We start from the raw sequence: 57671 nt of genomic DNA on the forward strand, positions 1-57671 counted from the left end.
CGACCCCGCACCGGGGGGTGTGGGGGGTCGCCCCCCCCACAATGAGACTGTGGACATCAATGCGGATCTTGGTGAGGGGTTCGGGCGGTGGGTGCTGGGGGACGATGCGGCGTTGCTTGACGTGGTCACCAGCGCCAATGTGGCGTGCGGGTTCCATGCCGGCGATCCGCTGATCATGCGGCGGGTGTGCGCGGGCGCGGTGGAGCGTGGGGTGACGATCGGGGCGCAGGTGTCGTACCGGGATCTGGCGGGTTTCGGTCGCCGGGAGATGGAGGTGGCGGCGGAGGAGCTGACCGCGGAGGTCCTGTACCAGCTCGCGGCGCTGGACGGTATCGCCCGTGCCGAGGGGGGACGGGTGGCGTACGTGAAGCCGCATGGGGCGCTGTACAACCGCGTCGTGCGTGATCCGGAGCAGGCCCGTGCCGTCGTGGACGCGGTGCGGGCGTACGATCCTGGGCTGCCGTTGCTGACGTTGCCGGGGTCCGCGGTGTTCGGGGTGGCGGACGGGTTGAAGGTCGTGGCCGAGTGTTTCGCGGATCGCGCGTACACGCCGGAGGGCAGGCTGGTGTCGCGGCGCGAGCCGGGGGCGGTGATCCACGATCGGGGGGCCGTGGTGGACCGTGCCGTGCGGATGGCGACGCGGGGTTCGGTGGTGGCGGTGGACGGGAGCGAGGTCGCCTTGGACGCCCGGTCGATCTGCGTGCACGGTGACACGCCGGGGGCGGTGGAGTTGGCCCGCGCCGTGCGTGCGGCGCTGGTCGAGGCGGGGGTGAAGGTGGAGCCCTTCGCATGACGGGGTTGACGGTCCGCAGGGCGGGGGACGCGGCGCTGCTGGTGGAGACGGGCGATCTGGCGCTTTCGCACCGGTTGAACGCGGCGATCCGGGACGCGGCGATGCCGGGTGTCGTGGACGTCGTGCCGGGTGAGCGCACGGTCCTGGTCGTGGCCGATCCGGAGGCGTGTGATCTGGAGCGGCTGGCGGCGCGGTTGCCGACGTTGCCGTTGCCGGAGCAGGTGGCGGGGCAAGGGGCGCCGATCGAGGTTCCGACCGTGTACGACGGCGCGGATCTGGACGAGGTCGCCGGGCTCACCGGCCTGCCGGTGGACGAGGTCGTCGCCCGGCACGCCGGGTCTCAGTTCACGGTCGCCTACCTGGGCTTCTCCCCCGGTTTCGGCTACTTGACGGGCTTGGATCCCAGCCTTCACGTCCCGCGCAGGGATTCGCCGCGCACGGCCGTTCCCGCGGGTTCGGTCGCGATCGCGGGGCCGTACGCGGCGGTCTATCCGTCCCGGTCTCCGGGTGGCTGGCGCCTGCTGGGGCGGACGGATCTGGCGCTGTGGGACGTGAAGCGTGATCCGCCGTCGCTGCTCCAGCCGGGGACGCGGGTCCGTTTCGTCCCCGTGTCCGGGACGGGCCGCCGGTGATCGAGGTCGTGCGGCCGGGCCCGCTCGCGACCGTCCAGGACCTGGGACGCCCGGGTCACGCGCACCTGGGCGTACCGCACTCGGGGGCGGCGGACGAGCGGGCGCTCCGCCTGGCGAACCGCCTGGTCGGCAATCCGGAGGGGGCGGCGGCGATCGAGTTCACGCTGGGCGGTGGCGCGGTGCGTTTCCAGGACCGAGCGTGGGTCGCGTTCACCGGGGCGCCGGTTCCCGTACGCATCGGCGGGCGTCCATGCGGCATGAACGCGCCCTGCTACGTGAATCCGGGAGACACCGTCGAGCTGGGTCTGCCCCACGAAGGGCTCCGCAGCTACCTGGCCGTACGCGGTGGGCTGGCCGTGGAGCCGACCTTGGGGAGCCGTTCCACGGACCTGCTGTCCGGTCTCGGCCCCGCACCGTTGTCCCCCGGCGACCGCCTCCCCATCGGCCCCACGGCGGGGCTGGACGAGATCCAGGTGGACGTGGCCCCCTCCCCGGCCCTGCCGCCGATCCCCGAGCTGCGTCTGCTCCCGGGGCCACGCGACGACTGGTTCACTCCGGAGTCGCTTGCCACGCTGACCTCCGAGCCCTACGAGGTCACCTCGGAGAGCAACCGGATCGGCGTCCGGCTGAACGGCCCCACCCTCACCCGCGCCCGCCAGGGGGAGCTGAGCAGCGAGGGCATGGTCACCGGCGCGCTCCAGGTCCCTCCGAACGGCCTGCCGATCCTTTTCCTCACCGACCACCCGACGACGGGCGGCTACCCGGTCATCGCCGTGATCGCCACCCGCGACGTCCCGGCGGCGGCGCAGCTTCGTCCAGGCCAGCGCATCCGCTTCCGCATGTAGCGCCCTGGAAGGCGAGCCCGGTCAGGTGAGGGGTTCGGGGGCGCTGTGGGGAAGGTGCGCTATGTCGTTGTAGCCGCGGATGGACCACAGCCCGTTCAGGACGACCAGGCGGGAGATGGAGCAGTTGTCGGGGGCCAGGAACGCGAACGGGCGGGATCCGGTGGCCGTCGCCACGGCTTGGGCGATGACGCCGCCGTGGGTGACGACGGCGACCCGCTGATCGGGGTGGGCGGCGGCGATGCGGTCGAGGGCGTCCTTCACGCGGGTCTCGAACGAGCGCATGGGCTCGGCGCCGGGGATGACGTCCCAGCGTTCCTCGGTGAAGAGGCGGCGTGCCACCGGGTCGTCCGCCGCGACGCGGACACGGAACAGGCCGCCTTCCCATTCGCCCAGGTGGACTTCGCGCAGATCCGGCTCGACGACGGGGTCCAGGCCGAGCCGGGACGCCAGCGGCGCGGCGGTCTGGACGGTACGGCGGAGGGTGGTGACGTAGATGGCGTCGACGCGCTCCTTGCCGAGCCGGTCGGCGAGGAGATCCGCCTGTTCGCGTCCCTCACGCGCGAGTGCCGGATCGCCCTGGCCGTCGACCAAGGGGAACGGGCGGTTCGGATCGGCGGCCTCGGACGCGCCGTGCCGGATCAGCAGAAGCTCGGCGGCGCCGGGGGGCGGGGTGTAGGGCCGCTGGTGGTAGGCGGTCGATTCCTCATCAGCCACGCCCCGCACCCTAAACGATCAGAAGGCGCGACAGGGGTGCGATCGCCCCGTTGAGGGCCGGTTTCAGCCGAGGCGGTGCGTGAGCTCGGAGTACGCGGCGTGCACGTCGTCCACCGTGAGGACGGTCAGGTCTGCGGCGGTCGCGGCGGATCCCAGTTCGGCGGCGCGCAACGCCCGCGACGCGCACGCCTTCTCGTAGATGGACCGGGCGAAGCGGCCGTTGCCCAGCTCGTCGATGCGTCCCAGGCCGCAGACCCGCTGGAACAGCAACGCGAGGTCGTCCAGCGCGGTCTCCTCCCAGCGGTCCCCGCTCTCCTCGGCGATGAGCTGGGCGATCCGCAGCAGCTCGTCGGGGCCGTAGGACGGGAAGCCGACCCGGACGTCGAACCGGGACGCCAGGCCGGGGTTGGAGGACAGGAAGCGGTCCATGTCGGCCTCGTAGCCCGCCAGCACGATGACCAGCCGGTCGCGGTCGTCCTCGGCCCGTTTCAGCAGCGTCTGCACCGCCTCGGAGCCGAACGCGTCGCCGCCGCCGTAGCCCGGGTTGACCAGCGAGTACGCCTCGTCCACGAACAGCACCCCGCCCAGCGCCGAGTCGATCACCTTGTTGGTCTTGAGCGCGGTGGCGCCGAGATGCTCGCCGACCAGGTCGGCGCGCTGGCACTCCACCACGGAGGGACGGGCGAGCAGGCCGAGCGCGGCGAAGATCCGGCCGAGGACCCGGGCCACGGTGGTCTTGCCGGTGCCGGGCGGCCCGGTGAACACGAAGTGCCGGGTGGGCGGGCGGGTGACCAGGCCCTGGTCCTGCCGCATCCGGGCCACCTGGAGCTGCGCGGCGATCTCCCGGACCTGCCGTTTCACCGGGGCGAGACCGATCATCGCGTCCAGGGAGCCCAGCGCCTCGTCCAGCGTGGGCGTCTCGGCGTAGCCGCGGTAGCGCTCGGTGACCTCGGCGTAGGCGGTGTCGATGTCCTCGGCGCGCACGGTGACCAGGTCCTCGGCGGTGGGGGTGCGGCCTCCGGCGGCGGGCGCGTTCCCGACCACCCGCACGTCGCGGGCGCGGGCGGCGGCCTCGGTCAGCGTCCGGACGAACCGGCCGTTGCCCAGCTCGTCGACGATCCCGCGGCGCTCCACCTCCTCGAACCTGGCGACCAGCCGCCGCCGCGCCTCCTCGTCCAGCCGGTCGTCGCGCAGGCCCGTGTGGTACTCGGCGATGCTCAGCAGCTCGCGGGGACGGTAGGACGGGAAGTGCACCCGGGTGCCGAACCGGGAGGCCAGGCCCGGGTTGGAGTCCAGGAACTCGGTCATCTGCGCCTCGTACCCGGCCAGGATGATCACCAGCCGGTCGCGGTCGTCCTCGGCCCGCTTCAGCAGCGTCTGCACCGCCTCGTTGCCGAACCGGTCCGGCTGGCCCTCGGCCGAGTTGACCAGCGCGTACGCCTCGTCCACGAACAGCACGCCGCCCAGCGCCGAGTCGATCAGCCGGTTGGTCTTGAGCGCGGTGGCGCCGAGGAACTCGCCGACCAGGTCGGCCCGGTGCGCCTCCACCACCTCGGGGGTCGGCAGCAGCCCGAACGCGTAGAAGATCTTGGCGAGCACGCGGGCCACGGTGGTCTTGCCGGTGCCGGACGGGCCCACGAACACGAAGTGCCGCATCGGCTTCTCGGTCGGCACCCCGGCCGCGGCCCGCAGATGCGCCGCCTCGATCGAGGCGGCGATCGATCTGACCTGCCGTTTCACCGGGGCCAGGCCGATCATCGCGTCCAGTTCGGCGAGCGCCTCGGCGACGGAGATCCGCGGGTGCCCGCCGTCGTCGCCTTCTTCTGTGGTGGACGTGGCGGGCTCGGTGTCCCGGGAGGCGACTCGCTGCTCGTACGCGGCCCGCGTCGCCGCGGGGACGCCGTCCGTGCCGGTGGACGCGCCTCTGTTAGGCGCCGGGTTCGGGTCGGCGCCGGGGTTCGGGGGGCGGCGCGGCCGGGCCGGGGTCGGCTTCCGGCCGGTCTCCTCGGAGCCCTCTCCCTTGCCGTCTGCCTTGGAGCTCGACTGCTCCTGGACCCACCCGGTCTCGTACGCCTCGGCCGGTACGGCACGCCTGGCCTGGTCCCACCGGTAGCCGAGCACGGCCAGCGCCGCCACCCACGCCGGTACCACGTGCAGGCCGGGGAAGGGACTCGCCATGGCCGCCGTCACCACGCCCGCCGCGCCCAGGGAGAGTAACGCGGTCCGCCACGGCGCGTACCCGCGCAGCCGCAGCGCCACGAACGCCACCGGCAGGGCCAGCAACGCGAGCAGCGGGGTCGCGTCCAGGTAGGGGCGGCCGGGCTGCTCCGGATACAGGTCCCCCAGCGGAACCGACACCACCAGCCAGCAAGACAGGAGCGACACCACCGCCATGCCCGCCGGCGACCGCATGATCAGATGGACCACCACGATGCCGATCACGGTGAACGCGCCCGCGCCGACCGCGGCCGGAGAGAGCCCCTTCAGCAGCACGGTGCCCGCGACCACCAGCGCGACCAGCAGGGCGCCCGCCAGGAACCGCAGCCCCGGCTGGATCTGGAAGTAGCGCCAGCGGACGCGCTCGAAAAGATCCCGCGCCGCGGTCCCCACCGCGGGGCGAGTCCGGGATCTCCTGAACGCAGCCATACAAGGCGAGTAAAGCGCAGTGACCGTCGGAACGGGACTCCCCGGCAAGGGTTCGTTGATTTGTGGCAAGGCGTTCGGGCCGCACCCGGGACGGCCCTACCATCGAGCGGGACCGTATCCCCGCCCCGTGGAGAACCGAGTTGACCGACGCCGACACCGCCGCCCCCGACCCGTCCCCTCTGGACGGACTCACCGCTCTGGAGGGTTTCGAGGGTTTCGAGGGCCGGGAGGCGGCCGGGAACGCGACCGCGGGGCGGCAGGCCGCCGGGTACACGATCGAAGAGGAACTGTGCTCGGCGCTCCCCCCGAGGAGGCGTGGCCGCGGTCGCGCCGTACCGCTGATCGCGGGAGTGGACGAGGTCGGGCGCGGCGCCTGGGCGGGTCCCGTGGTCGTCGGCGCCGCCGTCACCGACCTGAGCCCTCCGCCCGAGCTGCCCGGACGCGGTGGCCGCACGATCGGCCTCACCGACTCCAAGCTGCTCACCGCCGCGCACAGGGAGCGTTTCGCGGAGGTGCTGCCGGGCTGGCTGGCCGGGCACGGGATCGGCGCCGCGTCCCCCGAGGAGATCGACGAGCTGGGCATGACCGAGGCGCTGCGCCGCGCCGCCGTCCGGGCCCTGGAGGCGTTGCCGGTGCGGCCCGACCTGGTGATCCTGGACGGCGCGCACGACTATCTCGGCGGCCGGTGGCCGGTCCGCTGCGAGGTCAAGGCCGACCAGCGCTCGGTCACGGTGGCCGCCGCCTCCGTCCTGGCCAAGGTCCACCGGGACCGGCTCATGGCGGCGCTGGAGGGCGAGTACCCCGGATACGGGTTCGCCGACGCGGCCGGGTACCCGTCCCCGGTCCACCAGAAGGCGCTGGAGGAGCGGGGGCCGACGCCGCACCACCGGATGTCCTGGTCCTACCTGGACGATCTGCCGCGCTGGCGGCATCTGAAGAAGCACCGCGACCCGTCGGCCGGTGAGGGCCAGCTCAGCCTCCTCTGAGCCGTGCCCGCCGGTCCGGCCGAGGATTGAGTCATCCCGGCCTTCATGGGTAGGTGCCCCGGAGAGGGAGGTGCCTCCATGCAAGCCGTCGTGAAGAAGCTGATGCGTGAGGCGGGTCACACCTTCGCCGAAGAGGCCGGGATCCCGCTGAAGGACCAGCCCGCCGCCCTCTTCAAGCTGCTCGTGCTGGCCAACCTGATGAGCACCCGCATCACGGCCGGGATCGCCCTGGCCGCGGCCAGGGAACTGTTCAAGGCCGGGGGCGGCACCCCGCGCGGCATGAGCAGGCTGACCTGGCAGGAACGGGTGAACGCGCTCGGCCGCGGCCACTACGTCCGGTACGACGAGAGCACCGCGACGCGGCTCGGCGAGATGGCCGAGCTCGTCCAGGACAAGTACGACGGCGACCTGCGCAGGCTCCCGATCGAGGCGGAACGCGACAGGGACCGGGCCGCCGACCTGCTCAAGGAGTTCAAGGGCATCGGCCCGACCGGAGTCGACATCTTCTGCCGCGAGGCGCAGACCGTGTGGCCCTGGCTCCGTCCCTACTTCGACCCCCAGGCGCAGAAGGGGGCCGACAGGCTGGGCCTGCCCACCGCCCCCGAGAAGCTCGCCGACCAGGTCCCCGACAAGGACCTGGGCCGCTTCGCCGCCGCCCTGGTGCGCGCGGCCCGCGACAAGAGGCTGGCCGAGGCCGTCACCTCGTGACCGCGAGCCGCCGGGGCGTCAGTCCTTGCCCCTGGCGGCCACCCATTCCAGGTTCCAGCCGTACGCCTGGTCGACCGACATCTTGCCCCAGCGCGGACGGCCGGGCGGCGGCAGGATGTACCGACCCTCGCGGCGCACCACCAGCTCGCCGTTGATGTTCTCGATCAGGGCGAGGACGACGTCGCGCGAGGCGTCCACGCAGTCGCCGGTGCGCATCTCGATCGGCGGGGCGCCGACCGGGTACAGGGTGGCGACCGACTCCAGGCCGCGGAAGTCGTCGGCGCCGTCGTAGATCTCGGCGAACACCAGGATCCGCTTGAAGTCGTTGGTGTGGTCCAGGTTGATCGTCAGGTTCTCGCCGGTGGCCACCGCGCCGGACCGGTCGTCGCGGTCCAGTTGGATGTACGGGGGGCGGTTCAGGGCGCCGAAGTCGCCGAGGGCGTGGATGATGCCCTTGCGCCCGTCCCGCAGCTCCCACAGGCAGCACAGGTCGAGGTCGAGGTCGACGCCGCGGCGCAGCTTGCCCATCAGCCCCTTGGCGGCGCCCTCCCTGGCGGTCCAGTTGAGGTTGACCCGCATGTTGCCGCCCCGGGCGCCGTGCTTGGTGAGCGACACCGAGGGCGAGTTCTTGGTCAGCGAGACCGTGCCGCCGGGCGCCTGCTGCTGGACGGGAGGAGCGGGCGGCGGGACGGGCGGCGGGACGGGCGCGGTGGGCGGCGGCGGGTACTGGCCGGGAGGCGGGGGGTACTGGCCAGGGGGCGGGGGCGGCGTGTGCTGCCCAGGAGGAGGCGGGTACTGCCCAGGGGGCGGCGGGTACTGGCTGGGAGGAGGCGGGTACTGGCCGGGGGGCGGGGGCGGCACGGGCGCCGGGCCGGGTGGCGCGTACTGCGGCTCGGGAACGGGCGGCGCGGGCGGCGCGGGCGGCGGAGGTGCCGGAGCCGAAGCGGGCGCGGGCGCGGGAGGAGCGGGCGCCGGGGACGGCTCGTCGACGGTGATGCCGAAGTCGGTGGCCAGACCGGCGAGGCCCGAGTCGTAGCCCTGGCCGACCGCGCGGAACTTCCACGCGCCCTGCCTCCGGTACAGCTCGCCCAGGACGAACGCGGTCTCGGTCGTCGCGCCGGGGTTGTCGAACCTCGCCACCTCGGAGCCGGACGCGGCGTCCAGCAGCCGCACGTAGAGGCCCTGGAAGCTACCGAAGGTCCCGCCGTCCGCCGAGGCCGCGATCACGATCCGGTCGATATCGGGCTCGACGCCGTTCAGATCGACCGCCAGCACGTCCCGTACGGTCGGCCCCTGCTGCTTGCCCTCGTGGCGGACGGCGCCCGAGCGGTGCGACGGCTGGTTGTAGAACACGAAGTCGTCGTCCGACCGGACCCTCCCCGCCTCGGTGAGCAGCAGCGCGGAGGCGTCCGCGTCTGGCACGCCGGGTCCGCTCCGCCAGCCCAGCTCGACCTTGACGGACGTCGCCTGGACCGGTGTGTTGGCGCCCTTCTGCATGGACATGAACGCTCCTCCTCATCGTTCGGCACCCCCAACCTATGGCCCCGAAGGGACAGGTCACCACCTGGACGACTCGCGCGATCCGCGCGGCGAGCGTCATACTCGACGGTCAGGCCCCGGTCCCCTCGCCGGGGCGTGGAAGGAGCCGAGCGCATGCGCTCTCGACCGCTGTACGACGTCGTGGCCCTGCTCGCCCGTCTCGGCGTCGGCGCCGTCTTCGTGGCGCACGGATGGCAGAAGATCGAGGTGGGCGTCACCGCGACCGGCCGCTGGTTCGATGGGCTGGGCGTGCCCTTCCCCACCGGCGCGGCCGTGTACGCGACGTTCGTCGAACTGCTGGGCGGCACGCTGCTGATCGCCGGGATCGGGCTGCCGGTCGTCGGCGCGCTGCTGTTCGTGGACATGCTGGGCGCGCTGGTGTTCGTGCACGCCGGCAACGGCCTGTTCGTGGTGAACGAGACCGGGACGGCCGCGCTCAACGGCTACGAACTGGTCGTGGTGCTCGGCGTGGCGAGCCTGCTCCTCGCCGTCGGCGACGGTGGGCGCCTGTCCGTCCAGCACTTCCTGCTCGACCGGGGCGGGTCCGGCCGTCCGCGCGGGCTGCGGCGCCCGCGCCGTACGCGGGACGAGGAGGAGGACGACGGCCAGAGCTTCGTCGAGGCGCTGCGCGCGGCCGAGGAGGAGGCACCGGCCCCCGCCCTGGAGAAGCCGAAGAGGTCGTCGTCCAAGAGCGGCGGGAAGGGCTCGGCTCCGACGCCGCCCGAGGCGGCCGCGCGCCCCTCGTCCTCGTCGCCCTCGTCGTCCCCGGCGGGACAGGACGCCCGGCTGGCCAGCGACATCGTGTCGGGTACGCGGGGGACGGAGGACGACACCCTGGTCGCCGGGCGGCGCAAGTCGCCGCGCCGGCGCCGTTCCGACACCCAGCCGATGAAGCGGAACACCGGCGAGGCCTCGTCCTGAGCCTCAGGGGACGCGGGCGGTCCACCACTCGGTGGCGAACTTCTCCCCCACCAGCTTCTCGGCCGCGCGCAGCTCGTCGTCGGCGAGCGTCCCCTCCACCAGCCCGTACCGGCGGCGGAAGTGCCCGACCATCCGCTCGATGATCTCCTCGCGGGGCAGGCCGGTCTGGCGGCGCAGCGGGTCCACCCGCTTGGCCGCGCTGGCGACGCCCTTCCCCGACAGCTTCTCCCTGCCGATCCGCAGGATCTCCAGCATCTTCGCGGCGTCGATGTCGTAGGCCATCGTCACGTGGTGCAGCACCGCGCCCGACGCCAGCCGCTTCTGCGCCGCGCCGCCGATCTTCCCCTGGTCGGAGGTGATGTCGTTGAGCGGCTGGTACCACGCCCGGACACCCAGCTCGCCCAGCGCGCCCAGCACCCAGTCGTCCAGGAACGCGTAACTCTCGGCGAACGACATCCCGGCGACCAGCGACTCCGGCACGTACAGCGAGTAGGTGATGGTGTTGCCCGGCTCGACGAACATCGCGCCGCCGCCGCTGATCCTGCGGACCACCTCCACCCCGTGGCGCTTCGCGCCGTCGGGGTCCACCTCGTTGCGCAGCGACTGGAAGCTGCCGATGATCACGGCGGGCGAGGCCCACTCCCAGATCCGCAGGGTCGGGGGACGCCGGCCCACGCCGACCTCCTCGGCGAGCACCTGGTCCAGCGCCATGTGCAGCACCGGTTCCTGCGGGGGTTCGTGAACGAGCCGCCATTCATGGTCATGCCAGTCGGAGGCGCGGGTCACGGCGCGCCGCACCGCGATCGCGATGGCCTCGGCGGACACGCCCAGCATCACCGTGTCGCGGGGCAGTTCCCGTTCGATCCGGGCGGCCAGCTCGCGCGCCTCCAACCCGGCGGGCCGGCCGTCCAGCGCCGCGTTGATCGCCTCTAGAGCCTCGTCCGGCTCCAGGAAGAAGTCGCCGCTGATCCGCGGCGCCCGCAGCAGCCCGTCCTCCACCTCGACGTCGGCGACGACGAGCTTGCCGCCGGGCATCTTGTACTCACCGTGCATCACACTGGTGAAACCGCGCCCAGCACCACCCAATTCCGTATATTTCGGGCGCCTCAGCGGGTGCGGCCGCGGGGCTTGAGCGGGGTCGCTGGCAGCGGCGGGGCGGGAACGGGCTCCCCCTCGAACCCGTGGACCTCGCCGAACCGGTCGCCGTTCACCCAGTCGGCGCGGGCACGGGCGATCTCCTCCCCGCTCCGCCCGACGAAGTTCCACCACATGATCAGCTTCTCCTCGAACGGCTCACCGCCCAGCAGCACCAGCTCGCCGGTCCCGTCCGCGGCCCGCAACGGCAGCACGTCCCGGCCCGCCCCGAGGTAGAGCATCGAGCCGGGGTCGACGCGCTCCCCGTCCACCTCGACGATCCCCGACATGGTCAGCGCCGCGTACTCGAAGTCGGGCTCCACGGGAAGCCGGACCTCCACGTCCTCGCGCAGCGTGATGTCGGCACCGGCGATCGGCGTGTAGGTGGTGCCGGGCGACACCGTCCCGTCCAGCTCGCCGAGCATCACGGTCGCCTCGAACCCGGGCCCGGTGACCACCGGGAGATCGGCGTGGTGCTCGAACGCCGGCTCCACGTGCCGGTGCTCGTCCGGCAGCGCCACCCACAGCTGCGCGCCGTGCAGGAACGGGGCGTGCTCGCGCGGCGACTCCTCCGAGTGCGCGATCGCCCGCCCCGCCGTCATCAGCCCGAGCTCCTTCGGCCGCACCAACTGGAGGCTGCCGACGCTGTCGCGGTGCAGCACCTCGCCCGCGTGCAGCCAGCTCACCGTCTGCAACCCGATGTGCGGGTGCGGCGGCACCTGCATCCCGGGCTGGTCGACGATGTCGTCCGGCCCGTAGTGATCGACGAAGCACCACGCGCCGACCATCCGCCTGCCCAGGCTGGGCAGCAGCCTGCGCACCACGGTGCTCTCACCCAACGGCACCCGCCGGGACGCCAGCAGCTCATGCACCGGACCCGCCGCGACATGCTCCCGCCCACCGGTCACCACCGGCGCCGGCCGCAACTGAAGATCGCTCACCCTGCCCCCTCCGTCCCCCCGACAATACGTCGCGGTCCGCCGGCGGTGGACGTCAGAAGTCCATTCCGGCGCTCGGGTCACCGGCCGGGGCCTTGTCCTGCTCGGGCCTTTCGGTGATGACCGCTTCGGTGGTGAGGAACAGCGCGGCGATGGACGCGGCGTTCCGCAGCGCCGACCGGGTCACCTTGGCCGGGTCGATGATCCCGGCGGCGAACAGGTCGACGTACTCGCCGGTGGCCGCGTCGAGACCCTGTCCAGGGGGCAGGTGGCGGACGCGTTCCACCACGACGCCGCCTTCCAGACCGGCGTTGACCGCGATCTGCTTGAGCGGCTCCTCCAGGGCGCACCGGACGATCGCGGCGCCGGTGGCCTCGTCCCCGTCCAGCTCGACCGTGCCGAACGCCCTCGCGGACGCCTGGAGCAGCGCCACACCACCGCCGGGGACGATGCCCTCCTCGACCGCGGCCTTGGCGTTGCGCACCGCGTCCTCGATGCGGTGCTTGCGCTCCTTGAGCTCGACCTCGGTCGCCGCACCGGCCTTGATGACCGCGACACCGCCGACCAGCTTGGCCAGCCGCTCCCGCAGCTTCTCGCGGTCGTAGTCGGAGTCGGTCGAGTCGATCTCGGTCCGGATCTGGTTCACCCGGCCCGCGATCTCGCCGGCGTCACCGGCGCCGTCAACGATCGTGGTCTCGTCCTTGGTGACCACCACCCGCTTGGCCTGGCCCAGCATGTCGAGGGTGGTGTTCTCCAGTGTCAGACCCACGTCCTCGCTGATGACCTGGCCGCCGGTGAGGACGGCGATGTCGCCCAGCATCGCCTTGCGGCGGTCGCCGAAGCCCGGCGCCTTCACGGCCACCGACTTGAACACGCCGCGGACCTTGTTGAGCAGCAGCGTGGCGAACGCCTCGCCCTCGATGTCCTCGGCGATGACCAGCAGCGGCCTGCCGGACCGCATGACGGCCTCCAGCACCGGCAGCAGGTCCCTGTTCGCGGACACCTTGGAGCCCACCAGCAGGACGTACGGGTCGTCCAGCACCGCCTCGAGCCGGTCGGGATCGGTCATGAACTGCGGCGCCACATAGCCCTTGTCGAAGCGCATGCCCTCGGTGAGCTCCAGCTCCAGCCCGAAGGTGTTGCTCTCCTCGACGGTGATGACGCCTTCCTTGCCGACCTTGTCCATCGCCTCTGCGATCATCTCGCCGATCAGCGGGTCACCGGCCGAGATGGACGCGGTGGAGGCGATCTGCTCCCTGGTCTCCACGTCCCTGGCGATCCGGGAGAGCTCCTCGCCGACGCGCTCCACCGCGTGCTCGATGCCCCGCTTCAAGGCCATCGGGTTGGCGCCCGCGGCCACGTTGCGCAGGCCCTCGCGCACCAGCGCCTGAGCCAGGACGGTGGCGGTGGTGGTGCCGTCACCGGCGACGTCGTCGGTCTTCTTGGCGACCTCCTTGACCAGCTCGCCGCCGATCCTCTCCCAGGGGTCCTCCAGCTCGATCTCCCTGGCGATCGACACCCCGTCATTGGTGATCGTCGGAGCGCCCCACTTCTTCTCCAACACCACGTTGCGGCCCTTGGGACCAAGGGTCACCTTCACGGCATCGGCGAGCTGGTTCATCCCGCGCTCAAGACCCCTGCGGGCCTCCTCGTCGAACGCGATCATCTTCGCGGCCACTGCGTCTCCTCCGGTTCGCTCTTCGGGCGGCGCAACAACTTGCGTGTCACGCACTATATGCGTATCACGCAAAAAAGGGTAGAGTGCGGATCGTGAACGACGACGACCCCGTGGACATGCGGGCCCGGCACAAGCGGGCCACGCGCGAAGCGATCAGCTCGGCGGCGCTGCGCCTGGCGGTGGAACAGGGACCCGAAGGACTCGCCCTCGTACGCGTGCGCGACATCGCCGACGCCGCAGGGGTGTCACCCCGCACCTACAACAACTACTTCTCCAGCCGGGAAGAGGCGATCTGCGCCGTCGAGTCCGACCGCGCCCGGCGCCTGGGCCGCGCGCTCCTGGCACGTCCCGCGGACGAACCACTCCCCCAGGCCATCGCCGCCGCCGTGACCGGCCACTACGGCGATGCCGAACCCGACAGGGCCGGCCTGCGCATGATCATGTCCACCCCGGCGCTGGAGGGCGAGGCCCTGAAGGCGTTCACCACCGCCGAGGAACCCCTGGCCGCCGCCATCGCCGAACGCGCCGGCACCACGAAGGACGACCTGTACCCGCAGGTCATGGCCGCCGCCATCGCCGGCGCCGTCCGCGTGGCGGCCCGTCACTGGATCAACGGCGACGACACCGTCCCCTTCGCGACCGTCCTCAAGACGGCCCTGCGCCCCGTCCTCCAGGCCGTACCGGCACCCGGCGATTGAAAAGGGCCCGCCACCGGACCGCACCGCCCGTCATCACCACGCCGTACCCGCCTCCTCGCGGAGGGGTCGTCGGCGGGGAAGTACGCCTCGACGGCGAGGTCATCGAGAACGGGCAGTGCGATATCGGCGCCGAGGTCCGGACCCTCAAGGGGCGTCGTTCCCGCCCGGGGACGAGCGCGGTCTCGCGGTCGTCGACATCCGGCGCCTGGAGGACGGGCGGATCGTCGAGCACTGGGACGTGGTCCAGCGCGTGCCCGAAGCCGCACTGGTCCCGAACGGAATGTTCTGAGTCGCCCACCCAACGCGCCGAACGGGGCGCCGATGGACCATCGGCGCCCCGCTCTCATCCCGTCAGCGGTGCCGACCGGCACCGCACGCCGTTCAGCTACAGCCGCTGGTGGAGCCGCAGCCCTCGCAGACGTAGCAGCTTCCCGCGGGGCGCATCTTGGTGCCGCAGGTCAGGCAGAGCGGCGCGTCGGCCGTACGACCCTGGCGGCTCTCGATGACCTCCATCGACGAGTGCGCCTCCTGCGCCGCAGCCGGGGCGGGGGTCTCCCGTGGCGGCGCGGCCGGACGGCTGATCTCGGCGGTCTGCGCCAGGTTCTCCCGTAGCTGGTCGTCGTCGTGCAGGCTGGCCGGGTCCTCGCCGTTGACCTGCATCGCCCGCTCCTTGGCCGACAGGATGCCCAGCTCCGCGCGGGTCTCGTACGGCAGGTGGTCCAGGGCCAGGCGGCGGAAGATGTAGTCCATCACCGAGGTCGCCATCCGGATGTCCGGGTCGTCGGTCATCCCGGCCGGCTCGAACCGCATGTTGGTGAACTTCTCCACCCACGTCTCCAGCGGCACCCCGTACTGGAGGCTGATGGAGATCGCCATGGAGAACGCGTCCATCACACCGGCCAGCGTGGAGCCCTGCTTGCCCAGCTTGAGGAACACCTCGCCGACGCCGTCGTCCGGGTACGAGGAGGCGGTCATGTACCCCTCGGCGCCCGCGACCGAGAAGCGGGTCACCGTGGCCGGGCGCTGCTTGGGCAGCCGCTTGCGGACGGGACGCACCTCGGCCGGGGCCTCCGCGGGCTTGGCCTCCTCCTTCTTCCTGGCCACCGACAGCGGCTGGCCCACCTTGCAGTTGTCGCGGTAGATCGCCAGCGCCTTCAGCCCCAGCTTCCAGCCCTCGAAGTACACCCTCTCGATGTCCTCGACGGTGGCCTGCTCCGGCATGTTGACGGTCTTGCTGATCGCCCCGGACAGGAACGGCTGGGTCGCCGCCATCATCCGCACGTGCCCCATCGGGCTGATCGCCCGCTCGCCCATCGCGCAGTCGAACACCTCGTAGTGCTCGGGACGCAGGCCGGGGGCGTCGATGACGTGCCCGTGCTCGGAGATGTACTCGACGATCGCCTCGATCTGCTCGTCCTGGTACCCCAGCTTCCGCAGGGCCCGCGGCACCGTGTGGTTGACGATCTGCATGGAGCCGCCGCCGACCAGCTTCTTGAACTTGATCAGTGCCAGGTCGGGCTCGATCCCCGTGGTGTCGCAGTCCATCATCAGGCCGATGGTGCCGGTCGGCGCGATCAGGCTGGCCTGGGCGTTGCGGTAGCCGTTCTTCTCCCCGGTCTCCAAGCAGACCTTCCACTGCTTGGTCGCGGCGGTGTGGATGGCCTTGTCCATGTCGTCGAGGGTGCGGATCCCGTCGTTGGCGGCGGCGTGCTTGCGCATCACCCGCTTGTGCGCCTCGGCGTTGCGCGCGTACCCCTCGTACGGCCCGACGACGCCGGCGAGCTCGGCGGACCGCCGGTACGCGACGCCGGTCATCAGCGAGGTGATGGCCGCGGCGAGGGACCGCCCGCCCTCGGAGTCGTAGGCGTGCCCGGTCGCCATCAGCAACGCGCCCAGGTTGGCGTATCCGATCCCGAGCTGCCGGTAGTCGCGGGTGGTCTGCGCGATCTTCTCGGTCGGGAAGTCGGCGAAGGTGATCGAGATGTCCATCGCCGTGATGATCAGCTCGGTGAGCTTGACGAACCTCGCGACGTCGAACGTCCCGTCCGTGCCCAGGAACTTCAGCAGGTTGATGCTCGCCAGGTTGCAGGACGAGTTGTCCAGCGACATGTACTCGCTACAAGGGTTGCTCGCCGTGATGCGCCCGGTCTCGGGGTTGGTGTGCCAGTCGTTGATGGTGTCGTCGTACTGGATGCCCGGGTCCGCGCATTCCCAGGCGGCCTGGGCCATCAGCCGGAACAGGTCCCTCGCCTTGACGGTCTCGACGACCTCGCCGGTCAGCCGGGCGCGCAGGGCGAAGTCGCCGCCGGACTCGACGGCGCGCATGAACTCGTCCGACACCCGCACCGAGTTGTTGGCGTTCTGGTACTGGACGCTGGCGATGTCCTTGCCGCCCAGGTCCATGTCGAACCCGGCGTCGCGGAGGGCACGGATCTTGTCCTCCTCGCGCGCCTTGGTCTCGATGAACTCGGCGATGTCGGGGTGGTCCACGTCCAGCACGACCATCTTGGCGGCCCGCCGGGTCGCGCCGCCGGACTTGATCGTCCCGGCGGAGGCGTCCGCGCCGCGCATGAACGACACGGGCCCGCTGGCGGTGCCGCCGGACGACAGCAGCTCCTTGCTGGACCGGATCCGGGAGAGGTTCAGGCCGGCCCCCGAACCGCCCTTGAAGATCACCCCTTCTTCCTTGTACCAGTCCAGGATCGACTCCATCGTGTCGTCCACCGACAGGATGAAGCAGTTGTGGACGCGGATGTTGTCGGCAAGGAACTCGCCGCTCTCGGTCTGGATGTCGTAGACCTCCATCGGGCCGAGGTGCTCGATCCGGGTGATCTCAAGAAGCTCGGTGGCCTGCGCGGGCCGCCCCGGCTTGGCGAAGCCCTCGTCCAGCCGCATGGTCGTGGACGGATCGACGAAGCCGATCTCATCGCTGAAGGCGCGCCGGTCACCGACCGTCTCGATCCGCAGCGTCCAGCCCGGCTCCCGGGCCTCCACCTCGGAGAAGATGCCGAAGCGGAGCAGCAGCCGCTGCATGCCGCGGATCAGCTCCTCCGAGGCCAGGTCCAGCTCGACGACGGTGGACGACACCGAGCCCACGGCCTGGAAGACGCTGCGCAGATACGCCGCGACCACCGGCAGCGGCGCGGCGTAGAGGCGCCGCGGAACCGCCATGTCGGCGCCGCGGGCGCGCAGGCCCCACGCCTCCACGAAGGCTTCCACGGCCTCCCCGTGCAGCCGGGTGTGGCGGCGGTCCGGCGTCTCCACGCGCTCGTGCCGGTCGACGTCCGGGAAGACGACGCCCAACTGGCGCGACACCCAGTCCAGCTCGGCCTCGGTCACCGTCGTCGCCTCGACGGCCCCGTCCTCGCCGACGACCCCGCCGACCTGCAACCATCCGGCCAGCGCCGCCTCCGCGATCCCGCGGGCGGTGATCTCCGCTTCGCCGTAGGAGTCACGGCGGTGCCATTGCAGGCGGTCGCCGGTCCTCAGCTCACCGGCCTCGACGAACGCGCCGTACGTGTCGTCGTCCGCCTTCCAGACCAGGTGGTCGGCGGTGACGTCGAGCGTGTAACCGGCCTTGGTGTGCAGGCGCAGGACGTCCCGGACACCGTTGGCCTTGGTGGCGACGATGCGGGTGATGCCGTTCGCGTCGTACACCTTGGCGCCGACCGCGTCGTCCTCGACGAGCCCGCCGATGGGGACGAGACCGGCGGGGGTGCTGACCAGCGAGTCGTAGGGCAGGCACGCCGAGACCTGCTGCGGGCTCTTGGTGCCCACGTTGAACCAGACGGGGGAGTTGAAGGCGAACATCTGGTGGACGAGGGCGTACTTCAGCTCGTGCTCGAAGATCTCGGCATCGGCGTCGGTGGCGAAGTAGCCGTGGGCGCGGCCGGTGTCGACGTACACCTGGACGACCCGGTCGACCAGCTGCTTCAGGCTCCACTCGCGCTGCGGCGTGCCGACGGCGCCGCGGAAGTACTTGGACGTCACGATGTTGACCGCGTTCACCGACCAGAAGTCGGGGAACTCCACGCCGCGCTGCTCGAAGTTCACCGAGCCGTCGCGCCAGTTGGTCATGACGACGTCGCGGCGCTCCCAGCGCAGCTCGTCGTACGGATGCACGCCGGGCGTGGTGAAGATCCGCTCGATCTTCAGCCCCTTGCGGCCCCCCTTGCCGCGCCGGGCCGTCGAGCCGCTCACCGTCTCCGTCATGCCTTCCCCCTCTCGGGCCCCCGCCTGCGGGCCCTGTTCAGGACAACCCCGCCCGGCGGCGGTGTCATCCCGCCGCGGGCCCTTGTCTTGGTCTGCTGTTTCCGCTGCTCGAACGCCTAACGAGGAGGTGCGGGCTCCCCCGGGGAACCACCCTTGCGCAATGCCTCGATCTCCCGCGCGAAGTCGTCCAGCGACTCGAAACCCCGGTAGACGGAGGCGAACCGCAGATAGGCGACCTCGTCGAGGTCTCCGAGCGGTCCCAGAATGGCCAGGCCGATCTCGTGGGAGGGAATCTCCGCCACGCCCGTCGCCCTGATCGATTCCTCCACCCGCTGCCCCAGCTTGGCGAGCGCATCCTCGTCCACCGGGCGGCCCTGGCAGGCCCTGCGCACCCCGGCGATGATCTTTTCCCGGGAGAACGGCTCGGTGACCCCGCTGCGCTTGGCCACCATCAGCAGCACGTTCTCCTGCGTGGTGAATCGCTTGCCGCATTCCGGGCACGACCGGCGCCGCCTAATGGCGGCACCGTCATCGGTGGAACGGCTGTCGATCACTTTGGTGTCGGGGTTTCGGCAGAACGGGCAGTGCACGTCCCCCTCCTTCCCCGTCGCACTCGGAAACCAAATGACCACAAGAACACAACTTGTGGTTAATGACATCCATGTAACTACTAGATGTTGTGGTCAACCGTACGAGCATCCCGATCGCATCGCAACCCGCATCGCGGGACCCGCCGTTAGACCCTGGTCACACCAGCCTCCCGCGCCCCTCTGGGCGTGTCGCACCCACGCGCCCATCCCGAGCGGGCCTCAGACCCGCACGCGCTGAGCACAGCCGGTCACACCCGCCGGGTCAGCAGCTCGACCACGAGCACGGACGACATCCAACAGCGACAGGCTGAACGAGCAGCCGACGCCTAGTGAGAAGCACCGTGATCGTCCCGAGCCGCATGGCGCCGAGCCTCACCCGGAGATCGCAGCCAACGCCACAGACACCCCGTCCCCCAAGCGGACAGCGTCAGTGCGCCGGGACGAGCAGCCGCTGACCCGGGTGGACGATGGAGCCGGAAAGGCCGTTCAGGTCGGCTATGCGTTGAACGGTGACCCGAGGGTCGCCGTCGGGGTCGTTACGCTCGGCGACGTCCCAGAGAGTCTCGCCAGGACCGACCACGTCCGTCGGAACGGCGCCACCGATCGACGTGTCGTCCTGGCCACCGGCCCGCGCGCCGGGCCCCGCGGTCAACCAGAACGTCACCAGCAGCGTTCCGGCGGCAAAAGTGATCAACACGGCGCGTCCGCGCCGCGTCAGCCGCAGCGGCGGCGGCTCCTCAGCACCCCGCGAAACCGTCCTTGCCGCGTACGTGGATCGTGGACGGGCGCGCGTTCCAGCACCCCGCCCATCAAGCGCTCCCGTCATCTCGGCCCTCCCCGCGGTCAGCCGGTGATCTCCGATCGTCGAATGCACTTTCGATCGAACGCCTGTACGATGTTCTATCGCATGGGTGTGGCAGAACGCGAGACATTCTTCGAACAATTGTTTGATCATTCTGCCCGGACGCGATAGCGTTCATGACCAGGAGTGACCGATCCACCGCCGGGGAGGCGACGAGCGATGAGCAAGGTCCGGGAGCTGCCGGACGGGCCGATGGACGAGAGCGGCCTCACCCAGCGGCAGCGCATGGTGCTGGAGGTGATCCGCGATTCCGTGCAGCGTCGCGGGTATCCCCCCTCGATGCGAGAGATCGGCGAGGCGGTGGGCCTGACCAGCACCTCCAGCGTGTCGCACCAGTTGCGCGCGCTACAGCGCAAGGGCTTCCTGCGCCGCGACCCCAACCGGCCCCGGGCGGTGGAGGTACGGGTGCCGGGCACCACCCCGGTCCGGACCGACGACGACGCTTACGAGTCCGTGACGACATCCGAGTCCTCGTCCCGGCCCGCGCCCGCGTACGTCCCGCTGGTCGGGCGGATCGCCGCCGGTGGCCCGATTCTGGCCGAGGAGGCCGTCGAGGACGTCTTCACCCTGCCCAAGCAGCTCGTCGGAGAGGGCACCCACTTCCTGCTGAAGGTCACCGGTGACTCGATGATCGACGCGGCGATCGCCGACGGCGACTGGGTCGTGGTACGCCAGCAGCCGGTGGCCGAGCAGGGCGACATCGTCGCCGCCATGATCGACGGCGAGGCGACCGTGAAGACCTTCAAGCGCCGCGACGGCCACATCTGGCTGATGCCGCAGAACCCCGCGTACGAACCCATCCCCGGCGACGAAGCGTCGATCCTGGGTCGCGTGGTAGCGGTCCTCCGCAAGATGTAACCCAGCGAACTTCGCATCGCAGGCGCAAGCTGCGCTGTATTGATTGCAAGCACGAGCTGCGCTCCTCGCCTGGCGGCTCGTCGCTTGTCGTGCTTGCGGCGATCGCTGCATCGCTCCGACTCGCCCAGGGGCTCGCTCCGCGATCAGGGTCTCGCTAGCGCTCGCCCCTGCCTTCGGACGCGATCGCAACGCTTGAGCGACCGTCCGGGGCTGGGGCGACGAGCTGAGGCAGTTACAAGGGTTGGCAGTGCCAACGAGATCGGGCGGCCAGCGCCCTCCTTCTCCGGTACCGCGCGTGATCGCTACATCGCTATGACGCGCCTCGGTGGCTCGCTGCGCGATCAGATCCTTGCTTCGCTGGAATCCGCTTTCGGTCGCGATCGCAACACCTGGGGTTGTCGGGCCGTCGAGCAGGCGGGCTGAAGCCCGCGTTAGGTGGCTTCCCTGGTCGCGGCATGTTGGTCAGTGACGCGCAGCAGCTTGAAACACCGCCAGCCCCGCCGCTCGACCGCCAGGGCCAGCAGATCCAGGTACCGCACTGCCGTGGCGCGCCCCAAGCGGGTACACCACCCCAAGATCGACCAAGCCGCCTAAAGAGCGCACTTCGCCCACACGATCTTCCCGCCTTCCATCGTCGCTCGTGTACCCCACTGGTGAACGAGCCGGGACATCATCAACAGCCCCCGTCCCGAAGTGGAGTCATGATCTTCAGACCCCACGACCGGCAGTCCCGGCCCGTGATCCCAGACCTCGATCACCGCCAGACCATCGCGCTCGTCCCGGAACACCCGCACCACGATGAACCCCGCCCCATGCCGGTAGGCATTGGTCACCAGCTCAGTGACCACCACACGGCCGACGTAGTCATCCTGATGCCCCCACTCACGGAACCGCTCCGCGAGGAAGCTCCGGGCAAGAGCGGGAGCGCGATCAGTAGGGGTGAGTACCAGCGTCGGGGTCTCAGGTACGTCGGCGGTGAGGATCAAACTTGAGGCGTTGTCGAACACCGGTCACCTTCCCCGACCAGGATCGCCGCCAGTAGCTCAGGGGCGCGCTCGACCTCATCCACCGGGGCCACGCCTTCGCCGCCAGGCTCCACCACCAGCCACAACCGGCCGCCGATCCAGCGGGTCCCCACTGCTACCGAACGGTCCGGACGATCAATTTCGACCACACGCGGGACCGGAGGTGGCTGGCCGTGCCGCACAACCCCACAGGCCAGCCGGTGAGGATGGGTCACGACAGCCGCATCCAACGCCGCCAGATGCAACCGCCGCGCACCGAACGCATCATTCAGCCTGGCCGTCGCCGGATTCGCCGCCGGTGTGCCATCGCTTGCCGCGTCGCCGGTCATGCGCTCTCCCCATTACGGTCTGCATACGTCCGCGTGTGAGAGGTGACATTAGAAGCCGGCGCGAGTGACGACCCGCACCATCGTGAAGGGAAAGAACCCGCACTCTTGTGCGGGTCAGACGACCCCAGCACGGTGAGCTAGCCCGCGGAGTTCCGGAGTGCTCGCTCGATGCTCACGACGAACCAGCTCAGTGAGCAGGTCATTGGTGCGCGCGTCATATTTGATCAGCTCTGGCGAGAGCCGTTCTGCTTGCAGCAACGTGTTCACCGCCGCAGCGTCCTTACGCTGGAGCGCGTACGCCCGTGCCAGGTCGAGGGACACCTGAGCGCGTCTCCCCAGCAGCCCTGGACCGAGGTGATCTAGGTCGAGGGATTCGCCTCGACTGACCGCAAGCTTGGCATCCCCGAATGTGACGGCCGCCGACACCTCATGAATGACGACGTTCGTGGGCCCGAACGCCGACCAGAAGTCGTTTCGATCGGTACCTATCAGATCAGCAACCTCGCGTGCCGATCTGAGATGGCTGTCCACCGCTGCCCGATCGAAACGGGAGGCCGCCGCAGTGGCTGCCACCAAGCAAAGTCCGCCCCGGATCGACTGCACCAGCGGATACGGCCTCCGTAGAGAGCCGACCAGAGCATCACGAGCCCGCAGCGCTAGATCCTCGGCCTCACGTGCCCGCTTCAGACGGATTAGTACGTACCCGAGCCGATAGGCGCCGACCGCCGTCAACAACGAACGTTCGGCCAGCCGGGCCGCTGACAGCGACCGGTCCGCCGCCATTAACGCCAGGTCAGCCTCACCTACTCGGTTCAACGTCATCGCAACGGATTGGTAGACCAGCGAGCACAGGGTCAGCGCCGCTCGCCGATCATCCCCGTTCTTCGTCTGCCCTGCCCGTTCCGCCGCGATGATCAGGCCAGGTAGAAGCCGCCCTGCCTCTTCATAGCGGGTGGCCTGATAGAGACGGTTGACTCGGCGGAGTTCCTGACTCAGCCAGGACAGGCGAGGCCGCTGAGCTTGATCTCCGCCAGGGCCGATCAACTCCGGAAGAGAGTCGTATCGGAGCAGGGCTGCCCGGATTGCCTCAGTGCGCTCGTACTTCGCCATCTCCGCATCCGACTCTTCGGTAGTGAGCTGGCTGATGTCCACATCGAGCACTTCGGCCAGCCGCACGAGGACCGCGTGACTGTCGATCGATCGCCGCCCGCGTTCAACCTGACTCAGCCAGCTCTCCGAACGGCCGACCAGACCCGCGACAACGACCTGAGAAAGACCACGCCGCCGACGCTGACGAGCGATCCGTTGGCCGATCTCCGCGCGAACGCCCACAGGGTGTCCTTCCCAGCCCAGGTCAACCGTCGACGATACTGCTCAACTCTGTGAGGATCTCTTCCCAGCCTGGCATTCGCGCAAGCGGCGGCGCAGCCGGATCGAAAAGCACCCGCACCCCCGCACGTCGCAACGTCTCAAGATTCACCGCGAACGCCGGATGACTCGTCAACGCCTCCTTGAGCAGCGGAACCGCCACGATAGGCACGCCGAAGCCCATCAGTTCACACAGCAGGCTCACCGCGAACGTGTCCCCGATCCCCATCGCCCACTTGTTGATCGTGTTGAGCGTCGCCGGAGCAACCACGACCGCATCAGCAGCAGGCAAACCGTTTGATTCGCCCGGCATCCGGAACTCACTTCGCACAGGCGCACCTGTCAGCATGGCCAGCCGTTCAGCGTCGATGAACCGCGTCCCCATGGGAGAGGCGATCACGAAGACGCGCCAGCCCGCTCTTTGCGCCAACCGGACAAAGGACTCAGCATCAAACGCCGCCGGTGCACCGCAAACGATGTAGTAGAGGACCTTGGCCGATTCCCCTTCGGCTCGGCCGAGATCCTGTCGACCTGCCGCGTCGTCACTCACGTCGGCCACCTTATGAGTGTCGTTCAGCCCAGTCTCTTGCCCCCTGATCCCGTTCGGGGGCTGGAGGCGGCGGAGGCATGGTCGTCGAGGGCGGTGTGCAGGTAGCCACAGCCCAGGAGGGTTCGCCGCCTGAGCGGCGCGCCGGTATCGGTGCGTCGGATGTCGCGTCGTCCGGTGGCGTGGTCGTCAGTGTGTTGGTGCCCACGCTCACCTGGTCACCGGGCGCTGGGTGTTCATAGCGGCCGATGGTGCGACGGACCGGCCGGTGGTCGGACCCAAGTGCTGGGGCGAGCATCCGTGCCGTTGCAGGACGCGGTGGACGGGTGCAACCCGAACCGGGAGGCGACCGGGTCGGCGCCATCCGGCCCGTCGCGCACAGCCGATGATGCGGCGTTTGGTGCGTTGAGGACCGCGGCGTGAGCTGTGGTGGGGGGCTGGATCGGCCTGCCATCCTGGCGGGACTGTGGGCTGGCGCAGCGGGTGGCGGTGATGGGCGGGACCCGGAACCGCTCGGCCGCCCGTCGCAGTGGCCGGCCCCCTTCCTTCACGACACCGGGCCAGGCGAAGTCGGCCCAGCTCGGTCAGCGGGGTGTCGCGGTGGGGCGACAGGACACCTTTGACGTGAGGTTGGTGTGTGGTCGCCCCGCGCCAATAAGGCCCCTTCTCATTTCGGGTCATCGAGCTGGTGTCGCCGCTCCAGGTCTCGCACACCACCGCCGCCCGCTGGGCTCGCCGCTACCGTGACCACGGCCCCGCCGGGATGGCAGGCCGCTGTAGCCGCCCGCATCAAACGCCGCATCACCGGCTGTGCGAGCCGTGCCGGATGGCGCCGACCCGGTCGCCCCCCCGGTTCGGGCACCCCCGTTCACCGCCCACCCGGTGACCAGAGGCACGTGGACATGAGCACCCTGCACGACCACGCCACCGGACGCCGCGACAGCCGGGCATCGATACCGGCGCGCCGCTCGGGCGGCGCACCCCTGTTGGGCTACGGTCACCTGCACACCGCCCTCGACGACCATGCCTCACCGCCCCCAGCACACCCGAAGGTCCACAGTTTTTCCAACGGCAGGGGGCGAGGCCCCTGATCACGCAGCGACCGCCAGGGTCCGACACCGCAGGGGCAACGCCGCGATCAGGGAGCCACTCCAGCTCGATCGCGCAGCGAGCCACCAGACGCGTCACAGCGATGCCAGCGACTGCCGGAGGGCCCCACAACTACCTCAGCCCCTTGCCTCGGCCACGGGCGGCGGTGGGGCGCTGCGATCGCGTCCGGAGGCAGGGGCGAGCGCCAGCGAGATTGATCGCGCAGCGAGCCGTTCAGGGCACCGCGCCGTAGGCGCCGCCAACCCTTCCAACTACCTCAGCCCGCAACCCCAGCCCCGAACGGCGCCCAAGCGCTGCGATCGCGTCCGAAGGCAGGTTCCGAGCTTGCGAGGAACCTGATCGCGAAGCGAGCCCCTGGGCGAGTCGAAGCGATGCAGCGATCGCCGCAAGCACGACAAGCGACGAGCCGCCAGGCGAGGAGCGCAGCTCGTGCTTGCCAATAAGCACTACACGACGATGTTGACGATTTTGGGGGCTCGGACGATGACTTTGCGGATCTTTCGGTCGCCCAGGGCTTCCTGGATCTTGGGGGAGGAGAGGGCCTGGGCTTCCAGGTCGGTGTCGGTGATGTCCGGGGGGACTTCCAGGCGGTCGCGGACCTTGCCGGCGATCTGGACGACGCAGGTGACGGATTCCTGGACGAGCAGGGTGGGGTCGGCGGACGGCCAGCCGGCGGTGGCGACGGGGGCGGGGTGGCCCAGCAGTTCCCAGCTCTCCTCGGCGGTGTAGGGGGCGAACAGGGACAGGATGATCGCGATCGTTTCGGCGGCTTCGCGGACGGCGGGGTCGGCGGGGCCGGGGCCGGAGTCGATGGCGCGCCGGGTGGCGTTGACCAGTTCCATGACGCGGGAGATGGCCACGTTGAACCGGCGGACCTCGATCAGGCCGGTGGCCTCGTCGATGGTGTGGTGGGTGACGCGGCGCAGTTCGGCGGAGCCGGTGGACGGGTCGGCGCCGACGGGGGCGGTGACCTCGGTGGCGATCCGGTGGACGCGGGACAGGAATTTGGCCATGCCCTGCGGGGACACGTCGGCCCAGTCGATGTCGTCCTCGGGCGGGCCGGAGAACAGCAGGGCCAGGCGGACGACGTCCACGCCGTATTCGGCGATCTGCTGGCCCAGGTCGACCAGGTTGCCGGTCGACTTGGACATGGCCTTGCCGTTGAGGATGACCTGGCCCTGGTTCAGCAGCCGGGTGAACGGCTCGGTGAAGTCGACCATGCCCATGTCGTACAGGACCTTGGTGAAGAACCGGCTGTACAGCAGGTGCAGGATGGCGTGTTCGACGCCGCCGGTGTACTGGTCGACGGGCATCCACTTGCGGACCTGCTCGACGTCGAAGGGGCCGTCGGTGTAGCCGGGCGAGCAGTACCGGAAGTAATACCAGGACGAGTCGACGAAGGTGTCCATGGTGTCGGTGTCGCGGCGCGCGGGCCCGCCGCACTTGGGGCAGTCGACGTTGACCCAGGACGTGGCGGCGGCCAGCGGGGAGGTGCCCTTGGGGGCCAGGTCGGCGCCGCGCAGGTCGTCCGGCAGCCGGACGGGCAGCTGGTCGTCGGGGACGGGGACCTCGCCGCACGCCTCGCAGTGGATGATCGGGATGGGGCAGCCCCAGAACCGCTGCCGGGACACCAGCCAGTCGCGCAGCCGGAAGTTGACGGCGGCCTTGCCCAGTCCCTTCTCGGCCAGGATCTCGGTGATGCGGGCGATCGCCTCGGCCTTGGGCAGCCCGTCGATGGGGCCGGAGTTGACGATCGTGCCGTCGCCGGGGGTGGCGATGCCGGTGGTGGCGGGGTCGGCGGCGCCGGTGTCGACGACGACGCGGACGGGCAGGCCGAACTTCAGCGCGAAGTCCAGGTCGCGCTGGTCGTGCGCGGGGACGGCCATGATCGCGCCATGTCCGTAGTCGGCCAGGACGTAGTCGGACGCCCAGACCGGGATGCGCTCGCCGTTCACCGGGTTGATCGCGTACCGGCCCAGGAACACGCCGGTCTTCTCGCGCTCGGTGGACAGCCGTTCGATCTCGCTCTCCCGGGAGACCTCGTCGCGGTACGCCTCGAACGCGGCGCGCTGCTCGGGGGCGCAGATCTCCTCGGCCAGGTCGGCGTCGGCGGCGACGACCATGAAGGTGGCGCCGTACAGGGTGTCGGGACGGGTGGTGTAGACGGTGACGGGGACGTCCCGGCCTTCGATCACGAAGTCGACGTCGGCGCCGGTGGAGCGGCCGATCCAGTTGCGCTGCATCAGCAGGACCCGGTCGGGCCACTTGCCTTCCAGGGCGGCCATGTCGTCCAGCAGCCGGTCGGCGTACTCAGTGATCTTGAAGTACCACTGGGTGAGGACGCGGCGTTCCACCAGGGCGCCGCAGCGTTCGCAGTGGCCGCCGACGACCTGCTCGTTGGCCAGGACGGTCTGGTCGTTGGGGCACCAGTTGACCTGGCCGCCCTTGCGGTAGGCCAGTCCCCGCTCGTAGAAGCGCAGGAACAGCCACTGCGTCCACTTGTAGTACTCGGGGTCGGAGGTGTGCAGCCGCCGGGACCAGTCGAAGGACGGCGCGTACCGTTGGAAGGACGCCGCCTGGGTGTCGATGTTGGTGTAGGTCCATTCGGCGGGGTGGGAGTTGCGCTTGATCGCGGCGTTCTCGGCGGGCAGGCCGAAGGAGTCCCACCCGATGGGGTGCAGGACGTTGTAGCCCTTCTGGAACCAGTACCGGGCGATCACGTCGCCGATGGCGAACGCCTCGGCGTGGCCCATGTGCAGGTCGCCGGACGGGTAGGGGAACATGTCCAGGGCATAGCGCCGTTCGCGGCCGTCGGCGTCGTCCTCGACGGCCTTGTACGGGTCCAGCTCGTCCCACCGGGCCTGCCACTTGTCCTGGATGGCCCGGGGGTCGTAGGAGTCGGACGCCCCCGCGGGGTGGGAACCGCCCTGGCTGGAGCGGCCGGCCGGGTTCGCCGGCGCTTCGCGGAGGGTGTCGTCGCTGGTCACGGTCGCTACTCCATGGTGCTGTCGGTACGAGGCGCGGCCCCGCTGGTGTCGCCCTGACATGAAAGGACCCCTCGCACAACGAGGGGTCGCCGCGCGGACCTGCTTCGGGTCAGCGCGGCGGGCCGAGAAGCAGCCGGGACCGCATACAACAAGACTAGCGCAGCGGCAAGGGACGCCGCTGTGCCAATGAACGGCCGGCCCTCCGCCGCTATTCCTGGGTTGTGACGGGTCAGCGAACCGGTTGTGAGCCCGCACCGGGTTCCGGTCACGACCCTCGTTTCACAGCGGAACCGCATGTCACGGACTCGGACAGGGGGATGGCGCGAAGCGGCCGGATCAAGCAGGATGATCTCTACCCATTCATACACTCGCCGGTAACAACCGACGTGTGACCGGCCTCGCGCGAGGAGAGCCCATGCTCAACCTTTCCGTCCTGCTCGAGGACGCCGCCCGCAAGTACCCCGACCGCGACGCCGTCGTCTTCGGTGACATGCGGTTGTCGTACGCGACGATCGACGCGATCGCGAACCAGGTCGCCGGCCTGCTGCGATCCCGTGGGATCGGCGAGGGGGACAAGGTGGGGCTGTCCTGTCCGAACGTCCCGTACTTCCCGATGGTCTATTTCGGGATCCTCAAGGCCGGGGCCACGGTGGTCCCGCTGAACGTGCTGCTCAAGCCGCGGGAGATCGCCTACCACCTGGAGGACTCCGACGCCAAGGCGTTGTTCGTCTTCGAGGGGACGGCCGAGCTGCCGCTGGGCGAGATGGGCCATGCCGGGTTCCAGAGCGTGGCGGGCTGCGAGCATCTGTTCCTGATGACGGCCGATCCCGGCGCGACCGAGTCGCCGTACGAGGACGCGGAGCTGTTCTGGCCGGCGCTGAGCGGGCAGCCGTCGACGTTCGAGCCGGCGCTGACGGGGGCGGACGACACCGCGGTGATCCTCTACACCAGCGGGACGACCGGCCAGCCGAAGGGCGCGGAGCTGACGCACTCGAACATGCTGATCAACGCGTTCGTCTCGGACACGATGTTCACCCGCACCGACCATGACGTGTCGCTGGTGACGCTGCCGATGTTCCACGCGTTCGGGCAGTCCTGCGTGATGAACGTGGCGGTGCGGCGCGGCGCGACCATGGTGTTGCAGCCGCGGTTCGAGCCGGCGGAGGCGCTGCGGCTGATGGCCAAGGAGAAGGTCACGGTGTTCGCCGGCGTCCCGACCATGTACTGGGCGCTGCTGTCGGACCAGGGCACCGTCCCGCCGGAGGAGATCGCGGCGAACCTGCACACCTGTGTGTCCGGCGGGGCCTCGCTGCCGCTGGAGGTGCTGAAGGGCTTCGAGGCCAAGTTCGGGGTGAAGGTGCTGGAGGGGTACGGGCTGTCGGAGACGTCGCCGGCCGCCACCTTCAACCAGCCGGATCGTCCCACCAAGCCCGGCTCGGTCGGCACGCCCATCTGGGGCGTGGAGGTGAAGCTGGTGGACGGGGACTGGAAGACGATCGAGGGCGAGGGGCCCGGCGAGATCGCGATCCGCGGCCACAACATCATGAAGGGCTACTACGGGCGCCCGGAGGCCACCGCGGAGGCGATCAAGGACGGCTGGTTCCGCACGGGGGACATCGCCCGCAGGGACGAGGACGGCTTCTACTACATCGTCGACCGCTCCAAGGACATGATCATCCGCGGTGGGTTCAACGTGTACCCGCGGGAGATCGAGGAGGTCCTGATGACCCATCCGGCGGTGTCGCTGGCCGCGGTGGTGGGCGTCCCGGACGAGGCGCACGGCGAGGAGATCAAGGCGTTCGTGATCCGCGAGCCGGGCGCCGAGATCACCGAGGACGAGCTGATCGCCTGGGGCAGGGAGAACTTCGCCTCCTACAAGTACCCGCGCATCGTGGAGTTCCGGGACGAGCTGCCGATGACCGCCACCGGCAAGATCCTCAAGCGCGAGCTGCGGTAGCGCGGGGCGCCCCTCCGCCCGCCGGTCCGGCTCCCGGACCGGCGGGCGGGGCGGGCGGGTCAGAAGGTGTACGGCAGGCGCTTGATGCCGTTGATGAAGCTGGACTCCAGGCGGTCGGGCTCTGCGGCCGCACGGATCCCGGGGAGGCGGCGCAGCAGCGTCCGGTACATCACGGTGATCTCGCGCCGGGCCAGGTGGGCGCCGAGGCAGAAGTGCGGGCCGGGGCCGCCGAAGCCGACGTGCGGGTTCGGGTCGCGGGTGATGTCGAAGCGCTCGGGGTCGGTGAACACGGTCTCGTCCCGGTTGGCCGACCAGTAGTAGAGGAGGAGCTTGTCGCCCTCCTTGACCTCGTGGCCGTTGAGCGTGGTGTCGCGGGTGGCGGTGCGCCGCATCCAGATGACCGGGGACACGAACCTGACGATCTCCTCCACCGCCCCGGCGATGCGTCCCTCGAAGTCCTCGGTCAGCAGGGCCCGCTGCTCGGGGTGGCGGGTGAACAGGTCCAGGGCGTGCGCGATGGCGTTGCGCGTGGTCTCGTTCCCGGCCACCACCAGCAGGATGAAGAACGATCCGAGTTCCTGGTCGGTGAGCGCCTCCCCGCCCTGCCGGTCACCGTCCGCCTCCACTTCGGCGTTGACCAGGGCGGAGGTGAGGTCGCCCGTGGGTTCGGCGCGCCGTTGCCGGCCGAGGTCCTCGACCAGTTCCTTGAGGGTGCGGCCCGCGTTGAGCAGCGCGAGGGCGGCCGCCTCGGGGTCCTCGGGGAGGTACTCGGGGTCGTTGCCGGCGAGGATGACGTTGGTGGCGTCCAAAACCGTCGTGTAGTGCTCCTCGCCGATCCCCATCAGATCGCAGATGATCTTCAGTGGGAGCCGCGCGGCCACGTCGCTGACGAAGTCGCCGCTGCCGGCTCCGGACGCGACCCGCTCGACGATGCCCTCGGCGACGCGCTCGACGTCGTCCTCGAACCGCCGGATCATGCGGGGCGAGAACGCCCGGGACACGATGCGGCGGATCTTGGCGTGCCGGGGGTCGTCCATGTTGATCATGGAGCCGAAGTACTCGTTCATCTCGGCCGGCAGGTCGGAGATCTGCGTGGCGCCCTTGCCGGAGCAGAAGTCCTGGGGGCGCCGGGACGCCTCGACCACGTCGGCGTGCCGGGTGAGCGCGTAGAAGCCGGGGCCGCGCGGGACGATCACGACGTCGGGCTCGTCGTAGCGCACCAGTCTCGGTTCCCAGCGCAGCGTTTTGAACGCCTCATGCCGGTAGTCGAGCGGCCTTCGCCAGAACTCCGTATCCGTCAGATTGATGTCCTCGACCTTCAGCATCCCGTCTTCCCGTCTGCCGCCTGGTGACGAACGAAACCATCCAGAACCAGCTAGAACGCGATTCTGTTTTACACGTACCTTGTCAGAGTCAAGCGGCGGAGGGCGACCTCTGGCCGAGTGACACAGGTCACTCCCGACTTATCCTGCCGTATCACCCGGAGGCGATCCAGGCGAGGATGCGGGCGTTCACCTCGGCGGGACGGTCGAGGTGCAGGAAGTGCCCCACGTCCGGGACGACCTCCGCGCGCGAGCCCGCCGGGAGCCGTGCCAGGACGCCCGAGACGTCCCCGCCCGGGGCGACCGCGTCCACCCCCAGGCACCCGTCGTCGGCTCCGTGCAGATACAGGATCGGGCGCTCCCCCACCTCCCCCTCGGCCCGCTGGTCCGCGGCGTACCGCGGGACGTGCCGGGACGGGTCGAGCATGGCGCGGTAGTAGCCGATCGCGGCGGCCCTGTTCTCCGGGGCGGCCAGGCAGTCCATGACGTGGCCGACGTTGGCCGCGCGGCCGTCCTCGTCGCGCGCCTGGGCCGGTGACCAGTCGCGCCACAGCCCGTCCACGAACGCGCGGTCCAGCGCCGCCTCGGCCAGCGGCGTCTGGAACAGGAAGATGTAGAACGACCGCTTGAGCTGCTCGTAGCCGAAGAACGACCCGGCCAGCGCGCCCAGCGGCGGCAGCGCCAGCGTGATCACCGTGCTCCACGACTCCGGCGAGCGCCTGGCCGCGCCGTAGGTGGCGGCGGCGCCCCAGTCATGGCCGATGAGCACGGCGTCCGGGCCTCCGCCGAGCGCGGCGTGCAGGGCGTTCGCGTCGGCGGCCAGGGCGGCGGTCTGGTACGCGCCGTCCTCGGGGATCGCCGTGGGCGCGTACCCCCGCATGAAGGGCGCGACGGCGCGGTAACCGGCCTCGGCGAGTTCGGGCAGCAGGTGCCGCCAGGTGTACGCGGAGTCGGGGAAGCCGTGCAGGCAGAGCGCGAGCGGCCCGCCCTCCGGGCCCGCGGCCAGGTAGCCGAACTCCAGGTCGTTCGCCTTGACCGCGCCCCGTTCGATCCCCCGGCCGGCCTCGGATCCCGCGTCACCCATGAGCACCCTCCTCGCGATGCGAGGCGCCATTATCCCCCGCTTCGCCCGGACCCGGCTCACCCCACCAGATCACCTAACTCTTCGGATACCGCCGTGAAGCCCCATGATTGCATCGGATTCCGTGCTGACCTAGCATCGATTCAACTGGATCACTCATACGGCATCGAGGAAGAGTGATGACGGAACAGCGGAGCCACCAGACCGCCGCCCGCGACCACCTGTGGATGCATTTCGCGCGCCACTCGGCGTACGAGAACGGTGGTGAGGTCCCGCTGATCGTCCGCGGCGAAGGCCCCTACATCTACGACGACCGCGGCCGCCGCTACCTCGACGGCCTCTCCGGGCTGTTCGTCGTCCAGGCCGGGCACGGGCGCGAGGAGCTGGCGCAGGCCGCCGCCAAACAGGCCGCCGAGCTGGCCTTCTTCCCGCTCTGGTCGTACGCCCACCCGCAGGCCGCCGAGCTGGCCGAACGGATCGCGGCGCTGGCGCCCGGCAACCTCAACCGGGTCTTCTTCACCACCGGCGGCGGCGAGGCCGTCGAGAGCGCCTGGAAACTCGCCAAGCAGTACTTCAAGCTCACCGGGCGTCCCGCCAAACACAAGGTGATCAGCCGCGCGGTCGCGTACCACGGCACCCCGCACGGCGCCCTGTCGCTCACCGGCCTGCCGGAGCTGAAGGCCCCGTACGAGCCGCTGGTGCCCAGCGCGTTCCGCGTCCCCAACACCAACCTCTACCGGGCCCCCGACCGGGCGCTGCGGGACGACCCCGAGGCGTTCGGGCGGTGGGCCGCCGACCGGATCGAGGAGGCCATCGAGTTCGAGGGCCCGGAGACCGTCGCCGCCGTCTTCCTCGAACCCGTGCAGAACGCCGGCGGCTGCTTCCCGCCCCCGCCCGGGTACTTCCAGCGCGTCCGCGAGATCTGCGACCGCCACGAGGTGCTGCTGGTCTCCGACGAGGTGATCTGCGCGTGGGGACGGCTCGGCGCGATGTTCGGGGCGCAGCGGTACGGCTACCGGCCCGACATCATCACCTTCGCCAAGGGCCTGACCTCCGGGTACTCGCCGCTCGGCGGGATGCTGGTGGACGACGCCCTGTTCGAGCCGTTCCGGCACGGGACGACCATGTTCGCCCACGGCTACACGTTCGGCGGGCACCCCGTGTCGGCCGCCGTCGCCCTGGCCAACCTCGACCTGTTCGAGCGCGAGGACCTGCCCGGCCACGTCCTGCGCAACCAGGACGCGTTCCGCGCCACCCTGGACCGCCTGCGCGACCTCCCGATCGTCGGGGACGTGCGCGGCGACGGCTACTTCTACGGCATCGAACTGGTCAAGGACCGCGACACCCGGGAGACCTTCGACGACGAGGAGTCCGAACGGCTGCTGCGCGGCTTCCTGGACCGGGCCCTGTACGAGGCCGGGCTCTACTGCCGCGCCGACGACCGCGGCGACCCCGTCGTCCAGCTCGCGCCCCCGCTGATCTGCGACCAGAGCCACTTCGACGAGATCGAGCAGATCCTGCGCGGCGTCCTCACCGAGGCGTGGTCGCGCATGTGACGCCCACCGGCGGCGTCACGCCGAAGGCCCCGTACCAGGGCGGCGGTACGGGGCCTTCCGGTGGTCCTCCGAGGACGCGGGGTCAGGAGCCCCAGTCCGGGCGCAGCGGCATGTGGGCGTCGCCCCTGTCGTCCAGCTTCACCCCGAGCGTCTGGTGGAGCTGGATCCAGTTCTGCTCGAAGCCGATCTGGCAGCCGGCCATGTAGACCTTCCACACCCGGGCCGTGCCCTCGCCCACCTCGGCGACCGCCTCGTCCCAGTGCTCGTCCAGGTTGCGGCACCAGCCCGCCAGCGTACGGGCGTAGTGCTCGCGCAGGTTCTCCTGGTGGCGGATCTCGAAGCCGGCGTCGTTCATCTGCGACTGGATGTAGCCCGGCCCCTCCAGCTCGCCGTCGGGGAACACGTACCGGTTGATGAACCCGCCCTGCTTGATCGGCGGCGCGATGTTGTCGGGACGGGTGATGGTGTGGTTGAGCAGCCGCCCGCCCGGCTTGAGCTTCCCGTACAGGAACGAGAAGTACGCCGGCAGGTTCTTCTTGCCGATGTGCTCGGTGAGGCCGATCGAGCTGACCCGGTCGAACCCGGTCTCGGTGACGTCCCGGTAGTCCAGGTGCCGCACCTCGGCGAGCTCCGACAGGCCACGGTCGGCGATGGCCTTCTGCGCCCACTCCGCCTGCTGCTTGGACAGGGTGACGCCCAGGGCCTTCACCCCGTACTCCTTGGCGGCGTGCATGACCATGCCGCCCCAGCCGCAGCCCACGTCCAGCAGCCGCATGCCCGGCTTGAGGCCGAGCTTCTTGGCCACCAGGTCGTGCTTGAAGTACTGCGCCTCTTCGAGGGTCGAGTCTTCCTTGGGGAAGCACGCGCACGTGTACGCCATGGACGGCCCCAGCACCCACTCGTAGAAGGTGTTGGACACGTCGTAGTGATGCGAGATCGCCTTGGCGTCGCGCCGCTTGGAGTGCCGCAGCCACGACGGCACGCGGCTGAACGGCGCCTCCTGTGGAGGCGGGTCGAGACGCCTGCTCACGGCGGCGCGCAGCAACGGGTCCTTAAGAACCTCCCGGAGCACCTTGATCTTGTCGCTCACCGTCACGTCACTGAGGGCCTGCGTCATGGTGGACAGCGCCGTGTACATGTCGCCGCTGACGTCCAGGTAGCCGCTGATGTACGCGCGGGCCAGTCCCAGCGAACCGGGCGAGTGCACCAGGTAGGACACCGCGTACGGCGACCGCACCTCGAACCTGATCGCGGCCCCCTGCCGTCCCGCGCGAGAGCCGTCGTACGCGACGAACTCCACTGGCGTATCAGGCCCGACAAGCTCCTCGAAGACCCTGGCCAGCGTCATGATGATCCCTCCTGTCTTTCCACCCCGTCCGCAGGGGTGCCGGCGTCACCGCCCGGCCGAGCCTGGGGGCTCCCCCGATGCCCGGACGTGTCCTACCCGCTAGCGCCCGCGCACGCACTTGTCATAGAGGTCCAGAAGCCGCTTTCCGGGGTCGTACGCCTTCTTGAGCCGCTGGTAGGTCTCACCGTCGTAGTGACGCCAGAACTCGTCGCGACTGTAGAAGGACGTCGAGTACAAGGACTTGTGCCCGTCCAAGGCGGCGACCTTACGCTCGATGAGCCTGTTGTGGTACTCGGGTATCTGCCCCGGGGGGAGCCGGACCGTCCCCCAGAAGCCGACGTTCACGTACGTGCGCCCTGGTTCGAGCGGGTAGAGAGGCCAGCGGTCGCGCGCGCGCAGCGGGCACAGCCAGATCGGGCTCATCCCCACCTTCTCGTGGAAGAACTCCAGGAAGTCGGGCAGCCGCTCCACGGGCACCTCGATGTCCTGGATGACGTCCTCGCGGGGACGCTGGCCGCGCCACCGGTCCACCCGCGCCATGATGTGGAAACGGCGGTCGTAGGCGACGAGCTTGCGGTAGACGTCCGAACGCTTGGCCTTATCCGGCCACAGCCTGCGCACGACCGGGTGCTGGACGCCGAACGCGCCCGAACACCAGAACCAGTCGGTGTCCCAGCGCCAGATGTAGTCGCGGACCGTCAGGAAGTCGACCGAGCGCTCCTGGATCGACCGGTAGTAGATCCGCTGGCCCGTGTAGTCGGAGGTGTAGGGGGCGGTGTCGGTGAACGCGCCGAGGGTGAGGTACTGCTCCTTCGCGGAGAAGACGGTGCCGTCCATGAAGTCGACGGGCTCGCCGTCGTACGCCTCGTCCTCGGTGATCTTCGCGATGACCCGGGACAGCTCCGCCGCGTCCCCGAACCGCAGGTGACGCAGCCGCACGTAGGGCTTGACGGGGATCAGCTCGATCTTCAGCCGGAGGCTGTAGCCGAGCGTCCCGTAGGAGTTGGGGAAGCCGAAGAAGAGATCCCGGTGCTCGTTGTCGCGGGTCGCCGTGACGATCCGCCCGTCCCCGGTGAGCACCTCCATCTCCAGGACCGCCTCATGCGGCAGCCCGAGACGGAACGAGGTCGACTCGATCCCGAGGCCGGTCACCGCCCCGCCCAGCGTGATCGTCTTCAGCTGCGGCACCACCGTGGGCATCAGCCCGTGCGGCAGCGTGGCGTCGACCAGGTCCTCGTAGGTCGTCATGCCCTGCACCTCGGCGGTACGGGACTCCGGGTCGACGCTCAGCACCCGGTCGAACCCGGACACGTCCAGCCCCGGCGCGTCCGACGGGTCCCGCCACCGGAAGAGGTTGGAGGTGCGCTTGGCCAGCCGCACCGGCGCCCCCTCGGGGATCGCCTCGTACGACCTCCGCAGCGCCTCCACGGCCCGCTGATGATCGTCGTTGACCAGTAGCTCCGTCATCCACCCCTCCAGTGCCGTGACCAGTAAAGCGACCGACCACATGTATCTTCCACATGATTGCGGCGAGAGGGTCATCACAGGACACAGAGGGAATAAACCCCAGCGACCCGACCCGCGCCGTACCCACTCTCCCACCAGAAGCGCGAGAGGCGCGGGGGCTGGGGCGGGCTACTTGACCAGGCGGAGGATCCACGGGTAGCGAAAGGGCTCACCCGTCAGGCCGACCACGGCGGCGACGGCCGCGACGGCCCAGCTCACCGCGTACACGATGCCGCCGATCCCGAACGTCACGATCGTCACGAGCAGCAGCGTCAACTGGAAGTTCACCGCCTCCACCGCGTGCCGCCTCACGTACGCCGAACGCTTCCCACTCGTCAGCATCAGGACCAGCGGGCCCACGAACAGCGTCGCGATGCCCGCGCCGTGCGCCAGCGCCGCCAGCATCCGGTCCTCACCGGTGACGGACCCGGACGGCGGGCGGACCACGCTCTTCACCGGAGCCAGGTCCCGCGTGACCGCGGCCAGATCGCCGCGGGTCTTGGACGTCATCGCCAGATGCATCCGCATGTCGAACTCGTCGTGCTCCAGGCGCCCCTCGGCGTACGCCTCCTGGAGCCGTTCCACGACCTGGTCCCGTTCGGCATCGGAAACGCGCAGCTCAGGTGCCGTGTATCCACCGTTCATGGCTCCATGGTGAACGCCCGCCCACCCTCGTCACCATCAGGGAAACCCCCCAACGGCCCCTGAGATGACCCCCACCGCCAGGACGATCCGCGCGGAGCGGGCCCTCAGCGATCGGTGTAAATCTCCCCCGGTACGAGCGGCCTGCCGAACAACTCCGACACCGTGACGAAGAAGTACCCCTTGCGGGAAAGCCGTTCGATGATGCGGGGAACGGCGGCGACGGTGCTCGGATGGATGTCGTGCATCAGCACGATGGACCCCTCGCGGGCCTCATGCGACACCACGCGTGCGACGTGCCTCTTGTCACGGACCCGCCAGTCCATCGGATCCACCGACCACAGCACCTGCGCCAGCCCCAGCTCCCTGGTGATGGCGGCGACCCCCCTGTCGGTCGCCCCGTACGGCGGTCTCATCAGCGTGGGCGTCACCCCCGTGGCGCGCCGGATCGCCTCCTGGGTACGCCGCAGTTGGCGGCGGACCACCCGTTCGGACGGTCGGCGCAGATTCGGATGGGAGTACGAGTGGTTGGCCAGTTCATGCCCTTCCCGCGCCTCCCGGGCGACGATCTCGGGGTGCCGCTCGACGTTCTCGCCGACCAGGAAGAACGTGGCCCTCACCCGATGGGCGGCCAGCGTGTCCAGCAGCCGACCCGTCACAGGGGCCGGGCCGTCGTCGAAGGTGAGCGCGACACACTTCCTCGTCCGGCAGTCGACCGCCGGATCAACAAGCTCAAGCGGCCTCGCCGGTACCTGGGCGGATTCGACGCTGACAACCCGGACACCCGCACCACGCTCGGTCCCACCGGAGGACGCGCTCCGCGTCGCGGTCGGCACGGATGCGGCAAGACAGCCACAAACGGAAAAGCCCACGACCACCGCCGATGAGCGCAGTGTCAAACCAGCCCACCGCCCTGCCATGAACGCTCCCCCGACCACGCCCATAGTTGATCTAGCCAGTCTAGGCAGCGACCCCCACGGCACCGTGGCCACTTCACGCCCGTGTCGCCTGGGAAACCCTTTTCGCCCGACATTCGTTATCGTCGTGTTCGCAAGGTGACTCCGGAGAGGTTCCGGGGCGGCATCAGACGACGGGACGCACCATGAGGTTCCGGGACCGGTTCGGCCTTCGCAAGAACCGCGGCTCCTCGGTGACCAGGCTCGACCGCGAGGCCACCGACGCCGACATCGAGGCGCTCATCGCGTTCGCGCGCAGCCACCAGGGCGTGGAGTTCTTCGTCGAACCCGAGACCTTCGCCACCGACACCACCGCCGTGGCCGTCGCCCACGACGGCGAGTGGACCCGGCGCCGCGTCGGGTCCCCCCAGGTCATCGCCAAGGTGGCACGCGACCTCGGCCTGCCCATCTACGACGTACAACTCGTCGGCTACCCACCCCGTATGAGGGCCTGGAACGAACGCAACCGCGACCGCCGAATAGACCCCGGCTCCCCCGGCGAAGCCGTCCGCTCCTAACCCACCCCACCCGCCCCACAAACAACCAAACGACCGCCACCCCAGCAGTCCTGACGCACAGGCGACGCCACTCCACGCCGCAACGCGGCGCCCAGCCCCGCCACAAAGGCGCCACCACGTGACTCCTGAGGCGCCAACCGCGACCACCTTGCGGCCCCACGGCCTGAACCTGCCCGCAACCACCACCGGCGTCGCGCCACACGCCACCAAACAACCAGAGCCATCAACAAAGCACCCACCTTCGCGCCCACCAGCACGGACCACACAACCCGTCATCCGCCCAGTCCCGCCGGTGTCGCGCCGTACCCCAACAACCAACCAGGGCCATCGGCAGAACGTTCACCTTTCGCGCCCACCACAGGTCACAGAACTTGACAGGGACCACCGTCGGCATCCGCCCCGCCGGGACCCCACCCACCGCCACTCCACCGCGTGCCGCGCGGCGCCGACACAGGCCAAACCACACCGCTTGTAAGGCGTGTTCAGAAGTGGATCACCTAAGTGATCCACCTTTCTGGATGATCTTGTTGTGGGTCGGGTGATCTGACCTCCGCGCAGTGGGCGGGCCTGGAGCCGTTACCGCAGGTTGGCAAGAAGCCGGGACGGCCGCCGAAATGGACGAAACGGCAGCTCAGCGGGCCGTCGCCGCCGTCCAGGCGCTCTTGGTGACATCGCCCCGCCCCGCCCCGCGCGCGGGGCCTTCGCGGTCGCCGCGGTGGCCGCGCGCCCGCTCGGCGGGTACAGGCACCGCGGTGGCGCGGGCGGCCCGGCCCATCAGCCCGACCGGCGGCCACGGTGTGGCCGCCGAGCCGGTTCGGCGACGAGTGCAGGCCGCTGAGCGGGTTTACGGGGGCCGGGGGCCGTATCGTTCGGGCGTCATTCCTGCTCCTCTTCGGCGTAGATGTCGGCGAGGTCTTCCGGCGACATCCGGAGGCGGACTTCGGACGGCGGGACGCCGGCGTCGATGACGCTGCGGAGAAGAGCGGCCATCGAGTAGTCGGGGGACGCTCGATCGAGAGCCACGTTGGCCAGGCTCCCATCGCCTCCCACGTACGCGGCGTACGCCAGCAGGGACGCGGGGGCGTCGGCGAAGCGCTCGTCGACCCGGCGCAGGATGTCGCGCCAGAAGCGGATGTCCTCCGTGGGGTCGTCCTCGTTGATGCGCACCCACGCCTCGTCCCGGACCCGCAGCTCGCGCAACGCGAACCCGAGCCAGGCAACCTCCTCGTCTCGTGGCGTCCTTCTCCCCCCAGCACCCGCGCTCCCGGGTTGGTGCGCCTGGTCGCGTCCTGAGTCCGCCTCCCGGCGTTCCCCGCTAAGCGGCGCAGCGTCCGTCAGTCCCCGGGCTTCGGGAGCGCGCTTCCCCGCGACTTGGGTTGGACGCTCCTCGCCCCAAGCCACACATTCACCGGCGCGCTTCGCGGCCTTGGTGGGACGCACCATGGGAGATCCTGCGGTCAAGGCGGAGCCCACGTCCTTTGGGGAACGGGGTGCCGTGGAATCCGCTTCGCTGGCGGCGAGATCCGCGCCGAGCACCGCCGCCCCGGCTGGACGTTCCGAAGGCTCTGCCGCGGGTCTGGTGACCTCGGTGGCGTGTTCCAGAGGGGCTTCTGCGGCTTCGATGGAAGGCCCACTGGCAGGCGGCCGTCCCTGAGCCGCCTTGGCGGCGCGCTCCGCCGAGGGCCCTGGAGAACTCGCGGTCGCTGTATCGGTTGGGCACTCCCCGCTGGACTTCGCCATCTCCTGATGACATTCCTCAGCGGATCCAGCGTGTTGGGTGGTGGGGTTTGGGGTGGTTTCTGTGGGGTTGATGGGGCGGTTACTGGCGGGCTTTTGAGCGGGTGCGTTGGTGGCGCGGGCTGGTGAGGGGTTTGGAGGGTTTGCGGGTGTTGTGTTGATGGGGTGTTTTTGGGTGGGTTTGGTGGTGTGGTAGTTCAGCAGGGTGGAGAGGAGGGTTAGGCCCTTGTGGATGAGGTGGTGGCGGTATTGGGGGGTGGGGAGGGTTTCTTTCCAGGTTTTCAGGTGGTTCTCTATTTTTTGGGTGGCTTGTTGCATGGCTGTGCGGGGCGGACCGGTTTGGGGGGCTACCGTTTGGCGGAGTTCGGCGCGGTCGGCCAGGGCCACGTGGCCTGAGTAGATGGCTTGGGCGGCTATGACGCTGGTGGAGATGTCGCAGGGGCGGCCGTCGGCGTCTGGGCTGGTGAGGGACCACCAGCGGCCGTTGGTGACCCGGGCGGCGTCCGTTACCGCCATGCCGTGGGAGAGGAGGCGGGCGCCTGTTGTGGCGGCGGCTCTGTCCACTCGGTCTTTGGGGCCGTAGCCGACTATCAGGGATTGGCGGAAGTGGTTGTCGGCCAGCATGGCGGCGAGCCGTTCCGCGGGCTCAGCCGGGTCTTCGGAGGGGAGGTCGATGCGGACGGCGCAGGTGTTGTGCGGGCCGTCGTAGCCGATCACGACGAGGCTTTCGACCGGGTGGAAGCCGAAGAGGTAGGGAATGGCGGCGATGGCGTCGGTGATGTTCCGGATGATCAGGGGGGTTCGGCCGGGCGGCGGTCCGTTCATGTGTTCGACTGTGACGGGCCGGGCGTCCGGTGGAAAGGGGGGGTGGGAGCCTGTGGATAAAGGGGGGTGAGGATTATCTCCCGAAGGTGTCGATATTTTCGATTTGCCAGCGGCCGTTGCGGTGGACGGCGCCCACGGAGAACATCGTGGCCGAGTAAGCGGTCTGGTCCTTGTCCGTGCGGGTGCTGCGCTGGTCCGCGAAGATCAGTAGGCGGGCCCTGTCACCGGTCAGCATGCGCACGCCGCTGTCGGTGACCGTGGTGGTGAGGATGAGGCGCTGCTCCGGTGCCTGCTTGCGCACCAGGGCGATCATCTCGTTGTACTGCTTGACGGCCTTGCCGGTCAGGAGCGTCTGCGCGGCACGTTCGGTCTTGCCGACATCGGTGTAGTTGTACGAGAAGACCGTGTTGATGATGTCGGTGACCTGGCCCTTGAGCTCGCTGGTGCGGGCGGTGTCGGTCAGGGCGGTGTTCCGTGCGCTCGCGGAGTCGTTGAGCGTGTGCGCCTGGCGAGCCGACCAGGCGGCCACGCAGCCGAGGATGATGGTGAGGACGGCCAGGGCGGCGGGGAGCCGTGGGTGCCGCCACACCGTGCCGAGCTTGGTCATCGTCGTTCCGCCTTTCACCCGTTCGCCCCTGCCGGTGCCTGTGCCAGCGCGCTCAGCTTCCAGCCCGTCGCGGTACGGGTGAGCTCTGCCATCAGCCGCGTCTTCTTGACGACCGGCTCCCCCTTGGGCGGGGTGACGGTGATCTGGACGCCGACGATCACGCTCGCCTTGCCCGCGTGCTGGTCCAGTTCGGTCACGGCGGCGTCCAGCACCTTGGCGGACGTGATGGTCTGGGCCTTCTTGACCTCCCGCTCGAACGCCGCCCGTCCCTGCACGATCTGCTGGTACAGCTCGCTGGTGGACGAGTCCTGCCACAGCTTGAGCCCTGTGTTCAGGTTGCGGTAGTCGAGGGTGTTGAGGTTCAGGACGGCCTGCTCCCCGGCGCGGAGGACCTCGTCACGGGTCTCGGAGAAGCGGAGCGACTCGTCGTGCGCCGCCCCGTACCACGACCAGCCGAACCACGCGGCGCTCAGCAGCGCCAGCACCGCGAGGACGAGCGCGGCGGTCCGCTTGCTCGTGGATCTCTCCTCCGGCTGCGCGGTCTTCGATGCGTCGGGTTCGTCCGGTTCTGCCGCCTCTTCCTCCGTGTCGGCGGTCTCGGACTTGTCGTCGTCCTCCGCGTCGGCGGTCCCGGACTTCTCAACGTCCTCGGTTTCGGCGGCCTCGGACTTGTCAACGTCCTCCGCTTCAGCGGCCCGGGACTTGTCAACGTCCTCCGCGTCGGCGGCATCGGAGTCTTCGGGTTCCTGTGGCTCGTCGGCCGCAGCTTCGGGAGCGTTCACGGTGGTGTGTTTCATTGGGCGCCTCTCAGCTCGACCGGATCTCGGCGATGCGCCATTGGCCGTCGCGGAGGTGGGCGGTCACGACCAGTTGGGCGGCGGCGGTGCCGCCCGCGGGCCGGCCGTTGCGGGTGCTCTGCTGGTCCAGGAAGGCCAGGAGGGTCGCGGTGTCGCCGGTCAGACGGGTGACGCCGATCCGGACGACGCGGGTGGACAGGTCGAGCTTCTGGTTCGGGGCCTGCTGTTTGACCTGGGGGAACAGGCCGCGGTACTGCTGGGCGGCGCGGCCTTCCAGCAGTTGGGCGGCGGTCCGTTCGGTGGTGGCGACGTCGCCGTGCCGGTACGAGAAGATCTTCACCAGGGCGTTGCTGACGTCGCCGGTGACCTTGGTGGTGGCCTCGGCGTCGAGGAGGGCGCGGTTGGCGGACGGGACGGTGTCCCGCTGCTGCGTGGTCAGGGCCAGGACGGCGGCGCCCGCGAGCGCGAGGACCACGGCGAGGATGAGGGGACGCCGGTGCGCTGCCATGGAACTCCTCACCTGGTGCCCGCCGGGAGTGAGGTGAGCGACTTGAGCTTCCAGCCCTCGGCGGTACGGGTCAAGGCGGCATCGTAGCGCCGTCGCTGGACGGTCGCCGCCGCTCCGGGACGAGTGATCTCGATCCGGACGGTGGCGATGACCCGGGCGGTGCCGGCGCGGCGGTCCAGGGCGGTGAGGGCGGCGTCGGAGACGGTGCCGGTGGCGCTGGTGCCGGAGCGCTGCACGGACCGGCGGCTCTCGTCGCGGGTGCGTCTCAGCTCGTCGTGCAGGGGGCCGGTGGACGCGTCGAGCCAGCTTTGCAGGCCCTGGTCGATGCGCTTGGCGTCCATGGTGTTGAGCGCGGCGATCTGCTGCTTGGCGGCGATCACGACGCGGTCGCGGTCGCGGGCCATGTCCTGGGTCTCGCCCTGGCGCAGGTCCCAGTACGTCCAGCAGGACCAGCCGAGGAAGACCGCGGCGGCCAGCACCAGGGCCCAGGCGAGCCGTGTGCCCCGGCGGCTCGGCTCGGCGTTTTCCTGTTCCGATTGCTCCTCGGGTTCTTCCGAGAGCTCTTCGTCCACCTTGACGGGGGCTTCCGTGGAGTTGCCGGTCATCGGTCCGCTCCCAGGCCGAGAAGGTCGCCCATGTCGGGTTGCCGCGCGTCCACGCCGGGGAGGCCGAGCGCACCGGGGAGGCCGGTGTTCGGGGCGGAGGTGAGGCCCACCAAGCCGGGGCGGGCCGGCTCGGGGACTCCGCCGCGCGGGGCGTTGGCCGCGCCACGGACGTTGACGCCGCTGCTGGCCGGCATGGTACAGCGCGCGCCGGTGTTGAGCGGCGGCCCGGCGGAGGTGTTGAGCCCGTTCCGGTACGTGGTGCCGCCGTACCCCTGGGTGCAGGGCAGCGGGTCGAAGAAGGTGGTGACGAGCCCGAAGCGGATCTTGCCGTCGTTCACCACCGTGGAGCCGATGGCCGTCACCTGCGGTAGCCGCACCATCAGTTCCTCCAGTCCGTTCACCCGGGTGACGGTGAGGTCGGACAGGGTGAGGAGGTTGGCGATGACGACGGCGAAGCTGGGGTCGAGGTCGCGCAGCAGTCCTGCGATCTCCGAGCTCGCCTGGGGGGAGACCGCGATGAGCCTGCGCAGGTCGGCGTCGGAGGTGCGCAACTGTTGCGCGAGGAGCCGGGAGCCGTCGGCGAACGCCTTGAGCGCGGCGGCCTCCTGGTTCTGCGTGCGCAGGGCGAGTTCGCCGTCGCGGATGAGCGTGCTGGTGGGCCGGATGTTGGCGTCGGCGGCGCGGACGAAGGTGTTCTGCGCGTCCATCAGCGCCTGAAGGTACGGCCCTTGCCCGTTGAACGCCCGGTAGAACTCGTCCACCACGATCCGCAGCGACTCCAGCGGTACGGAGCCGGTGAAGTCCTTGGCGGACTTGAGCAGGTCGGTGACGGGCGCGGGCGTGGTGGTGACCGAGCGCGGTATCACCGCCCCATCGCGGAGGTACGGGCCGGAGTTGTGCGAGGGACGCAGGTCCACGTACTGCTCGCCGACGGCGGAGAGGTTGGCGACGACCGCGCGCAGGTTCGACGGGATGGGCGGCGCCGAGTCGTTGATCTTCAGGTCGGCGACCACGCCGTCGTCGGTGAGGTGCAGGTCGCCGACGCGGCCGACGGAGACGCCCCGGTAGGTGATGTTGGAGCCGGGGAACAGCCCGCCGGTCTCGGCGAGTTCGAGCTTGGCGACGTAGTAGCCGCGCAGGCCGATGTACCGGCCGAGGTCGGCGTACCGGGACCCGATGAACGCGATCACCGTCACCGAGATGAGAAGGAACGCGAGGGTCCTGAGCCGCGTGCCGAGGGTGATCATCAGCCGCCTCCCTGTCCCGGGGTGAGTTCCGGCAGGATCCCCGCGCCGCCGGACGGGCTACCTGAAGGTGCGGTCGGGCTTGCGGACGGCGAGGGCGTGCCGGGGACGATCGGCGGTTCCACGACCGACGGCGTGTCGGCCGGTGGCAGCGGCAGCGTCGGGACGCCCCGCGCGTTGGACGCCGCCTGCGGGGCCGGCTCTTCGTCGGCGTCCGTGAGCCGCGGGATGATCTGGGTGCCGGGTACGGCCGTCACCGTCAGGTACGCGTTGAGGTAGTCGCCCTTGACCGCGTTCAGCACCTCGTCGGTGAACGGGTAGGTGAACAGCACTTCGAGCGACCGCGGCAGGTCCTTTCCGGCGTCGGCGAGCTTGCGCAGGATGGGGGCGAGGGCGCGCAGGTCGGCGACGAAGTCCTCCTTGGAGGCGTTGATGGTGCGCACCGCGACGTCCGACAGTTCGTCGAACTGGCGCAGCAGCCGGATGAGGGCGCCGCGCTGTTCCTCCAGCACCTTGAGCCCCGGGCTGAGGTCGGCCAGCACCGTGTTGATCTTCTGGCGGCGGGTGGACAGGGTGACCGACAGCCGGTTGAGGCCGTCCAGCGCGGCGACGATGTCGCCCTTGCCGGCGTCCAGGCTGGTGGTCAGCTCGTTGAGGCGGCGGAGCAGCGACTTGATCTGCGGCTCGTTGCCGGCGAGCGCCGCGTTGATCTCCCGGGAGATGGTCCGCAACTGCGGCAGCCCTCCGCCGTTGAGCAGCAGCGACAGGGCGCCGAGCACCTCTTCGACCTCGACGTTGCGGCCGGTCCGGGACGCGGGGATGCGCGACCCGTCGCGCAGCGTTCCGACGGCGCCCTGGGACGGCGCGGCGAGCTGGATGTACTTCTCGCCGAGCAGGCTGGACTGCTCCAGCTGTGCCGTGGCGTTGGCGGGCAGCCGCACCTTCCCGTTGAGGACGATGGTGACCTGCGCGGTCCAGCTGTTGGCGGGCAGCGACACCTTGGACACCCGTCCCACCGCGACGTCGTTGACCTTCACGGCGGCCTGCGGGACGAGGTCGAGCACGTTGGTGAACTCGGCGGTGACGGTGTACGGGTCGTCGCCGAGGTCGGCGCCGCCGGGGAGGGGGAGGTCCTGGATCCCGGTGAACCCGCCTCCGCATCCGCTCAGGAACACGGTGGTGGCCGTGGCGACCGCCATCGCCGACGCCAGGGAACGCCGTGAACGGAACGCCTGCCCGCGCTCGCGCCGGCTCATGACCGGCCCCCCTTCTCCTTGGCGGCAGGCGTCCCGAAGGTGTCGCCCGAGGCCGGCAGGGGCAGCGGCGGCAGGATCCCGGTGGCCGACCCTTCCTCGACGGGGGCCAGCGTCCCGGCCCGGCGTTTGTCGCACAGCGCGCCGATCGTCGGGTCGGTTCTGGCGGCGGTGCCGCACACGGGGTTGCCGGTGCCCTGGGTGATGGCGGCCAGGGCCGAGCCCGCCGCGGACGTCCCGGAGTTCGGGAACATGCTGATCTCGTTGAGGTTGCCGCGTCCCATGAGCGTCCGGGTGGCGGGGTCGTAGCTGTTGACGAGGTTGGTGGCGGTGAGCGGCAGCACGTCGAACGCCTCGGCCAGCGAGCGCCGCTGGTCGACCAGCACCTGGGTGATGGACGCGAGCCTGTCGATGTCGGTCTTGAGCAGCGCCCGGTGGTCCCGGATGAACGTGCGGATCTGGGCGAGCGCCGCGGCCAGTTCGCGCAGTGCGGCGCCCAGCTCGTCGCGGTCGGCGGCCAGGAATCCGGTGACGTCGGCGAGCTGCCGTTCGGCCATCCGTACCTGCGCGTCGTTGTTCTTGATCATTGTGGTGAACTTCTGCAGGTTGGAGATGGTGGCGAACAGGTCCTCGCTGGAGTCCGCCAGTGTCCGGCCGGCCTGGCCGAACTGCGCGATGGTGTCGTTGAGCGCTTCACCGTTGCCCTGCATGTTGTCGGCCCCGACCTGCAACGCGCGGGACAGGGCGCCCTGGCGGTTGACCCCCTTGGGGCCGAGGTCCCCTGCGATGCGTTTGAGGCTGTCGTAGAGCTGGTCGAGTTCGACGGGCGTCTGTGTGCGCTCCACCGGGATCACGGCGCCGTCCCGCATCTGCGCGCCGCCGGTGTAGGCGGGGGCGAGCTGGACGTAGCGGTCGGCCACCACGCTGGGGGCGATCACGACGGCCCGCGCGTCGGCCGGCACGGGCACCTTCCGGTCCAGGACGAGCCGGGTGCGGACCCGGGTGCCGACCGGGGTCACTTCGGTGACGGTGCCGACCTTGACGCCGAGGACGCGCACGTCCGACCCCTTGTACAGGCCGACGGCCGCCGAGAAGTGCGCCTCGACGCGCCTGCCGACCGGTCCTCCGGTGACCGCCCACAGGGCCACCGCCACCAGGACCAGGGCGAGCACCAGCGCGATGACGGTACGGCGGCGTTCGCGCCACACGCGCCTGCGCATGGACATCTCCATCATCGGCCTGCGCCTCCGGAAGTGGTGCCGGGCCTGGGCGGCATGCAGCCGGTCTCAGGCTGCGCACCCGGTGCCGTGTACTCCTTGGGGACGACCCCGCACAGGTATCCGTCCATCCAGCGTCCGTTGCCGAGCGCGTTGCCGAGCAGGCGGTTGTAGGGGCCCGCCACCGCGAGGGCGCGGTTGAGGTTGTCCTGGTTGCGCTGGAGGACGTCGGCGACCCGTTCGAGGGATCGGAGCGCGGGGCCGAGCTGGGCCTGGTTGTCGGCGACCAGCCCGTTCAGTTCCCGCGCGAGCGACTGCGCCCCGACCAGGAGCCCGTGGATGGCCTCGCGGCGGCGCCGCAGCTCGGCCAGCAGCAGGTTGCCGTCCTGGAGCAGCCGGGCGAACTCCCCGCTCTGCTCGGCGAGGACGCTGGTGACGCGGCGGGCGTTGGCCAGCAGTTGGGCGAGCTGCGCGTCCCGGCTGGAAATGGTCTGTGACAGCGCGGACAGCCCGTCCAGGGCCTTGCGGACGTTGGGCGGGGTGTTGGTGAAGGTGTCGGCGATCGTCTCCAGGCTCTGCGCGACCGTGACGGTGTCGAGCCGGTCGAGGGTGCCCGACAGCTCCTGGAACGCCTGCGTCACGTCGTACGGCGACACGGTGCGGCTGACCGGGATCCGCTGGTCGGGGTTCTGCTCCGCGGGTCCCAGCGGGTCGACGGCCAGGTACTTGTCGCCCAGCAACGTCTTGATCATGATGCCGGCGGTGCTGCGGTTTCCGATCCAGGTGTCCCTGACCCGGAAGCTCACCTTGACCTTGTTCCCGTCGAGTTCCACGCCGGTGACCTCGCCGACCTTGACGCCGGCGACGCGCACCTCGTCGTCGGGACGCAGCCCGGCGGCCTCGCTGAAGTCCGCGGTGTAGGTGGTGCCGCCGCCGATCACCGGAAGGTCGTCGGCGCGGTAGGCCACCAGGGACAGCGCGAGGATGATCGCGAGTCCGGCCACGGCGATGGCGATGGGGTTGCGCTCCCGGATCGGCTTGCGCAGCAGCGGCCCGCGCGTTCTGGGGCGCTTCGCCCTGGACGGCTCCCCCGTGGCCTTCATGCCGGGAATCAGGCTCCGCTCGGGAGGTTCGGTCATTGCGGCCTCCCGCATCTCGCGATCGACTCGTCCTTGATCGGGACGCCGGTGGGCGGGTCACTGCCGTCGTTGTAGGTGACGCCGGTGACCGTGGCCTGGCACATGTAGAGGTTCAGCCACGACCCGTACGAGCCGAGCCGGGCGATGGTGGTGCTCTTCTCCGGCAGGGTCTTCAGGAAGCGGTCCAGGGTCGGCGACTCTTCGGCCAGGTTGCCCGCCAGGCGGCCGAGGTTGGTGATGCTGTCCTTGAGCGGCGCGCGCCCCACCTTCAGCAGGTCGGCGGTGCTGTTGGTCAGCTCCGACATCGCCTGGATGGCCTGGCCGAGCGGTTCGCGGTCGGCGGCGAGCCCGGTGGTGAGCCTGCGCAGGGTGACGATGAGGTCGGCGAGCTGGTCGCTGCGCGCGTTGATGGTCTCCAGCACGTCGTTGAGGTTGTCGATGACCTGCCCGATGACCTGGTCGCGGCTGGCCAGGGTGGTGGTGAGGGACGCGACGGTGCGCAGCAGCGAGTCCATCGTGGGCCCCTCGCCCTGGAGCACCTGGATGATCTCACTGGCGAGCTGGTTGACGTCGGAGGGCGACAGCGCCTGGAACAGCGGCTTGAACCCGTTGAAGAGCTGGGTCAGGTTCAGCGCGGGCGTCGTCTGCTGGAGCGGGATGGTGCCGCCGCGCGGCAGCACCTCGCCGGGCGGCCCGGTGCCGCGGTCCAGCTCGATGAACCGCTGCCCGACCAGGTTGAGGTACTTGATGGTGGCGGTGGTGGACGCCGGCAGCTTGCGCCCGGTCTGCACGGTGAACCGCACGCGCGCCTGCCGCCTGTTCACCACGTCGATGTCGGTGACCTGCCCGATCCGCACGCCCGCGATCCGGATGCCGTCGCCCTCGATCAGCCCGGTCACATCGCTGAAGATCGCGTTGTAGCGGTCGGCGCCGCCGACGCCGGTGTTGGCGACGCTGATGGCCAGGATGGCGGTGGCGGTGACCGTCACGATGACGAACAGCGCCGACTTGATCAGGGGCCCGCCCAGGCCCTTGACGTTCATCCTCACTTGAGGTTCACCTCCGCCCCCCGGTAGATCGGGCCGACCAGGACGCTGCTCCAGTCGGGCAGCGCCGTCGGCACCTCCTGAAGGGACGGCGCCACCAGCTCGTTCACCAGCGTGTTCTCCTGCGGTGAGTTGGGCAGCCCCAGCCCGCCGGGCGGGACGGCGACCGGTGCGGTCTGGTTCGGCTGCGCGGCCAGGGGCCGCGCGCCACCCGAGGGGTCGAACGGAACCGGGTAGCAGCGCGGCCCGCCGGTCGCCGTGTAACGCGGCGTGTCACGTCCGGGGACGTAGCGTCCCTTGGACGGGACGACCTTGACGTCGACACGCAGGCCGGGGCGTCCCGTCCCCTTGCCGAGCAGGCGGTCCATCTGTGGCATGAAGTCGTTCAGCATCGAGAACACGCAGGGGAACTGCGGCGAGTACCGGGCCAGCACCTCCAGCGACGGTCTGCTCCGGTCCGACAGCCTGATGAGGTTGCCGGAGTTCTGCCGCAGGAACGTGGTCAGGTCCTCGGTGCCCGCGGTGACGGTGGAGTACAGCTCGCTGAGGTTGCGGCGCTGGTCGACGACGGTACGGCTGGTGTTGCTGAAGTCGTACAGCGCGTCGAGGATGTCGGGGGTGGCCTCGCTGTAGTGGTGGGTGAACGCGACCAGTTCGTGGATGTTGCGGTTGAGCGCGGGCAGGTCGGGGTTGAACTTCTTCAGGTAGGCGTCCAGGCGCACCAGCGTGTCGCCCAGTTCCTCGCCCCGTCCCTCCAGGGCCTGCGCCATCGCGGTGAGCGTCGCCGACAGCTTCGCCGGCTGGACGGAGTTGAGCAGCGGAAGGGTGTTGTTCAGGACCTCCTGGAGCTCCACCGCGTTGGCCGTACGGTCCTCGGTGATCACCGAGCCGGCGGTGAGCCGGGCCGGGGACGGCTGCGGGGGTGGGATCAGCGCGACGAACCGCTGCCCGAACAGCGTGGTCGGCAGCATCTGGGCGGACACGTTCGCCGGGATCCGCGGCACGGACTCGGGTTTGAGCGCCAGGGTGAGCCGGGCGCCGGAGCCGTCGGCCTCGATCTTCCGCACCTCGCCGACGACCACGCCGCGCAGCTTGACGTCGGCCTGCGGGTGCATCTCGTTGCCGACCGAGCCGGTGCGCAGCGTGACCATGGCGGCCTCGGTGAACCGCTTCTGGTAGATCGCCACGGACAGCCACACCAGCAGCGCGGGGACCAGCAGGAACACCACGCCCTGGAGCCGTAGCAGCAGTGTCGCCATCGGGCCTTCGTGTCTCATCGCTTGCTCACCCCGCGACCTTGACGGTGGTGGTGGCGCCCCAGATCGCCAGGCTGAGGAAGAAGTCGGTGACGCTGATCAGGACGATCGCGGTGCGCACCGCGCGTCCGACCGCGACGCCCACCCCGGCGGGCCCGCCGGACGCGCGGTAGCCGTAGTAGCAGTGCGCGAGGATCACCATCACGCTGAAGATCAGCACCTTGAGGAACGACAGCACCACGTCCGTCGGGGACAGGAACACGTTGAAGTAGTGGTCGTAGGTCCCCGCGGACTGCCCGTTGACCCAGATCGTCACCTGTCTGGAGGCGAGGTAGGAGCTGAGCAGCCCGACCCCGTACAGCGGGATGATCGCGACGGTGCCGGCGATGATCCGGGTGGTGACGAGGTAGGGCAGGGACGGGACGCCCATGCCCTCCAGCGCGTCGACCTCCTCGTTGATCCGCATCGCGCCGAGCTGGGCGGTGAAGCCCGCGCCGACCGTGGCCGACAGCGCCAGCCCGGCCACCAGCGGCGCGATCTCGCGGGTGTTGAAGTAGGCCGAGACGAACCCGGTGAACGCCGAGGTGCCGATCTGGTTGAGCGCCGCGTATCCCTGGAGGCCGACGACGACGCCGGTGAACAGCGTCATCGCGAACATGACGCCGACGGTTCCGCCGATCACGGCGAGCGCGCCGGAGCCGAACGCGACCTCGCCGAGCAGCCGCTGCACCTCTTTGAGGTAGCGGCGCAGCGCGCGGGGCGTCCACAGCAGCGCGCGGACGTAGAAGCCGAGCTGGTCGCCGGGCTTGTCGAGCCAGGCGAACCAGGAGCCGGGACGGCGCAGCCTGGAGGAGGTGGAGGCCATCGCGTCACGACCCCTTCGGCGGCACGACCTGCAGGTAGATCGCGGTCAGCACCAGGTTGACGAAGAACAGCAGCAGGAAGGTGATCACCACGGACTGGTTGACCGCGTCCCCGACGCCCTTGGGCCCGCTGCCGGGGTTGAGGCCCCGGTAGGCCGCCACGACCCCGGCGATGAAGCCGAAGATCAGCGCTTTCAGCTCGCTGATATAGAGGTCGGGCAGTTGGGCGAGCGCGGAGAACGAGGCCAGGTAGGCGCCGGGTGTGCCGCCCTGCATGATGACGTTGAAGAAGTAGCCGCCCATCACGCCGACCACCGAGACCAGGCCGTTGAGCAGCACGGCGACCAGCATGGCCGCCAGGACCCGGGGGACGATCAGCCGCTGGATCGGCGAGACGCTCATGACCTCCATGGCGTCCATCTCCTCGCGGATGGTCCGCGAGCCGATGTCGGCGCAGATCGCCGAGCCGCCCGCCCCGGAGATCAGCAGCGCCACGATGATCGGGCTGGCCTGCTGGATCACCGCGAGCACGCTGGCGCCGCCGGTGAACGACTGCGCGCCGAGCTGCCGTGCCAGCGACCCGACCTGCAACGCGATCACCGCGCCGAACGGGATGGACACCAGCGCGGTCGGCAGGATCGTCACCGAGGCGATGAACCAGAACTGCTCGATCAGCTCCCGCACCTGGAACGGGCGCCGGAACATCTGCCGCAGCACGGTGGCGCCGAGCGCGAACAGCCGGCCGGTCTCGCGCAGCGCGCCCGTGCCGGGGATCGGGGCGCTGGGCGGCGCGGTCACAGCGACGCCCCTCTGCGGCGCGGCAGCAGACTGCTCACGATCGCCTCCTGCGCGGGCGGTGGCAGCGTCGGCAGCATGGACATCACCCGTTCCCTGCGGCGCGCGACCGCCTTGCGCTCGGGCATTCCCGGGCTGGGTTCGAGCTGCGGGACGATCTCCGGGACGCGGGTGCGGGGCATCTGGAGCGCGGCCTCGGCGGCGAGCGTGGCGGCGTCCTTCTCCTCGCTCATCCCGATCGGGCCCTGCCGCGAGCCCCGCAGGAACTGCGCGACCACCGGCTCGTCGCTGGTCAGCAGCACCTCCCTGGGCCCGAAGGTGACCAGGTCGCGGCGGAACAGCATGCCGATGTTGTCCGGGACGGTGGACGCGATCTCGATGTTGTGCGTGACGATCAGCATCGTCGCGTCGATCCGCGCGTTCAGGTCGATCAGCAGTTGTGACAGGTAGGCGGTGCGGACCGGGTCGAGGCCGGAGTCCGGCTCGTCGCACAGGATGATCTGCGGGTCCATCACCAGCGCGCGGGCCAGGCCGGCGCGTTTGCGCATGCCGCCGGAGATCTGGCCCGGGAGCTTGCGTTCCTGGCCGGCCAGACCCACCATCTCCATCCTTTCCAGGACGATCCGGCGGATCTCCGACTCCTTCTTACGGGTGTGCTCGCGCAACGGGAACGCGATGTTGTCGAACAGGTTCATCGACCCGAACAGCGCCCCGTCCTGGAACATCAGCCCGAACAGGCGGCGCGTCTCGTAGATCTTGCGCTCAGGGTCGTTGACCATGTCGACGCCGTTGATGAGCACCCGGCCGCGCTCGGGCTTGAGCAGCCCGATCAGTGACTTGAGGAACACCGTCTTGCCGGTGCCCGACGGGCCGAGCAGCACGCTGACCTCACCGGCGGGCAGGGTCAGCGACACGTCCCGCCAGATGGTCTGCCGCCCGAAGGACTTGGTCAGCCCTTCGACGACGACTTCGAGTCCCATTCGACGAAATCCATTCCGCAGAAGCCGAACATCGATCTTTTGAAAACCGGCCCGCAATAGCGACCGCCATCGAGGTTGCGACATCGGTCGCTACTGGCCGGTACGCTACTTCCGGCGCACGGCGGGACGCAAGTAATCCAGGAAGATGGAATTCCACCCCGATGGATCGTTGTCACCGAATGACAATCGCTACCGAACGGTTTGTCTCCGAGTGCGCGTCCGGCGGCGACACGGTGCATCTCCACAGGTCACGGGATGGTATCGGGAAATGCGGAAAGGGTCTTGTCAAGCCCTTGACACGAATATGCCGTCATCGAACGGATGGCGCAGAACGGTCCGGCCCGCGGCATTGACCGCCCCCTTAATGATTGCCGAACGTCACGTCCCCCGCGTGTTGCTAGGATCATGCGCATGACCTTCTTCTTCCTGCGTTAGGGATCCGCCGGCGAGGCGAGGAGCCCCCGTCGCCGGCGATGCGGGACCGGCAGGCCGCCCGTCCCGGGTCCTGACGTGGGAGAAGAAGATCATCATGCGCATGGTGGCGCGTTGCGTCCGCGGGCTCGAGTCCCTCCTGGCCACCGAGATCCTCCGGTACGAGGTCGGCACCGTCACCCGGATCGGGCACCGCGAGGTGCGGTTCCGCACCGGGTCTCCCCCGGCCGGCACGGCGCGGCTGCGCACGGCCGACGACGCCTTCCTGCTGGTCGCCCGCATGCCCGACATCGGCCCGTCCAGGGCGGCGGTCGCCGGGCTCACCGACCTGGCCGCTTCGGCGGACCTGCGCCACGTCCCTGCCGGGCAGGACGTGGAGGTGTCCGCGTCGTTCCTGGGGCGGCGCAGGTTCAACCGGTACGACGTCGAGGACGCGGTGGGCCGGGCCTTGGCGGCACGCCTGCACGTCCGGTATCACTCACGGCGTGACGGCGGCCGGCCACCGCAGGGCTGCCAGGGGTGGCGGCTCACGTTGGACGGCGCTCACGCCAGCCTCATGCTGCGCGTCTTAGAGCGTCCCCTGCATCGCCGCCCGTACAAGCGCAGCACCATCCCCGGCACGCTGCACCCACCCGTGGCCGCCGCCATGGCACTGCTGGCCGACATCCAGCCGGGCCAGGTCGTGGCCGACCCCTGCTGTGGTGCGGGCACACCCCTCATCGAGGCAGCCAATCTGCACCCGGGCGCAACGTTCCGGGGCTTCGACACGGCACCCGCCGCGTTGCGTGCGGCACGCGAGAACGCGCGGGGGCTACCGATCGTCCTTCGCCGAGGGGACGCGGGCGACCTTCCTCTAGGGGACACGAGCGTGGACAGGGTCATCACCAACCCGCCCTGGGGCGCACAGGTCAGTCCCTCCGGTCTGCTCGCCCGCGACCCGCGCCGCTTCTGGACGGAGCTGCGCCGCGTCCTCACGCCCAAGGGAGCCGCGGTCGTCCTCATCCCCGACCCTGGTGCTCTGGCGTCCGCGATACGCGAGGGACTGACACCCGTCCACGTGCAGCAGATCAGGCTTGCGGGGACCCACTCGCACCTCGTCCGGTTGCACCGGCGGCCGTGAGGACTAGGCGGGCGGTGGGGCGAGGCCGGGGTGCTTGCGCGTGTACGTCGGCTCGGGGTGTTCGGTGAAGCCGAGGGACCGGTAGAGCGGGATCCCGGACTCCGTGGCGTGCAGATCGACACGATCGACGCCACGGGCGTCGAACCAAGCGATCAGATCCTTCATGATGGCGCGGGCGTGGCCGCGGTGCCGGTGGGCCGGGTCGGTGATGACGCCGAAGATGTAGCCGACCCGGCCCGTCCGGTTGTACGGGGACGGAAGGCGCTGGTCGATGACGCCCATCCCGGACGCGATGGGACCGGTGGCGCCGTCACCGACCACGACGATCCGCGTGTCGTCCGCGGCAAGCCGTTCCTTGAGCGCGGCGGCGCAGGCGTCCCGCCACCCGTCCCCGAAGGGCGCCTCGCCGAAGTCGTCCCTCAGCTCGGCGAACATCTGCGCGCGAAGCCGCACCAGCCCGGAGATGTCCTCAACGGTCGCCTCTCGTACCTCCGACATGCCAACACCCTACGTCCGGCCTCCGGGCGACCGCCGCGCCGGAATACTCGGGCGATGTCGGGCACGGCCAGTCATTGGAGGACGTTGACGTGGGGAACGCGCCGTACGAGATCCTGGAGAAGGACGACCGTAGGGAGGCCGGGCGGACGAGGCCGGTCTTCCTGGACACCTCCGGACGGCGGCGGCGATGGCTGCGGGTCGCGGGCTTCGGCGTCGCGGGGGCCTGCGGGATGTACACGGCGGTCGTGGCGGTCAGCCTGATGGGAGGGCCCGTCAGCCCCGACTCGGTACTGCCGCTGCCCGAGCACGGCACCGCCGCCAAGAGGGCGGACCCGGCGCCGACCCGCTCCGCGCCCACGGCACCCGGCACCGCTCCCACACGTGGTCTGCGGCGGCCGCGGCCGACCGCGTCCCCTGCGCCCGGCACGGTCGGGAAGAGAACGATCCCGGCTCCGGCCACAGTTGTGCCGTCACAGGCGCCCTCCAGCCCCCGCTCCACGCCGCCCACCCCGGCGCCGTCCACCACCACACGCACTCCGGACCCCGACGAGCGACGCGCACCGTCCCGGCGCGGCGGCGGGCTCCTCGGGCTGCTGGGCCTCGGATGAGCACGCGGGATCTCCCCCGGATCTCCACAGGACCGCCACCACTCGCGGCCGGTCGCCCGCGTCCAATGAGGCATGCGCGTGAAGATGATCCTCCCGGCACTGACCGAGGCGACCTCTCCCTTCTTCCGTCCGATCAAGTACTCGCTGTTCCCGCCGCTGGGACTGGCCACGCTCGCCGGCTACCTCGACCCCGACGACGAGGTCACGGTGACCGACGAGCACGTGCAGAAGGTCGACACCTCCGACGAGCCCGACCTGGTCGTGATCCAGGTCTACATCACCTCGGCGCGGCGCGCGTACGAGCTGGCCGACCTGTACCGGAGCCGCGGCGCCTACGTCTGCCTCGGCGGGCTGCACGTGACCTCGCTTCCGGACGAGGCGGCCCGGCACGCGGACACCATCTTCTGCGGCCCCGGTGAGGACACCTGGCCCCGCTTCCTCGCCGACTTCCGCGCCGGGCACCCGGCGCCACGGTACGAGTCGTCCGAACGCACGCTCGCGGGGCTGCCGCCGATCCGCCGCGACCTCATCGCCCGCGAGCGGTACCTGGTGCCGAACTCGATCGTGGTGTCGCGCGGCTGCCCGCACGTGTGCGACTTCTGCTACAAGGAGGCGTTCTTCGAGGGCGGCAAGTCGTTCTACACGCAGACCGTCGACGCCGCGCTCGCCGAGATCGAACGGCTGCCCGGCCGCCATCTGTACTTCCTGGACGACCATCTGTTCGGCAACGCCCGCTTCGCGTCCGCCCTGTTCGACGGGATGCGCGGGATGGGGCGGCTCTGGCAGGCCGCCGGGACGGTGCAGGCGGTGCTGCGACCGGGGCTCCTGGAGAAGGCCGTGGAGTCGGGGCTGCGCAGCCTGTTCGTCGGCTTCGAGACGGTCAACGCGGGCAACCTCACCGAGCAGCGCAAATGGCAGAACATCGACCGCGACTACGGCGCGGTCGTCCGCAGGCTGCACGACAACGGCGTGATGGTGAACGGCAGCTTCGTCTTCGGGATGGACGAGGACGACCCGGGCGTGTTCGACCGCACGGTCGACTGGGCGATCGGCCAGGGAATCGAGACCGCCACCTTCCACATCCTGACGCCGTACCCCGGCACGCGCCTCTATGACCGCATGGCGAAGGCGGACC

Annotated in this window: 50 protein-coding genes (1 of these 50 running past the window's edge); 15 read left to right on the forward strand and 35 right to left on the reverse strand. The window is 70.1% G+C overall.

Annotation, left to right across the window (positions count from 1 at the left end):
- The first annotated feature begins 49 nt into the window (after positions 1-49).
- Genes ACGWYJ_RS27440 through ACGWYJ_RS27450 form a run of 3 tightly spaced genes read left to right on the forward strand, consistent with a single transcriptional unit; the run spans position 50 to position 2270 of the window.
- A complete protein-coding gene (locus ACGWYJ_RS27440; protein ID WP_395109230.1) occupies positions 50-793 on the forward strand; it encodes a LamB/YcsF family protein in 744 nt (247 codons plus the stop codon).
- Positions 790-1425, forward strand: a complete 636-nt coding sequence (pxpB, locus tag ACGWYJ_RS27445) for a 5-oxoprolinase subunit PxpB (protein ID WP_395109232.1) — start codon at positions 790-792, stop codon at positions 1423-1425. The genes ACGWYJ_RS27440 and pxpB overlap by 4 nt, the downstream gene beginning before the upstream one ends.
- Positions 1422-2270, forward strand: a complete 849-nt coding sequence (locus ACGWYJ_RS27450) for a biotin-dependent carboxyltransferase family protein (RefSeq protein ID WP_395109233.1) — start codon at positions 1422-1424, stop codon at positions 2268-2270. Before pxpB ends, ACGWYJ_RS27450 begins: the two co-directional genes overlap by 4 nt.
- A gap of 21 nt (positions 2271-2291) precedes the next feature.
- Here the strand turns inward: ACGWYJ_RS27450 and ACGWYJ_RS27455 are convergent, their stop codons facing one another.
- Together ACGWYJ_RS27455 and ACGWYJ_RS27460 are read right to left on the reverse strand one after the other, a co-directional pair.
- Positions 2292-2984: a histidine phosphatase family protein gene (locus ACGWYJ_RS27455; protein ID WP_395109234.1), complete on the reverse strand. Its 693-nt coding sequence runs from the start codon at positions 2982-2984 to the stop codon at positions 2292-2294.
- Between the two features lie 63 nt (positions 2985-3047).
- Positions 3048-5630, reverse strand: a complete 2583-nt coding sequence (locus tag ACGWYJ_RS27460; RefSeq protein ID WP_395109235.1) for an AAA family ATPase — start codon at positions 5628-5630, stop codon at positions 3048-3050.
- Between the two features lie 275 nt (positions 5631-5905).
- Here ACGWYJ_RS27460 and ACGWYJ_RS27465 point away from each other — a divergent pair, with 275 nt between their 5' ends.
- Positions 5906-6616, forward strand: coding sequence for a ribonuclease HII (locus ACGWYJ_RS27465; RefSeq protein ID WP_395109296.1), 711 nt, complete (start codon positions 5906-5908; stop codon positions 6614-6616).
- A gap of 78 nt (positions 6617-6694) precedes the next feature.
- Positions 6695-7324, forward strand: coding sequence for an endonuclease (locus tag ACGWYJ_RS27470; RefSeq protein WP_395109236.1), 630 nt, complete (start codon positions 6695-6697; stop codon positions 7322-7324).
- Positions 7325-7342: 18 nt separating this feature from the next.
- On the opposite strand, the gene ACGWYJ_RS27475 is transcribed toward ACGWYJ_RS27470, so the two are convergent.
- Complete coding sequence (locus ACGWYJ_RS27475; RefSeq protein WP_395109237.1) at positions 7343-8827, reverse strand: TerD family protein; 1485 nt, start codon at positions 8825-8827, stop codon at positions 7343-7345.
- Positions 8828-8977: 150 nt separating this feature from the next.
- Between ACGWYJ_RS27475 and ACGWYJ_RS27480 the strand changes: the two genes are divergently transcribed.
- The gene (locus tag ACGWYJ_RS27480) at positions 8978-9784 is read left to right on the forward strand and encodes a DoxX family protein (RefSeq protein ID WP_395109239.1); all 807 of its coding nucleotides are present in this window, start codon (positions 8978-8980) and stop codon (positions 9782-9784) included.
- Positions 9785-9787: 3 nt separating this feature from the next.
- Here ACGWYJ_RS27480 and ACGWYJ_RS27485 read toward each other — a convergent pair whose 3' ends face one another.
- The 3 genes from ACGWYJ_RS27485 to groL are packed head-to-tail and all read right to left on the reverse strand — an operon-like array spanning position 9788 to position 13534.
- Entirely contained in the window at positions 9788-10837 is a 1050-nt protein-coding gene (locus tag ACGWYJ_RS27485; protein WP_395109241.1) for a biotin/lipoate A/B protein ligase family protein, read from the reverse strand.
- Between the two features lie 53 nt (positions 10838-10890).
- Positions 10891-11859 carry a pirin family protein gene (locus ACGWYJ_RS27490; RefSeq protein WP_395109242.1) on the reverse strand — a complete coding sequence of 323 codons (969 nt, stop codon included), beginning with the start codon at positions 11857-11859 and terminating at the stop codon, positions 10891-10893.
- 52 nt (positions 11860-11911) lie between these two features.
- Positions 11912-13534 (reverse strand): chaperonin GroEL, encoded by a 1623-nt coding sequence (gene groL / locus ACGWYJ_RS27495; protein WP_395109243.1) that lies wholly within the window; start codon positions 13532-13534, stop codon positions 11912-11914.
- Between the two features lie 92 nt (positions 13535-13626).
- Between groL and ACGWYJ_RS27500 the strand changes: the two genes are divergently transcribed.
- Positions 13627-14232: a TetR/AcrR family transcriptional regulator gene (locus ACGWYJ_RS27500; protein ID WP_395109244.1), complete on the forward strand. Its 606-nt coding sequence runs from the start codon at positions 13627-13629 to the stop codon at positions 14230-14232.
- 115 nt (positions 14233-14347) lie between these two features.
- The gene (locus ACGWYJ_RS27505; protein WP_395109245.1) at positions 14348-14521 is read left to right on the forward strand and encodes a hypothetical protein; all 174 of its coding nucleotides are present in this window, start codon (positions 14348-14350) and stop codon (positions 14519-14521) included.
- A gap of 92 nt (positions 14522-14613) precedes the next feature.
- Here ACGWYJ_RS27505 and ACGWYJ_RS27510 read toward each other — a convergent pair whose 3' ends face one another.
- From ACGWYJ_RS27510 to ACGWYJ_RS27520, 3 genes are all read right to left on the reverse strand, one after another.
- The gene (locus ACGWYJ_RS27510) at positions 14614-18444 is read right to left on the reverse strand and encodes a vitamin B12-dependent ribonucleotide reductase (protein ID WP_395109247.1); all 3831 of its coding nucleotides are present in this window, start codon (positions 18442-18444) and stop codon (positions 14614-14616) included.
- A gap of 116 nt (positions 18445-18560) precedes the next feature.
- Positions 18561-19034 carry a transcriptional regulator NrdR gene (gene nrdR, locus ACGWYJ_RS27515; protein ID WP_395109249.1) on the reverse strand — a complete coding sequence of 158 codons (474 nt, stop codon included), beginning with the start codon at positions 19032-19034 and terminating at the stop codon, positions 18561-18563.
- Between the two features lie 427 nt (positions 19035-19461).
- Entirely contained in the window at positions 19462-19731 is a 270-nt protein-coding gene (locus tag ACGWYJ_RS27520) for a LysM peptidoglycan-binding domain-containing protein (RefSeq protein WP_395109251.1), read from the reverse strand.
- A 324-nt stretch (positions 19732-20055) separates the two neighbouring features.
- Between ACGWYJ_RS27520 and lexA the strand changes: the two genes are divergently transcribed.
- Positions 20056-20754 (forward strand): transcriptional repressor LexA, encoded by a 699-nt coding sequence (lexA, locus tag ACGWYJ_RS27525; RefSeq protein WP_395109252.1) that lies wholly within the window; start codon positions 20056-20058, stop codon positions 20752-20754.
- 590 nt (positions 20755-21344) lie between these two features.
- On the opposite strand, the gene ACGWYJ_RS27530 is transcribed toward lexA, so the two are convergent.
- From ACGWYJ_RS27530 to leuS, 5 genes are all read right to left on the reverse strand, one after another.
- Positions 21345-21761, reverse strand: coding sequence for an ATP-binding protein (locus ACGWYJ_RS27530; protein WP_395109253.1), 417 nt, complete (start codon positions 21759-21761; stop codon positions 21345-21347).
- A complete protein-coding gene (locus ACGWYJ_RS27535) occupies positions 21737-22108 on the reverse strand; it encodes a hypothetical protein (RefSeq protein WP_395109254.1) in 372 nt (123 codons plus the stop codon). Before ACGWYJ_RS27535 ends, ACGWYJ_RS27530 begins: the two co-directional genes overlap by 25 nt.
- Positions 22109-22222: 114 nt before the next feature.
- Positions 22223-23440 carry a helix-turn-helix domain-containing protein gene (locus ACGWYJ_RS27540; RefSeq protein ID WP_395109255.1) on the reverse strand — a complete coding sequence of 406 codons (1218 nt, stop codon included), beginning with the start codon at positions 23438-23440 and terminating at the stop codon, positions 22223-22225.
- A gap of 22 nt (positions 23441-23462) precedes the next feature.
- Complete coding sequence (locus ACGWYJ_RS27545) at positions 23463-24026, reverse strand: flavoprotein (RefSeq protein ID WP_395109256.1); 564 nt, start codon at positions 24024-24026, stop codon at positions 23463-23465.
- A gap of 1553 nt (positions 24027-25579) precedes the next feature.
- Complete coding sequence (gene leuS, locus ACGWYJ_RS27550; protein WP_395109258.1) at positions 25580-28120, reverse strand: leucine--tRNA ligase; 2541 nt, start codon at positions 28118-28120, stop codon at positions 25580-25582.
- A gap of 415 nt (positions 28121-28535) precedes the next feature.
- On the opposite strand from leuS, the gene ACGWYJ_RS27555 reads away from it, so the two are divergent.
- Positions 28536-30077, forward strand: coding sequence for a long-chain fatty acid--CoA ligase (locus ACGWYJ_RS27555; RefSeq protein WP_395109260.1), 1542 nt, complete (start codon positions 28536-28538; stop codon positions 30075-30077).
- Between the two features lie 59 nt (positions 30078-30136).
- Here ACGWYJ_RS27555 and ACGWYJ_RS27560 read toward each other — a convergent pair whose 3' ends face one another.
- Together ACGWYJ_RS27560 and ACGWYJ_RS27565 are read right to left on the reverse strand one after the other, a co-directional pair.
- Positions 30137-31402: a cytochrome P450 gene (locus tag ACGWYJ_RS27560; RefSeq protein WP_395109261.1), complete on the reverse strand. Its 1266-nt coding sequence runs from the start codon at positions 31400-31402 to the stop codon at positions 30137-30139.
- 151 nt (positions 31403-31553) lie between these two features.
- Entirely contained in the window at positions 31554-32483 is a 930-nt protein-coding gene (locus ACGWYJ_RS27565; RefSeq protein ID WP_395109262.1) for an alpha/beta fold hydrolase, read from the reverse strand.
- A 176-nt stretch (positions 32484-32659) separates the two neighbouring features.
- Between ACGWYJ_RS27565 and ACGWYJ_RS27570 the strand changes: the two genes are divergently transcribed.
- Positions 32660-34036, forward strand: a complete 1377-nt coding sequence (locus ACGWYJ_RS27570) for an aspartate aminotransferase family protein (RefSeq protein WP_395109264.1) — start codon at positions 32660-32662, stop codon at positions 34034-34036.
- An 82-nt stretch (positions 34037-34118) separates the two neighbouring features.
- Here ACGWYJ_RS27570 and ACGWYJ_RS27575 read toward each other — a convergent pair whose 3' ends face one another.
- The 4 genes from ACGWYJ_RS27575 to ACGWYJ_RS27590 form a co-directional block, all read right to left on the reverse strand.
- Positions 34119-35384: a class I SAM-dependent methyltransferase gene (locus tag ACGWYJ_RS27575; RefSeq protein ID WP_395109265.1), complete on the reverse strand. Its 1266-nt coding sequence runs from the start codon at positions 35382-35384 to the stop codon at positions 34119-34121.
- A gap of 99 nt (positions 35385-35483) precedes the next feature.
- Complete coding sequence (locus ACGWYJ_RS27580) at positions 35484-36851, reverse strand: FAD-binding oxidoreductase (protein ID WP_395109267.1); 1368 nt, start codon at positions 36849-36851, stop codon at positions 35484-35486.
- Positions 36852-37019: 168 nt separating this feature from the next.
- Positions 37020-37535, reverse strand: a complete 516-nt coding sequence (locus ACGWYJ_RS27585) for a DUF1707 and DUF4870 domain-containing protein (RefSeq protein WP_395109269.1) — start codon at positions 37533-37535, stop codon at positions 37020-37022.
- Between the two features lie 104 nt (positions 37536-37639).
- Positions 37640-38191, reverse strand: coding sequence for a polysaccharide deacetylase family protein (locus ACGWYJ_RS27590; RefSeq protein WP_395109270.1), 552 nt, complete (start codon positions 38189-38191; stop codon positions 37640-37642).
- A gap of 443 nt (positions 38192-38634) precedes the next feature.
- On the opposite strand from ACGWYJ_RS27590, the gene ACGWYJ_RS27595 reads away from it, so the two are divergent.
- A complete protein-coding gene (locus ACGWYJ_RS27595; protein WP_395109271.1) occupies positions 38635-39006 on the forward strand; it encodes a hypothetical protein in 372 nt (123 codons plus the stop codon).
- 876 nt (positions 39007-39882) lie between these two features.
- On the opposite strand, the gene ACGWYJ_RS27600 is transcribed toward ACGWYJ_RS27595, so the two are convergent.
- The 14 genes from ACGWYJ_RS27600 to ACGWYJ_RS27665 form a co-directional block, all read right to left on the reverse strand.
- Positions 39883-41568: a DUF4192 family protein gene (locus ACGWYJ_RS27600; protein ID WP_395109272.1), complete on the reverse strand. Its 1686-nt coding sequence runs from the start codon at positions 41566-41568 to the stop codon at positions 39883-39885.
- 73 nt (positions 41569-41641) lie between these two features.
- On the reverse strand, positions 41642-42175 hold the full coding sequence (locus ACGWYJ_RS27605) for a hypothetical protein (RefSeq protein WP_395109273.1): 534 nt from the start codon (positions 42173-42175) through the stop codon (positions 41642-41644).
- 14 nt (positions 42176-42189) lie between these two features.
- Positions 42190-42972, reverse strand: a complete 783-nt coding sequence (locus tag ACGWYJ_RS27610) for a hypothetical protein (protein WP_395109274.1) — start codon at positions 42970-42972, stop codon at positions 42190-42192.
- Positions 42973-42982: 10 nt separating this feature from the next.
- Positions 42983-43480, reverse strand: coding sequence for a hypothetical protein (locus ACGWYJ_RS27615; RefSeq protein ID WP_395109275.1), 498 nt, complete (start codon positions 43478-43480; stop codon positions 42983-42985).
- An 8-nt stretch (positions 43481-43488) separates the two neighbouring features.
- Complete coding sequence (locus ACGWYJ_RS27620) at positions 43489-44085, reverse strand: hypothetical protein (protein WP_395109276.1); 597 nt, start codon at positions 44083-44085, stop codon at positions 43489-43491.
- Positions 44082-45332, reverse strand: a complete 1251-nt coding sequence (locus ACGWYJ_RS27625) for an MCE family protein (RefSeq protein ID WP_395109277.1) — start codon at positions 45330-45332, stop codon at positions 44082-44084. The genes ACGWYJ_RS27620 and ACGWYJ_RS27625 overlap by 4 nt, the downstream gene beginning before the upstream one ends.
- The gene (locus tag ACGWYJ_RS27630) at positions 45332-46585 is read right to left on the reverse strand and encodes an MCE family protein (RefSeq protein ID WP_395109278.1); all 1254 of its coding nucleotides are present in this window, start codon (positions 46583-46585) and stop codon (positions 45332-45334) included. The genes ACGWYJ_RS27625 and ACGWYJ_RS27630 overlap by 1 nt, the downstream gene beginning before the upstream one ends.
- Complete coding sequence (locus tag ACGWYJ_RS27635; protein ID WP_395109280.1) at positions 46582-47802, reverse strand: MCE family protein; 1221 nt, start codon at positions 47800-47802, stop codon at positions 46582-46584. Before ACGWYJ_RS27635 ends, ACGWYJ_RS27630 begins: the two co-directional genes overlap by 4 nt.
- A gap of 11 nt (positions 47803-47813) precedes the next feature.
- Positions 47814-48938 carry an MCE family protein gene (locus tag ACGWYJ_RS27640; protein ID WP_395109281.1) on the reverse strand — a complete coding sequence of 375 codons (1125 nt, stop codon included), beginning with the start codon at positions 48936-48938 and terminating at the stop codon, positions 47814-47816.
- On the reverse strand, positions 48935-49981 hold the full coding sequence (locus ACGWYJ_RS27645; protein ID WP_395109298.1) for an MCE family protein: 1047 nt from the start codon (positions 49979-49981) through the stop codon (positions 48935-48937). The genes ACGWYJ_RS27640 and ACGWYJ_RS27645 overlap by 4 nt, the downstream gene beginning before the upstream one ends.
- Positions 49982-49983: 2 nt before the next feature.
- On the reverse strand, positions 49984-51243 hold the full coding sequence (locus ACGWYJ_RS27650) for an MCE family protein (RefSeq protein WP_395109283.1): 1260 nt from the start codon (positions 51241-51243) through the stop codon (positions 49984-49986).
- 25 nt (positions 51244-51268) lie between these two features.
- Positions 51269-52105, reverse strand: coding sequence for an MlaE family ABC transporter permease (locus tag ACGWYJ_RS27655; RefSeq protein ID WP_395109284.1), 837 nt, complete (start codon positions 52103-52105; stop codon positions 51269-51271).
- 4 nt (positions 52106-52109) lie between these two features.
- Complete coding sequence (locus tag ACGWYJ_RS27660) at positions 52110-52808, reverse strand: MlaE family ABC transporter permease (protein WP_395109300.1); 699 nt, start codon at positions 52806-52808, stop codon at positions 52110-52112.
- An 89-nt stretch (positions 52809-52897) separates the two neighbouring features.
- On the reverse strand, positions 52898-53878 hold the full coding sequence (locus ACGWYJ_RS27665) for an ABC transporter ATP-binding protein (protein WP_395109286.1): 981 nt from the start codon (positions 53876-53878) through the stop codon (positions 52898-52900).
- 529 nt (positions 53879-54407) lie between these two features.
- On the opposite strand from ACGWYJ_RS27665, the gene ACGWYJ_RS27670 reads away from it, so the two are divergent.
- On the forward strand, positions 54408-55430 hold the full coding sequence (locus ACGWYJ_RS27670; RefSeq protein ID WP_395109287.1) for a methyltransferase domain-containing protein: 1023 nt from the start codon (positions 54408-54410) through the stop codon (positions 55428-55430).
- Positions 55431-55433: 3 nt separating this feature from the next.
- Here the strand turns inward: ACGWYJ_RS27670 and ACGWYJ_RS27675 are convergent, their stop codons facing one another.
- Positions 55434-55928, reverse strand: a complete 495-nt coding sequence (locus tag ACGWYJ_RS27675) for a GNAT family N-acetyltransferase (protein WP_395109288.1) — start codon at positions 55926-55928, stop codon at positions 55434-55436.
- 89 nt (positions 55929-56017) lie between these two features.
- Between ACGWYJ_RS27675 and ACGWYJ_RS27680 the strand changes: the two genes are divergently transcribed.
- Both ACGWYJ_RS27680 and ACGWYJ_RS27685 read left to right on the forward strand, forming a co-directional pair.
- Complete coding sequence (locus ACGWYJ_RS27680) at positions 56018-56536, forward strand: hypothetical protein (RefSeq protein WP_395109289.1); 519 nt, start codon at positions 56018-56020, stop codon at positions 56534-56536.
- Between the two features lie 84 nt (positions 56537-56620).
- Positions 56621-57671 carry the 5' portion of a B12-binding domain-containing radical SAM protein gene (locus ACGWYJ_RS27685; protein WP_395109301.1) on the forward strand. Its footprint extends 350 nt past the window's final position, so the window shows 1051 of its 1401 coding nt (coding positions 1-1051); the start codon lies at positions 56621-56623; its stop codon lies beyond the right edge, outside the window.

Origin of the sequence: Actinomadura sp. SCN-SB (assembly GCF_043906805.1) — a bacterium.
Classification (GTDB): Bacteria; Actinomycetota; Actinomycetes; order Streptosporangiales; family Streptosporangiaceae; genus Spirillospora.

Coding starts and splice junctions, on each gene's coding strand:
- pxpB (WP_395109232.1), top strand. CDS start 790: ATGACGGGGTTGACGGTCCGCAGGGCGGGGGACGCGGCGCTGCTGGTG.
- ACGWYJ_RS27660 (WP_395109300.1), bottom strand. CDS start 52,808: ATGTTCCGGCGCCCGTTCCAGGTGCGGGAGCTGATCGAGCAGTTCTGG.
- ACGWYJ_RS27665 (WP_395109286.1), bottom strand. CDS start 53,878: ATGGGACTCGAAGTCGTCGTCGAAGGGCTGACCAAGTCCTTCGGGCGG.
- ACGWYJ_RS27485 (WP_395109241.1), bottom strand. CDS start 10,837: ATGCACGGTGAGTACAAGATGCCCGGCGGCAAGCTCGTCGTCGCCGAC.
- ACGWYJ_RS27625 (WP_395109277.1), bottom strand. CDS start 45,332: ATGATCACCCTCGGCACGCGGCTCAGGACCCTCGCGTTCCTTCTCATC.
- ACGWYJ_RS27650 (WP_395109283.1), bottom strand. CDS start 51,243: ATGGCGACACTGCTGCTACGGCTCCAGGGCGTGGTGTTCCTGCTGGTC.
- ACGWYJ_RS27535 (WP_395109254.1), bottom strand. CDS start 22,108: ATGACCGGCGACGCGGCAAGCGATGGCACACCGGCGGCGAATCCGGCG.
- ACGWYJ_RS27555 (WP_395109260.1), top strand. CDS start 28,536: ATGCTCAACCTTTCCGTCCTGCTCGAGGACGCCGCCCGCAAGTACCCC.
- ACGWYJ_RS27645 (WP_395109298.1), bottom strand. CDS start 49,981: ATGAACGTCAAGGGCCTGGGCGGGCCCCTGATCAAGTCGGCGCTGTTC.
- ACGWYJ_RS27605 (WP_395109273.1), bottom strand. CDS start 42,175: ATGACCAAGCTCGGCACGGTGTGGCGGCACCCACGGCTCCCCGCCGCC.
- ACGWYJ_RS27655 (WP_395109284.1), bottom strand. CDS start 52,105: ATGGCCTCCACCTCCTCCAGGCTGCGCCGTCCCGGCTCCTGGTTCGCC.
- ACGWYJ_RS27510 (WP_395109247.1), bottom strand. CDS start 18,444: ATGACGGAGACGGTGAGCGGCTCGACGGCCCGGCGCGGCAAGGGGGGC.
- ACGWYJ_RS27600 (WP_395109272.1), bottom strand. CDS start 41,568: ATGAACGGACCGCCGCCCGGCCGAACCCCCCTGATCATCCGGAACATC.
- ACGWYJ_RS27460 (WP_395109235.1), bottom strand. CDS start 5,630: ATGGCTGCGTTCAGGAGATCCCGGACTCGCCCCGCGGTGGGGACCGCG.
- ACGWYJ_RS27620 (WP_395109276.1), bottom strand. CDS start 44,085: ATGACCGGCAACTCCACGGAAGCCCCCGTCAAGGTGGACGAAGAGCTC.
- ACGWYJ_RS27615 (WP_395109275.1), bottom strand. CDS start 43,480: ATGGCAGCGCACCGGCGTCCCCTCATCCTCGCCGTGGTCCTCGCGCTC.
- ACGWYJ_RS27670 (WP_395109287.1), top strand. CDS start 54,408: ATGCGCATGGTGGCGCGTTGCGTCCGCGGGCTCGAGTCCCTCCTGGCC.
- ACGWYJ_RS27640 (WP_395109281.1), bottom strand. CDS start 48,938: ATGACCGAACCTCCCGAGCGGAGCCTGATTCCCGGCATGAAGGCCACG.
- ACGWYJ_RS27565 (WP_395109262.1), bottom strand. CDS start 32,483: ATGGGTGACGCGGGATCCGAGGCCGGCCGGGGGATCGAACGGGGCGCG.
- ACGWYJ_RS27480 (WP_395109239.1), top strand. CDS start 8,978: ATGCGCTCTCGACCGCTGTACGACGTCGTGGCCCTGCTCGCCCGTCTC.
- ACGWYJ_RS27630 (WP_395109278.1), bottom strand. CDS start 46,585: ATGAGCCGGCGCGAGCGCGGGCAGGCGTTCCGTTCACGGCGTTCCCTG.
- ACGWYJ_RS27560 (WP_395109261.1), bottom strand. CDS start 31,402: ATGCTGAAGGTCGAGGACATCAATCTGACGGATACGGAGTTCTGGCGA.
- ACGWYJ_RS27475 (WP_395109237.1), bottom strand. CDS start 8,827: ATGTCCATGCAGAAGGGCGCCAACACACCGGTCCAGGCGACGTCCGTC.
- ACGWYJ_RS27580 (WP_395109267.1), bottom strand. CDS start 36,851: ATGACGGAGCTACTGGTCAACGACGATCATCAGCGGGCCGTGGAGGCG.
- lexA (WP_395109252.1), top strand. CDS start 20,056: ATGAGCAAGGTCCGGGAGCTGCCGGACGGGCCGATGGACGAGAGCGGC.
- ACGWYJ_RS27575 (WP_395109265.1), bottom strand. CDS start 35,384: ATGACGCTGGCCAGGGTCTTCGAGGAGCTTGTCGGGCCTGATACGCCA.
- ACGWYJ_RS27470 (WP_395109236.1), top strand. CDS start 6,695: ATGCAAGCCGTCGTGAAGAAGCTGATGCGTGAGGCGGGTCACACCTTC.
- ACGWYJ_RS27585 (WP_395109269.1), bottom strand. CDS start 37,535: ATGAACGGTGGATACACGGCACCTGAGCTGCGCGTTTCCGATGCCGAA.
- ACGWYJ_RS27595 (WP_395109271.1), top strand. CDS start 38,635: ATGAGGTTCCGGGACCGGTTCGGCCTTCGCAAGAACCGCGGCTCCTCG.
- ACGWYJ_RS27610 (WP_395109274.1), bottom strand. CDS start 42,972: ATGAAACACACCACCGTGAACGCTCCCGAAGCTGCGGCCGACGAGCCA.
- ACGWYJ_RS27570 (WP_395109264.1), top strand. CDS start 32,660: ATGACGGAACAGCGGAGCCACCAGACCGCCGCCCGCGACCACCTGTGG.
- ACGWYJ_RS27635 (WP_395109280.1), bottom strand. CDS start 47,802: ATGCGCAGGCGCGTGTGGCGCGAACGCCGCCGTACCGTCATCGCGCTG.
- ACGWYJ_RS27675 (WP_395109288.1), bottom strand. CDS start 55,928: ATGTCGGAGGTACGAGAGGCGACCGTTGAGGACATCTCCGGGCTGGTG.